Origin of the sequence: Levilinea saccharolytica (assembly GCF_001306035.1) — a bacterium.
GTDB lineage: Bacteria > Chloroflexota > Anaerolineae > Anaerolineales > Anaerolineaceae > Levilinea > Levilinea saccharolytica.
On record NZ_LGCM01000060.1, the window covers coordinates 1 to 57,671 of the forward strand.

Here is a 57,671-nt window from a genome sequence, read left to right on the forward strand (position 1 = left end):
TTGGCCAGGAATGGCCAGCGGATTGATGGCTGCGGGGGTCAGGATCCATTAGGTCCCTTTGCCGAATATTCCCAAAAACCGCCTGCTGTTTGCGTGCTAAATCACCAACCGACTTTGGGACAGACACGTAATCCCGCGCGGGTTGACGAATCCCCCCCCGCCGGTATACTGAAAGTAGGAGGATATCGGCACGTGCACCTTTCCCCCCTGATCACAAAAACTCTACGTATCCTGACCGCCTGCGCCGTCTTGAGCGCCGGCTGGATCACCCCCGCCCAGGCCGCCCCCACCCAGACCGCTCGCGCCAGTTTCACTCTGGACGGCGTGGAGCTGAACCTCGAAGCCCCTTTTCTTCCCGGCCCCTTCACGGCGGCAGACCCCGATGATTCCATTCAGATGGCCACTGCGGTGCGCCTGGGCGATTATCAGGAAGTGTCGCTGACCGTCATCCCCTATGGGATGCGCGCCCCCACCGAGGCCCTGCCCCCCGCCGCCGCCGGACAGGAACGCGATTTTCGCACCGCCCTCCAGGATCAGCACACCCAGGCGGGCAGTTCCGCCCGCCGCGGCCCCGCCGCGCGCCTGTTCGGGCGCTGGGTTCCGGGCTATTTCAGCGTGTACGACGCCCCCGTGGCCGGGTTAGATCCCGTCCAGATTCTGATGACTGAATGGGTGGCGGAAGAAGGCGGCCGCATCTGGATTTTACGCGTGGGTCAGCGCCTGGACCGCACAGAAGACCTCGCCGCCCTTCTGCGCCCCCTGGGGCAGTTCCAGCTCACCAGCCCCGACCCCAGCCAGCCTTCCACCAGCGCCGCCGCTGCCCAAACCCCGCCCGCACCTGTTTCTCCCCTGCCGCGGGTGCTCACCCCCGAATCTCTCTTCGCCGCGGGAGATTTGCCCACCCCTGCCTGGTGGCACGGCGAATGCGACCTGGATTATTACAAAGCCCGCGGCTCCAAAGTGGCCTCCTACCCCCTGGGGGCTTCTTACCGCAACGTGAAAGCCTGCGGTCCGCGGCCCTATTACGACGGCGTGCAGGATGTGGTTGTATATTTCTTCAGCGGCGCCCACGGCGAATTGGAATGGCAGTGCGTGGAACTTTCCATGCGCTATCTCTATCTGGCGCATAACGTGCCCCCGTACCCCGGCAACGGCCTCGCCGTGGTGAACAACTACGCCGTTTACAACCCCAACGGCAGCCTGGTCAAAATTGCCAACGACACCACCGGCGTGGCCCCCGTCCCTGGGGATGTGCTCAGCTACGGCACCACCGGCGTGGGCCACACCTCGGTGGTCAGCGCCTCCAGTGTGGATGCCAGCGGCAACGGAACCATCACCATCATCGAGCAGAACAGCTCCGCCACCGGCTCCAAAACCCTTACCGTCGGCGGCTGGCATGTGTACGCCTCCACCGTGGTCACCGGCTGGCTGCACGACCCCTATCAAATCACCGGGCTCAGCCTGACCCCCAAGACCGTCGCCGAGAATCTGCCCGCCGGAACCGTGGTGGGCACTTTCACCGCCACCGACCAGAACCCCAACGCCGTCCACACCTACACCCTGGTCTCCGGCGAGGGCAGCGAGGAAAATATTTTCTTCGCCACCCAGGGCAGCCAACTCAAGACAGCCACCGCGCTGAATTTTGAAGTCCTGTCCACTTACCGCATCCGCGTGCGCGTCACCAACAATTCCGGCGACACCTACGACAAGAAATTCACCATCACCGTCACCGACGCCAACGACCCCCCCAGCGGCATCACCCTCACGCCCGCCTCCGTGCTGGAAAATCGCCCGGCGGGCACGCTGGTGGGGACGCTTTCCAGCACGGACGAAGACGCCGCCGACACCTACACCTACGCCCTGGTCTCCGGCACCGGCAGCGCTGACAACAGCAGCTTCACCCTCAGCGGGAATCAGCTCAAGACCGCGGTCATTTTTGACGCCGAGGCGCGCAGCCAATATTCCATCCGCGTGCGCACCACCGACGCCGCCGGAGCCAGTTTTGAGCGCGCCCTCACTGTGCAAATTGACAACGTTAGTGAAACCCCGCCCCAGGATGTCACCCTCAGCGCCAGCACCTTCCCAGAAAATAAGGTGAAAGGCAGCCTGGTAGGCACTTTCAGCACGCAGGATGCCGACCTGGGCGAAACCTTCACCTATTCCCTGGTGTCTGGCGAAGGCTCCGCCGATAACGCCAGCTTCACCATCAGCGGCGACCAGCTCAAATCCGCGGCCGTGTTCGATTATGAAACCAAAGCCGCCTACAGCCTGCGCGTGCGCGTCACCGATTCGGGCGGGCAGTCCTTAGAAAAAGCCTTCACCCTCGCCATCACCGACACCAACGATATCCCCTCGCCTCCGTCCCTTTCAAACCTGACCCTGGAGGAAAACCGCCCGGCGGGCAGCCTGGTGGGCCTGTTCAGCGCGGTTGACCAGGACGCGGGCGAAACTTTCACGTTCTCGCTGGTGCCCGGCACCGGCAGCGACGACAACGCCAACTTCAGCGTGTCGGGGAATCAACTGCTCAGCGCCCAAAGCTTTGATTTTGAAACCAAGAGCAGCTACAAGATCCGCGCACGCGTCACCGATTCCGGTGCGGCCTGGTTTGAAAAGGCCTTCACCGTCACCATCCTCAACCGCAACGACGCCCCCACAGACCTGACCCTCAGCAAAGCCAGCGTGGCCGAAAACAAACCCATCGGCACACTGGTGGGCACCTTGGCAGGCGTGGACCCCGACTCCGGCGACACCTTCACCTATGCCCTGGTGCCCGGCGCGGGCAGCACCCACAACGCCAGCTTCAGCCTTTCGGGGGCTAACCTGCTCACCGCGGCGGTCTTTGACTACGAGACTCAAACGCAGTACAGCATCCGCGTGCGCGCCACCGATTCCGGCGGCCTCAGCGTGGAAAAGGCCCTCACCATCGCCGTCACCAACAAAAACGAATATGCCCCCACCGGCGTAGTACTTGCGCCCAGCAGCGTGGCCGAAAACCAGCCCGCCGTCACCCCGGTGGGAACCCTCAGCGCGTTGGATCAAGACCAGGGCGACAGCCACACCTTTAAACTGGTTTCCGGCACAGGCTCCGAGGACAACGCCGCCTTCACCATCAACGGCCTCAGCCTGCGCACCGCCCGCGTGCTGGACTTTGAAACCAAGAGCCAGTACAAGATCCGCGTGCGCGCCACCGATTCCGGCGGCCTCAGCGTGGATCAGGCCCTCATCGTCACCGTGACGGACGCTAACGACGCCCCCACCACCGTGCTGCTGACCAACGGCAGCCTGCCGGAAAACACCCCCGCCGGTGCGCCCATCGGCACGCTCAGCGCCGCAGATCAGGACGCTGACGACAGCTTCACCTTCTCGCTGGCGGCCGGCGAAGGCGGGCAAGATAACGCCGCCTTCACCCTCACCGGCGGCCAGCTGCGCTCCGCCGCGGTCTTCGATTACGAAAGCAAGACAGAATACTTCGTGCGCATTCGTGCCGTAGACTCCGGCGGGGCTGCGGTGGAAACCCCGCTGCGTGTGCAGGTGCTGCCCGTCAGCGAATATCCCCCCACGGCCGTGCTGCTTTCCAATGCCTCCCTGTGGGAAAATCAGCCCGGCGACGGCAGCACCGTGGTGGGTCTGCTCAGCGCCGAAGATGCCGACCTGGGCGAGACCTTCACCTTCGCCCTCGTCCCCGGTCCCGGAGACACCTGCAACGCGCGCTTCGCCGTGCAGGGCGGCCAGCTGGTCAGCACCGACCTGTTTGATTTCGAAAGCGAGCCGAGCTGCGAAATCCGCCTGGCCGTGCAGGACAGCGGCGGGTACAGCTTTGAGCAAAGCTTCGTCATCACCATCCTTAACCGGCGTGAGATCTATTTCCCCTTTCTCAGCGTCACCCCACCTTAAACTGGCCGGGGCGGCGCCCATTGGAGGATTTTCAACCCGCCGCTGCTGCAAAAGCGGCGGGTTGTGTTAGAATATGCTCTAATTCTCCCTGGAAGGCAGGCACTATGCTCAACCAAATCAAAGCCGCCTGGCAAAATTTCCCCCGCCAGTACTGGCTGCTCGTCGGCGGATCTCTGCTGTCTGCCACCGGCGGCGCCATGATCTGGCCCTTTCTCACCATTTACCTGCGCCAGCGCTTAGATTTACCCATGACCACTGTGGCCAGCCTCTTGACCATTAACGCGGCCACCAGCCTGATTTCCTCCTTCATCGCCGGGATGGCTGCCGACCGCTTTGGGCGCAAGCACGTCATGAGCCTGTCCCTGCTGTGCGGCGCGCTGTATTACGGGCTGTTGGGCAGCGCATCCACCTTTTTGGAATTTGCCCTGCTGATGGGCTTTTGGGGCGCGGCTTCAGCCCTCTACCCTGTGGGCGCCAACGCCATGGTCGCCGATCTGGTGGCGGATCAAGACCGGGTGGACGCTTACTCCTTCCTGCGCATGGTGCACAACGTGGGCGTGGCCGTCGGCCCCATCGCGGGTGGGATTCTCATCGCCGCCTCGTACAACGTGGCCTTTGCCGCGGCTGGCGCTTTTTTTGGATTGTATGCCCTTATCAATATTTTTTTCATCCGTGAAACCCTCACCCGGGTAGAAAAATCCGCCTCTGCTCCCAAAGACTCACTGGGCGGGTACGGGCGCATCCTCCAGGACCGCATCTTCGTCTGGTTCGTGCTGGCCTTCACCTTCACCATGGTCACCGCCACCCTCATGTTCGTCATGCTGCCGGTGTACGCCAACGAAAACTTCAACGTCCCAGAAAGCCAGTACGGCTACATCGTGACTGTCAACGCCCTCATGTGCATTTTCGTGCAGTACTTTGTCACCCAGCTCATCAAAAAGCGCCCGCCGCTGCCGGTTTTGGCCGTCGGCGCCCTCTTTTACGCCCTGGGGGCGGGCAGCGTGGCTTTTGGCACGAACTTTTGGGCCTTTGTGGTCAGCATGGTCATCCTCACCATTGGCGAGCTGATCATGACCCCCACGGCCACCTCGCTCACCGCCCAACTGGCCCCCGAAGACATGCGCGGCCGCTACATGAGCGTCTATTCCCTCACCTGGCCGCTGGCCGCCGGCTTTGGGCCCATTTTTGCCGGCCTGCTCAACGACAACATCGCCCCTGTGGCCATGTGGTACGGCGGTTTGGCCGTCGGCCTGCTGGGGGTGGGCGTTTTCCTGATCCTCTCCCGCCGCTTCAAGATCACCCTCACCCACAATCCGCTGCCCTAGGACGAGCGTCCCCATGCAATCACTCCTGACAAGTTTTCAAAACAAGCGCTACCCCGGCCAATTCTGGCTGATGGTGGCCGGTATGCTCATCAGCACCATCGGCGCCAGCATGATTTGGCCCTTCCTGATGGTGTATGTCAGCGGGCAGCTCAACCTGCCCCTTATGGTCGTTTCCAGCCTGATGACTATCAACTCCGCCGCGGGTCTGGTCAGCTCGCTGATTGTGGGGCCGATCATTGACCGCCTGGGCCGCAAATGGGCGATGGTCATCAGCCTCGGCCTGCTGGGGGGCATGTACTTGCTCTACACCCAGGCCCACACCTACGCCGCTTTTGCTGCCCTGATGGTCCTCTCCGGCGCCATCAACCCCCTCTACCGCGTAGGGGCCGACGCCATGGTGGCCGACCTGATCCCCGAAGACAAGCGTCTGGACGCCTACGCCATCATGCGCATGAGCAACAACCTGGGCGTGGCCGTTGGGCCAGCCCTGGGCGGCTTCATCGCCAGCTCGTCCTACACGGTGGCCTTCCTCAGCGCCGCCACCGGCATGGTCACCTACAGCCTGCTGCTGACCTTCTTTGCCCGCGAAACCCTGCCCGCCCGCCTGCCCGAAACAAACCAGGCAGCCCCCACGCGCGAGCGCTTCGGCGGCTACAACATTATTTTCAAAGACCGGCCCTTCATGGGCTTCATCTTCGCCCTCATCCTCGGCCAAATGTGCGCCACTATGGTGTGGGTGCTCATGGCCGTCTATCTCAAAGCCAATTTCGGCATCCTCGAACGCGAGTTCGGCTGGATCGCCTCCACCAACGCCATTATGGTGGTGACCCTGCAAGTGTACGTCACCAACATCACCAAACGCTACCCCTCTCTGCCGGTGCTGGCCGTGGGGGTGCTGCTGTACGCCGTCTCCATGTTTATGATCAGCCTGAGCACCGGCTTTTGGGGGTTCTGGGTCAGCATGGTGGTGCTGACTTTTGGCGAGCTGACCCTGGTTCCCACCGCCAACGCATACACTGCCAGGCGCGCCCCCGCCCACATGCGCGGCCGTTACATGAGTATCTTCGGCCTCACCTGGGGCATCTCGCACGGTGTGGGCGCGGTCTTAGGCGGGCTGCTCAACGACACCCTCGGCCCCATCTTCATTTGGATCGGCGCGGGAATCATTGCCCTGGTTGGTTTTGCCTTCCTGCTGTACCTGATACGTGTGGAACGCCGCGAAGCCCAAACAGCCGTCCCGCTCACTTAATTTCCTTCACCCCGCTTAAAAACCAGTCTCACGAGGCTCATGGTCGTGGCCCTCGTAAGACTGGGATTGAATTCCGCTCCCCTGGGCGCGGAAGGATATTGCGCATGGTGCGGATACACATTGCTTATACATTGATGACTTACAACAATTGCAGCCGCACTGCAAGTTCGCTATAATTGCATTCATTATAGTAATTTTCCTGCGGTAAACAGGCTGGTTTCAGACAATTTTCGGACAAAAAAGAGACAGGTCATGTCCCAATCCCAGCTTTCCCCCGACGATCTGGAACGTGCTCTTCGCGCTCTCCGCCGTGCTGAACCGCTCAGCGGGGCATTCCTCCATTTACAGCTTTTAAAAACTGCGGCCCCAGCTCGCAGCCCCGCCGTGGTACTTGAAGAGACCATTTTGCGCCTGACGTTAGAACACCTCCAGCAAGCCCGCGCCGCCGCGGGTGTTCCCACCCTTACCCCTACCAACCCCTCCCGCGAACAAAATCTGGATCAGTTAGCTGCCGATTTCAGCGCCTCCAGCGCGCAGTTGGAAGCCTGGAGCGCCGTTTACCACCGCTATCTTAGCCCGATGGACGTTTCGGCGCGCGACCTGGCCGCCGCGGCGCATGTGGCCCCGCGCCAGTTTCGCCGCCGCCTGGCCGCGGGTCTTGAACATCTGCTGGCAGCTTTGCAGCGCGCGGATGAAGATGTTCAAAGCGCCAACCGGCTTTCCGGCCTCCGCCGCCATATCCCACCGCCCGAATATCTGCATTTCGTCGGTCACAGCCCGCTGCGCGCGCGTCTGCTGGAACTGCTCCAAAAGCCTTGCGGCCCCGGTTTCATCAGCCTGGAAGGTCTGGGCGGCATCGGTAAAACCGCCCTGGCGCGCACCGCCGCCTGGGATCTGGCGGCTCAGGCCGAATTATCCGGTGTCGCCTGGGTTTCTGCTCGCCCGGCCGCCCCCGATTCATCCGCGCCGCACCCCATCCAGCGCCTGGATGACATCGTCACGCGCATTTCCTATCAACTGGGCCAGGATCCCTTGGCAGGGCTGACCACCACCGCCCGTCTGGAAAATCTGCGCCCCCTGCTGCACGAGCACCCTTACCTGATCGTCATTGACAATCTGGAAACGCTGGACGATGTGAAAGACGTTCTGCCCCATCTCTTTCCACTTTCGGGCCAAACCCGCTTCCTGCTCACCAGCCGCACCAACCTGTCCACCTATCCCTTTGTGCAGGTTGTGCCTGTTCCGGAACTGTCCATCGAAGAGGCTCACCAACTGGTGACCAGCGAACTGGTGCGCCGCGGCCACACCGCTGGGCTAAGCCGTGAAGTTATGGCCGCACTGTTCGCCCACACCGGCGGCCTGCCCCTGGCCCTCAAGCTGGCCGCCGCCCAACTCACCCTGCTGCCCTTCGACGCCATCCTCGCCGATCTGCAGCACGCCGCCAATCAGGACAGCGCCCAGCTCTACACCCATATCTACCGCCAATCCTGGGGCCTGCTGGAAGACCCCGCCCGCCAACTGCTGCTCTCCATGCTGATGAGCTCCCCCGACGGCGAAACCCTCCCCTGGCTGCAGGCCATGAGCGGCCTGGCGCCGGATGAATTCACTCCCGCGCTGCGCAGCTTACAGCATTTCTCGCTCATCGAGGTGGGCGGCGGACTGGGCGACCCCACCTACCGCCTGCACCGCCTGACCGCCACCTTTTTACAGACCAATATCCTCCAGCGCTGGGTATGAACACACCCCCCTCACCGACCCCTCCCCCCGCCGCCGATTGGGCCAGCCGTTACCGCACCTTGCTGGAAAACCGGCTGCGGTGGGCGGTGGAAAGTCTGCCCCCTGCTGGTCAGCCGCCTGCGGATCTTCAGCCCCATCTCTCCAGCCTGCTCACCCTGCTGTCCGAAGCCGGCCAGCAGCTTGGCCCCCACCCCCTCAGTGTGCAGTTGACCCTGGGGCTGCACCCCTGGCCGCTGCGCTGGGGCATGTGGCCCGCCTGGGATGCGGCTTTGCGCACTGCCGCTCAGGCCGCTGCCGCCCTGGGCCTGGCGGATCAGCAAGCCTATTTGTTCACCGCCCTGGCCGAGCTGCAAATTGCCCGCGGCGTGCTGCCCCAGGCCGTGGAATTCGCATTTCAGGCCCTCAAAATCGCTCGATCCCAACACGCCCTGCCGCCCTTCGCCGCCGCAGCCAGCGCCCTGCTGTTGACCCTACGCACCCAGGGGGAAAATATTGACGCCGTCCACCACCTGAATGAATTTCAAAGTGAGGTGGAACATTGGTCACCGCCGCCAGACCCCCAGGATCTCCTGGAAGCCCGCGCGCGTTTGAATCTGCACCGCGCCGCCTTGCTGCGCATTGAAAGCCGTCTAACCGAGGCCCTGCATGCCGCCCATGCCGCGCTCATCGCCCTTTCCTCCCGCCCCAAGCAAGACCCGCTCTTCACCGAAGCGCTCCAGATGCGCGGTACCCTGTATTGGGCGCGCGGAGAGCACCACCTGGCTGCCCTGGATTTTCGGCGCGCTGCTGATATTTTGGATCAATTGGGGGATCCGTTCGAGGCGGTCAATGTGCGCGGCGATCTCGGCCTCATTCATTGGAGCATGGCCGAATACGACACCGCCGAAGCGCTCATCCGCCAGAGCGTCATCGTCTGCGAACAAAGCGATGCGCAGTGGCGCCTGGTTCGTTCGGTGGGCAACCTGGTGGCCGTGCAGCTTTCCCGCGGCCGCCTGTTGGACGCACTGGAATACGACCGCCGCCATATCGAGACCGCCCAGCGCATTGGCGACGCTGGCGAACTGGCCCGCGCCGTTGGCAACCGCGGCAGCATCCTGCTGTATTTGGGGCGCTGCTCCGAGGCCCTCCCCGACTTGCTGAAGACTCTGGCGCAATTCCGCACAATGGGCCGTCAGGAGCTGGTGGCGTTGAGCTGTATTGAACTAGGATTGTGTTACGCCGGATTAAATAACACCACCTTGGGTCTGTACTACACTCAAAAAGCCCAAAGTATTTCTGGAACGCTGAAAGAACAGCTCGCATTGCAGATCCACTGGCGCCGCGGAATGGCCTTCCTGCATCCCCCGCATCAAGCCGTTCCCTGGCTGGAAGAAGCCCTGGCCGTGGCGCGGGAGACCCGCCGCCCCTTTGATGAGGCCGCCTGTTTGCTGGACCTGGGGGGCAAGCAAAACACACCCGAACAAGCCTCGCCCTACTGGCTGGAAGCGGAAAAGATCCTCACCCGCATTGGCGCTCAAAACTGGCTCAGCGGTCAAACCCCCATCCGTCCGCCCTTTCTCATGTTGGCCCTCTAACGCACCTGTTTACTCTGTGCGCAGCCGCTGCCGTCTGCGCCAGCGGATCAGCGGGCCCACCAGCTTGCGCACCCAGTATTTGGCGTAAATCACCGAAAACACCGAGCCGCCCTCGCGCCGGTGCACGCGCAGCATCTCTGGCCAGCAGCGGTCGTCCGCCGCGATGGTTTTGGCCTCGCCGTGCAGCCGGAAATTGGCCCACACCTTGCCCGGCAGATACGCCACCGCTGCCAGCCGCGCCAGCCGCACCCACAAATCGTAATCCATCGCGAAGTAAAAGCTGGGGTCCAGCGGCCCCACCTGGCGCCATAGATCCGCCCGGAAGAAAGCCGCCTGCTGGGGCACATGCACATACCCCTGCCGCAGCCGCCGGTAATCGGTCTGCGCCGCCGGAAAACGGCCAATCGCCGCCCCCTGTGCGTTGATAAAGTTGGCATCCCCATACACCAGCCCCACCTCGGGGTGGGCCTGCAGATATTCCACGGCCTGCCGCACGGCCCCCGGCTCATAGGTGTCGTCCGAATTCAGCCAGGCCAAAATCTCCCCCTGCGCCCGCGCGAAGCCTTTGTTAATCGCGTCCGTCTGCCCGCGGTCCTTCTCCGAAACCCAGCCCGCCAGCCGCGGCGCGTAGCGCTGGATGATCTCCCGGCTGCCGTCGGTGGAGCCGCCGTCCATCACCCAATATTCCAGATCCGGGTAATCCTGCTCCAGCACCGAACGGAGGGTCGCCTCTAAAAACGGCGCCTGCTGATAGGAGGGGGTCACAATACTGACGCGCATCAGGGAGCCTGCTTCAGATCGTAGATGAGCACATCACCGCTCGATTCGATCAGCCGGTAATTTTCATCCAGAATCTTCTTTAGTTCCGGTTGGTGATCCAATTCGCCCAGCAGGGTCACCACAAACAGATCTTTACCCGCGGTGACTTCGTCAAACAAAGCACGCATGTCAAATTCCTGCCCGGCCAGTTCGCGGTAGCTGAAATCGCCGGAGGTCATCCAGTTGGTCGTGTCCACCCAGCCCCAATAGCTCAGGCGAAAGCCGTAGTCCTGGGTCAGCCCCACCACCGCCCGGTCGCGCCCCAGCCGTTCGCCTAACTTTTCCCAAAAAACCGCCTCCTGGCGGTAATCCTGCCGCTTCAGGCTCACGCGCGCATCCCAGGCCTTAATCGTCAGACCGTACAGCAGCACCCCCACCACCGCCAGGGATACTAGCACCCGCGGCCCGCGCAGCGCCCGAAACAGTGCCGCCGCCCCGGCCGCCAGCCCCAGCGCCGCCAGCGGGATCAACGGCAGCTGGTAATAGTCATGGGTAGAAATGTGGTGCGGCAGGGTCAACCCGTACAGAAAATAGCCCACCCAGGCCCCCAGCAGCATGGCCCGTGCGCGCGAATCTTTGATGGTAAACGTTCCCAACAGCGCCAGTAAAAACCACTCAAACCCCACCGTGCTGGCAATTTGTCCGTTCCAGCGCAGGTAAAAGACCGGATCCAACCACATCTGCGGGAAAAAGCGCAGGCTGAACTGGCTTTGCAGCTCGCCAGAAATATACACACCATAAATGTGAAACAGGGCGTAGGGGAGCACGGTCAGCACCGCCGCCAGCCACACCTGCCCATCCCGTAGGGCGCGCCGCAGCCCCCAGCCTGCCAGCACCAACCCCACCAGCCCGCCGCCCACGAAGAACACCGCTGTGCTCTTGATGAAAATAGCCAGGCCGCACAGAATCCCCGCCAAAGCAGCCCGCCCCCAACTGGGACGCATCTGCCAGCGCAACGCCGCCCACAGCGCCCAGATGATGGCCGCCGTCAGCAGCGGGTCCGGCTGGAAAGCCCGGCTGGCCAGCACCGCATAGGGCAGCACCAGGAAATAAGCCGCCCCCACCAGCCCCCCGTCTGGCCCGGTCAGGGTCTTGGCCAGCAGAAAAATGCCCGCCCCGCCCAGCATCCAGAAGAAGATGGAAAACAGGCGCGGCAGCCGCAGATCCACCTGCCCCGCGGCCAGATAGGCCTGCGCCGTCAGCCATTCCATCACCGGCGGTTCAATCAGGCCCTCTTTTTTCCACTGCTGATAAGACATTTCCCGCTGCCAATCGGGCACGTCCGGCAGGGATTGGTAGGCCATCCCGCGCGCCATCAGCATGGAATGCAACTGCCGGGTGGGGTGAAAATCCAACGGGGCGTCCCCCAGATCGTACAGCCGCACCGCCAGTCCCAGCCCGAAGATCAGCGCCAGACCCACGAACAGCATCCACCGTCGCGGGGCCAGCCGCGGGGTCTCCGTCTGCGAAGAAACGTCCATAACCTGCTCAGCCATGCTCCCTCTGCTCACTTCGCCTCCGGCAGCGGGTTTTGCAGATCGTACAGCACAAAACCGTTGCCTTCCGCAAATATGGGGTAATGTTCGGTCAAAATTTGTTTTAATTCCGGCTGCGCATCCAGCTCGCTGAAAGCGGTCACCAGGAAATACTGGCGGCCCTCCGTCAGGCTGGCAAACGCCTCCAGCGGATCGCCGGCCTCGCTGCCCGCCATCGAGAACAGCTTGAGATCCGCGCCAGCCGGCCACGACGCCGCGATGCTGCGCCAACCGTAATAGCGCAGACGCATGCCGTAATCGGCGGTCAGCGCCACCACCGAGCTGCCCGCCGGGATGGCCTCGCCCACCCGCCGCCAGCTTTCCGGCTCGTAGGGGTAATTTTTGGCCACCAGGGTCGAGCGCGCCACGAACAAAGCATAGCCCGCCGCCGCCAACACCACCCCCAAAGCCGCCAGCCGCCAGACCCAGGCTTCCTGTTTCAGCCGTTCCACCACCGGCGCAGCCAAGAAAGGCAGACTCAGCCCAATCAGCGCCACCAGCGGTAAATGATAATATTCGTGGGTGGTGTACTGGTAAGGGAACAGCAGCCCGTACAGCGCGTAACCCGCCCACCACCCGATGAGCAGCGGTTTATGCTCGCGCCCCGCCAACAGCGTCCCCAGCAGCGCCGCCGGTAGGTAGGCCAGGCCGGTCAGCCCCTTCACCATCGCCAGCCAATCCGCGTAGAAATTGGTGGTCAGCACCAGCCCCGAAAGGGCTACGGTCCAAAACGACAGGAAGTCGCCGCTGCGCTGTGCGTTGAAACCCAGGTACAGAATCAGCACCGGCGCCGCGCTCAGGGCGGCCAACGCCCAGGTCTGCGGACGTTTCAGCATCTTGCCCAACCCGCCCGCCAGCATCACCGCCGCCAGCACCGGCAGCAGGAAAAAGCCCGCCACCACCTTCACCAACAGCGCCATTCCCGTCAGCCCGCCGGTGATCAGCGCCCAGCGCCATTGATCAGGCGCGGCCTGCCAGCGCCGCAGCCCCCAGGTGGCCAGCAGCATCCACATCACCATCCACGGCTCCGGCTGGAAGGAACGGCTGGCAATTACCCCAAAGGGCAGGCACAGATAAAACAACAGTCCCAGCCAGCTGGCCCAAAACGGCACCGCCCCGCGCAAAATTTGCAGCAGAGCCGCCCCACCGATCAGCCAGAAGAGGGCGTTCATCACCCGCGCCGCCCACAGCGCTTCTTTTCCCAACAGGGCATACACCCCACCCACCAACGTCTCCAAAATAGGCGGTTCGTAGGTCTCCAATTGCGCCAAAGCCTGTGCAGCCTCGCGCTGCTGCGGGTCTGCGTCCGGCGAAAGCTGATAATACACACTGCGCGCCAGGATGGCCGAGCGCAGCTGCCGCGTGGGGTGAAAATCCAGCGGCGGGTCGTACAGATCCACCAGGCGCACGCCGAAGCCCGCCAGGCACACCAATACCACCAGCACCGTCTGCCAACCCCTGGCCCACAGCCGTGAAAGACTCACCCTAAGCCTCCTCGCCGCGCACAAACAAGGCGTCCGCCTGCAAAACCGAACCGTCCACCGGCGAAAGCAGGCTGTCAAAACCGCCCGCGTAGCGGAAGCCCTGGGTCTTGAGCAGCGTGTTCAACCGCGAAAAGCTCACCTGCCCCTGATACAGCGGCTGAAAAGACACTTCGCTCAGGATCACATCCACCTGGCGCAGGGTCTCCGCCGCGCCGCTGAGGGCCTGTTCCTCATAGCCCTGCACATCCAGCTTCAGCAGCACCGGCCCGCGCAATTCCATGCGCGGCAGGAAGTCATCCAACCGTCCCACGGCTACGCGCACTTCCTGCACCCCCGCGGTGTGGGGGAAAGTGCGCTTGTGCAGTTCGTCCATGGGCAGCGCCGACGAAGAGGGTGAAAAGCTGCTGCGGTAAAAGCTGATCTCGCCGCTTTCGGCCCCCAGGGCCGTATGAAAGGCGGTGAAGCGCGGCAGATGCGCCAGGTTGCGCGTCAATTGCTCATAATGATCCGGCAGCGGCTCAAAGGCGTAAATCTGCGCCTCCGGCAGCAGGGCGTGAACGGCCAGCGAAAACGCCCCAATGTACCCGCCCACATCCAGCACCGTTTGAAAGCCCTGGTGTTCAAACCAGCGCCGGTGGCGGCGCAGGTGGGCCAATTCGCGCACCAGCGGGCGGCGCGTCAGCGTCCACTTCGCCAGGCGGCCAAAATCCTGCGGGAAGGCCAGAGGGGTCACCAGATATTCCAGCGCCTTTTCAACTTTTTCCGGAAGCGAATCCAGCATACGTTCTCCCATTCAGTCCAAATTGGGCGGCAGCCGCCGCGTTGTGCGCGCGCTGCGCTGGCGGTCGAACCACGTGCGCAGCCGCGCCCCGCCCATCCCCGCTGCGCAAGTGTAGGCGATCCGTTTCCAATCGGCCATCGCCGTGGGGATGTGCAGCCGCGCACAGGCCGCATACGCCCGCAGCGCGCCCCCATAGTCGCCCCCCTCCGACAGGTAACGACCATTCAGCCGCTGCGCCCCCGCCAGAATGCGCTTGCGATCTTTGCGGAAATGCGCCCGCAGCCCATCCTGCCACTGCATCCAGGCGGCGATGTCCAGCGCCTCGCGCCCAAAAGCCGCCGCCTGGGCCACGTTCTTAGCCTCGGCGTGAAAACGAGCCGCCGCCCACAGCTCCGGCACATACTGTGCCCCGGCGGCAGCCGCCATGCGGATCCATAATTGGTGATCCAGCAGGTAATGGTAGCGCACGTCCAGATACCCCACCCGCCGCAGCGTCTCACGCCGCATAAACACCGCTGGTTGGCCGATGATCTGGAAACGCAGCAGCCCCTCCAGGCCCCAGTTACCGTAGCTCAGGCGGTTGGTAGGCTGACCGGCCCCGTCCACCGCCAGCACATCCCCATACACCAGACCCACTCGCGGCTGGTGCAGAAGGGTTTCCACCGCGGCCTTAAAGGCCCCCGGCAGATAATAATCATCCGAATTGATCCATGCTACAAAATCACCCGTGGCCCGCCGCAAACCCTTGTTAATCGCCTCGGCCTGCCCGCGGTCCGGCTCCGAAACCCACCACGCCAGACGTTTGGCGTACTTGCGGATGATCTCTGGGCTTTCATCGCTGGACCCGCCGTCCACCACAAAATATTCCAGGTTAGGGTAGCCCTGATCCAGAACAGAACGGATGGTCTGTTCCAGATAAGCTCCCTGGTTAAAGGAGGGGGTCACAATCGTCAGGCGCGGCCAGGCAGGCATATCGGTTTATCCGTGGAACAGGCTGTTGTAATCCACCCGCGGAAAGACGCGCAGCTTGCCGCCCACCGTGGCGTCAATGATCTCCCGCCCGGCGGCCTGATAGGCCTGTTTCGCCATACCGTAGGCCAGTTCGGAGGTCTCCAAATCCGGCAGCTGCCAGCGGAAGCCCTTGCCAAAATAGCTGGGGGAGAAATGGTTGGGGTCGTCCCCTTCGGATACCACCGTGGTGTTGGGCTTACCCTGGGTCACAAAATTGTGATCCACGCCAATCAGCACCACCTGCTGAAAGCCCAGGAAAAAGGCCAGCTGCATGGCCACATAGGTGACGGTCGCGCCCTCCCACAGCCGCCGCGCAGCGTTCTTTTGAAAGCCCGCGCCGGTGTAGGTGGTGTACAGGAAATACAGGTCGTCTTCGGGCCGCAGCCAGCGCCGCGCCCGCCAGGAAACAAACCGCGGCAGCTTCAACGCCTGAATGTCTGTGGCACACTGTTCCACCACCAGATCGTTGACCGACAGGTAATAGCTGGTGGAAAAGCCCAGTTCCGGGTACATCAGGTAAATACGGTTCATGCCGATGCTGAACTCGCCTTTGAGCTTGCTCAAATCCGTCTCGCGCAGACTGGGGCCGTTGCCGATGATAAAGCAGCGTTCGCCCTTGCGGCTGTCCTTCAGAGCCGCCATGCGCCGCATGGTATCGCGCCGCCAGGGGTGAAAAGTGGCTTCCGGCCAGCCTTTGGAGCGCTGCAGCGCGTCCAGGCTCTGCCCGCCCGCCCGGATGAGGGTCGGCGGCAGGATTTTTTTAAGGGTTTCTTTAATCGTGCTCATTCTGTGCTCAGCCGCGCCGTGGCGCCCCCATCCACAATTAACGCCTGACCGGTCATAAACGACGACTGCCGCCCGTCCGCCAGGAAATAAATAGCGCTGGCAATCTCCTGCGGCTGGCCGACGCGGCCGTTCACCGTCTTGCGCGCCAAATTTTCCAAACGGTCGCTCATCGATTCCCCGCCCACATGCCCGCGGTTCAGCCCTGCCCGCAGCATGGGGGTGTCCACTGCGCCGGGGAGAATGGCGTTCACGCGGATGTTCTGCGGCGCAAATTCAATCGCCATGGCGCGTGTCAGCGCCAACAGGCCGCCTTTGCTGGCCGCATATGCGGCGATATTGGCCGAGGTGGCCACCGCGTGCACCGAAGACACGTTCACAATCGCCCCGCCGCCCGCCGCCACCAGCAGCGGATAGGCCAGTTTGGCCCCCAAAAACACCGAACGCAGGTTGGAAGCCATCACCAGATCCCATTCTTCCACGCTGGTTTCCACCAGCGGTCGGGTGATCTGCATGGCGGCGTTATTCACCACCACATCCAGCACCCCCGCGAAGGCCGATGCCTGCTGGTAAATGGTCTCAATATCCTGAGGGTTGGAAATATCCGCGCGAATAAACAAACCGTTTTCCGGAAAACCCGCGCCAAAATCCGCGCGGTCCACCCCCACCACGCGCCAGCCGGCCTGAGCAAAATAGGCCACGGTCGCCCGCCCCACACCGCCAGCCGCCCCTGTGATCAGCATCACTCGTTGTCGTTCTTCCATTCGTATCGCTCCCTTTCGGTTAATTGGCAGCTTCCACGTTTCCGCACAAATTGTGAACCAGGTAACTCTCCGCCGCCTGCGCACCCAACTGGGCGCGCTGCGCGGTGCAGTAGGTGTTCAAAAAGGCCGCGTCCGTGCGCAGCAGCCCGCCCAAATGGTCGGCCTGCTCCTGGCGGCCCAGCGTTGCGTAGGCCTCGTAAAACGGCATCCATTCGCTGAGGTCTGCCGGGGCCAATCCGCGTTCCAAAGCCTCATCCCCCAGGGCTGCGGCGGCCTGCCAATCCTGCCGCTGACGCGCCAGGCTGGCCTGCTGGTAATAATAACACCATCCATGTTCCGGCTCGCGTCCAAACACCGCCGACGGAGGAATATGCGCCGCCGCGTCCACCGCGATGCGGCTCGCATCCGAAAGCGGCGCCACCAGCCGCACCAACGCTTCCTCACGGCTGGAGACCTCGCCGCGCGCGCCCTCGATCACGTGCAGACAGGCCCCGCCGGGCGGCAGGCTCACCACCAGGCTGCTGCGCGTTTCCACCGTGTATTCCACCCGCCGAAACCATTCGCCAAAGGTCTCGCGCCGCAGGGCCTGCAGCAGGGTCTGGTCATCCAGGGTCATGCCCACCACGCGCAGATCCGTCCCGCCGGGGTTGTAGATCAAGTTGGCCGGCGACCAGACTTCGTAGCCCTCGCGCAGGCGGTAGCCCGCCGGAAGCACCGGAACAATCACCGTGCCGTCTTTCAGGTCGGGCGCGCGCCAGCTCAGCTGCCACCACAATTGGCGCTGATATTCCCAGGCGCGGCTGTACACCGCCGCGTTGGCGTTCTGAGTCACCAGCCCCGCGGCGATCAGCACCGCCCCGGCCAAAATGCGCCCCTTTGGCCGGAACCAGGCACAGGCCGCCGCCGCCAAAAACAGGCCCACCATCGGCCCGGCTTGCAGCGAATAATGGTCGTATGCGTCCGCGAAATACACATCCCGTCCAGCCAGCAGCACCGGCAGCAGTGCCGCCAGCGTCCCCGCCGCCCCCATCCACAAGGCCCCCCGCGTCCAGGCGGGTTCTTCGTCGCGCGAATCCAGCCCGCGCACGCGCAGCGCCACAGCATAACCGAAGAGCGCCAGCCCGCCCAAAAGCCCCACCCCCAGAGCTTGCAGCACCACACCGGTCTCTGCCCGCTGGGTCAGGTTGTACAGTGGCACACCCCAGGCCAGAAACAGGCTTTCCAGCATGTCCTTGAACGATTCCACCACCAGGCGCAGCCCCATCCCCAGCGGGTCGGCCAGATATTGCCCCTTCAGGCCGCCCAGGTCGGTGGCCGCGCGCGCACTGGTGAAGAAGAACACGCGCCAGATCAAGAAAACCAGCGCGCCGCCCAGGTAGGGCAGCGCCGGGCGCAGCGCACGCTGCGCTCGCTGAATGGGTTTTTGGGCTGCGCCGCCCCAGAAGAGAGCCGCCAGCACCAACAGGCGCACCCCTTCCAGGCCGATCATGTATTCAAACATGGCGTAGCACAGCAAAGCCGCCCCCACCGCCGCCAGCGTCATCCCTACCTGCACCCATTTGCGCTGGGCGCGCACCGCCGTCACCATCATCGCCAAAGAAAGCAGGCCCAAATCCAGGGCCAGAATATTCAGTTGATACGTCACCGCCTTGGGCTGTGAGAGAAATCCCGGATACACCACAAACAAGCCCGCCGCCAGGGTGGTGGCCAGGCGTTCCTCCGGCCACAACTGGCGCAGCAGCCACAAGGCCGCCAGCCCGCCCAAAAAGCGCAGCAGGGCCGCGTACACGTGCCAGGCCAGCGGCGAATTCCCCAACAAGGCAAAGGTGGCCGCAAAGGGCAGACCCATAAACGGCCGGTCCACCAGATAAAAATCCACAATCTGCCCCAGGCCGCGCTGGGTTCCGCCCCAAATCACATACCAGTCATCCGTGTAAAAGCCCAACGCACCCGCCCGGCTGAGGTAGGCCAAAGCAGAAAGCGCCGCCAGGAATCCGGCGGCTAACCAAGTTTCTGTGGGAATGCGTTTGGCTTGCATCACGGTTATGCGTTTTGGAAGCGGGCCAGATCCGCCGGGTTCATCCCCAGGCCGTCCAGCAAATTACGCAGCGTGTTCCAATGCACCCGTTCCCAGGCGGCCGGGCTGGAATTGCTGTTATGCGGGGCCAAGAGGACCTGATCCATGTGCAGCAAGGGGGAATCTTTGGGCAGCGGCTCAAATTCAAACACATCCAGTCCCGCCCCGGCAATTTGCCCCGCGGCCAGGGCCGCCTCCAGGCTGCTCTGTTCCACAATCGGTCCGCGCGCGGTGTTAATCAGCACCGCCGTGGGCTTCATCATCTGCAAGGTGCGCGCGTTGATCAGGTGGCGGCTGGTGGGGTTCAAATCGCAGTTGATACTGACGAAATCCGCGCGGGCCAGCAGTTCATCCAGAGACACCATCTCCACCCCGTTTTCCAAGAGGAAATCCGGGGCGATGGGCACGATATCGCAGCCCAGCAGATGCATGCCAAAGGCACGCGCCCGCCGCAGAACCGCCTTGCCGATGTTGCCCACCCCCACCACGCCCAGGGTGCATTCGCTCAGCGAACGCCCCATCAGTTTTTCCCACCGGCCGGCCTTCATCTCGCGATCCATCCACGGCTGCCTCCGGGCAAAAGCCAGCATGTAGCCCATCACCGTATCTGAGACCGGCAAAGTGAAGGCGTTGGGCGTGTTGCGCACCTGAATCCCCATCCCAACCGCCGCTTCGCGGTCAATTGAATCGATGCCCGTCCCCCATTTCGAGATCACCTTCAGCCGCGGCGCGCAGGCTGCCAGCACCTCAGGGGTGTAGCGGTCGTCGCCGCAGATGGTAGCGTCAAACTGCCCGGCATACGCCAGCAGTTCCGCGGCTTCCATGCGTTCTTCCACTGCCGGAACGATCACATCAAGACCAAAATGCTCAAAAACCGGCTGAAAACGTTCCCGCGCCGGGATCATGTAGGGGGCCGTCAACAAAATGGTAGGCATGTGTGCTTCCTCGCCTGGAAAAAGTATGGTTGGCCTCGCGGCGCCCTCAGGGCGCGCCAGGCTGTGAAATTATACCCCGGTTTGCGACAGGCGCTTGCTCAGCAGCAGGTCGGCGATGGTGAAGTCCAGTTCTTCATCAATATCCCAGGCTTCGTCCGGCTCCATCGCAAACAGATAGGGCCGCTCACCCAGGCGGTTGCGGCGCAGCTCCAGCGTCTTGCGCGTGAACAGGTAAATGCACGAATTTTCCTCATACACCGGCGGCAGGTCCTGCGTGCGCAGCAGGATGTTGGGGTTGTGATTAATCGCCCGCCCCAGCCCGTCCCACAGGCGGGTTTGCAGCCGCGTGCCGGAAAAAAGCGAATCATAGGCCGGGTAGCGCTCCACCAGGGTTTGAACGGCCGCGCGGATGGTTTCAGCCCGCAGCAGCGGGTTGGTGGAATGCGTCTGCAAATACAAATCCGCCGGAACCAGGGCGGTATCGTGCAGCAGAATTTCGTTCATGGGGATATCGTCCGCCCTCAGATGCTCCGGCCGTTCCAGCGCGGTCACAGTGGGGTAATGTTTGGCCAGCCCCTCCAAAACGTCTGGGCTGTCCGTATCCACCACAATCGTTTGGATTTCCGGAACTTCCAACAGGGTGTCCAGAATATGATGAAACAAGGGTTTTCCCGCCAACGGGCGGTAATTCTTCCCCGGCACGCGCACCGAATGATGGCGCATGGGCACCAACGCCGCAATGGTTTCAATCCTTAATCCCATTTTCCCTCCGCAAAAAATTGGCTAAAGCCCACCGTCTTTGCCCGCCCCCGCATCCAGCGTTTCCCCATAGGGGATCGGCCGCACCGAACGGCGCGCGGTCTGGGGGGAGGTTTGGCTGCTGTGCGGATAATAAAAGGTCTGGCGCAGATTCCAGGTGAGCGGCCCCGACTGGCGGTAGCCCTGATAGGTTCCCCAAAACTGCATCCACCGGAAGCGCAGCACGCTGCTCCATTGGGCGCGCAGCGCCTTTTGGCGGGCGGCCGCTTGCCAATCGGTGGCCACGTTGCTCACCCACAGGCGCATCAGATCCGCCAGGGTGAAATGCTCCTGCGGGTAAATGCGTTTAAAGGCCATGCCCTCGCGCCGGTAGCGGTTATAGACCCCGCGCCAGGTCTCTTGATGCACGTGGATGATCTCAGCCTCAGCCGCGTACGACACCCACCAGCCCTGCTCCTGCGCCCAGCGCGCCCAGGCCAAATCCTCCAGGGCCGGCAGGGTCTCGTCATAGGGATGCCGCTCCCACAGGGCGCGCCGGATGGCCGCGTTGGCGTTGTTGCAGAAAGGGTGCGCCTGGTGATGCACCGGCACATCCGAAAACCAGCGGGCAAACACCTGATGCTCGCTGAAATGCGAAGTCTCGGCCCCGCGCTGCTTGCCGTAGGCCAAACCCACCTGCTCATCCGCAAACGGCGCCAGCAGGCGTTCCAGCCAGTCCGGGTAAACGGGGTACACATGCGCGCTGGCCATCACCACAAAATCGGCGCGCGCCGCCTGGATCCCCAGGTTCAAGGAACGCCCAAAGGTGAAATCCTCCGGCCGGATCTGCACCAAATCCACCGGATAGCGCGAAGCGATGGCCACCGTGGCGTCCATGGAGCCGGAATCCACCAGAATGATCTGCACCGGCTGTACGTTCTGCTGGGTGATGCCCGTCAGCAAACGGCCGATGTGCTTCTCTTCGTTATACGCGCGAATGACAATCGAACAGATCGGTTTCATTCTTTCTTCAAGAAAGGTTCACCTTTCAGGATGCCGTCCACCACCGTGCGCAGCACCGGGGAGTACTGTGCCAACAGATCCTGCCAGGTCACCTTGGGTTTAAAAGCCGTATACCCGCGCCACACCCCATCCTCCTGCAGCCAGCGCTCAAAGGGCAGCGAGGTGCGGAAAAGCTGGTAATACAAAAAGCGGCGGGCGTTGCGCTGATGTTCGGCGGGCGGGATGATCTTTTCACTCGCCAAAAATTCTTCCACCATCTGCCGGTAGGCCTCGGCGTTGGGCGGCAGAAACACGGTTTGCAGTTGGGTGAAGCGCGCCTTGCCCGCACACAGCACCGCCGCGCCCATCAGCGAGGCTTCCAGCCCAATGGTCGAATTGTAGATCATCACAAATTTGCTGCGCTGGATCAGCTCATACGAGCTGAAGTACTCGGTGGCGTCCACAAACAGCACATTGGGCAGGGCGCGCACATTGCGTGCTTCTGCCCACATGGCCACGCTCTCGCGGCTTTCCTTGCCGGGGCGCAGCTCATCCGGGTGCGCCCGGATCACAAACAGCGTCTCGGGGTGGGCGCGAATCACGTCCAGAGTCTGATCCAGCCAGGCGAACATGTGCGGGAAAAGCACGTTGGCGTGGCCCTGACTGGTGTCGAAGATCACATTGGTAAAGATCGGCACGATCTGGCGAAAGGCGCTGGCCCGCTGCCAAAAAGCCTCACCCAACGGCTGCATCTCCGGCCAAAACTGCATGCCCGCCATGCTGAAATTGCCCTGAAAGCGCTTTTCCAGGTATTCATCCAACTGACGGTTCTGCGCTTCGTCTAAATCAAACGTTTCTGGGATGTCAATCGGATAAGCAGTGGCCTCGCCAGGGGTGAAATAGGCCGTGGTGGGCAGCAGCCCCACTTCGTGGGTGATCACCCGCAAACCGCGCTGCTGGGCCGCCCAGCGGGCCGTAGCTTCGGGGTAAAACTGGCCGTTAAACACCACCACCGCCTGCGGTTTCACCTCGTCCAACAGTTTTCCAAACTGCTGCGCCAGGCTGTAGGCCGAAAGCAGGTATTGGCACAGCAGCGTGCGCGTGGTCGCGTCCTCTTCCAGGGTGTGCCGCCGCAGAATCCAGCGCAGCGCCGGGGTCACCAGCGCGCCCAAAGGTATCCCGCGGTATTCCAAGGCCGTCAAATCTGCCGTGCTGCGCCCTTCCAGGGCCTGCCGCAGGGCCGCGTCTTCATGGTACACGAAGGGGCGTTTTTTGGCCCCGTGGTACACCGCCCGCGACTGCGCCTGACAGGCGCGGCAGGGGGGCTTGGCCAGGGGGTCATCGCGCTGCGTACCCAAAACACAGGGCCGCAGCCCCTGGGCGCACACAAAATGCACCACCGGCGTCCCCTGCATGCGCAGCGCCCAGCTAGCCACCAGCGAGAAGGATGCGTTCAGGCTCATGCCTTCCAGCCGGGTGGACGCGTTGAAAAACACCACCGGGCGTTCATCACGCCGCGGGGCCAGCCCCGCCACCTGGCGGGCCAGCCCCACCATCCTGCGGTTATTCTTCCAATGCACCCACCGGCGGCGCGCGCCGTTTAGCACCTGTTGGAAATTCAAAACGCCTCCTGCCTTAGTTGCGGCGCAGTTTCTTACGCGAGCTCATTTCGCTCTCGTACACACGCTTCACACCGTCGCCCAGGCTCTGTTCGGCCACGCGGATATACTTCACCATGCGCTCAAACCCGCCCGGTTCCACCGAGGCCGCCTGATCACTGCCCCACATGGCCCGATCCAGGGTGATATGCCGCTCCACCATGCAGGCGCCCAAAGAAGCCGCCACCACCGAGGGGATCAGTCCGACTTCATGACCCGAATAGCCCACCGGAACCGGGAATTCCTTCTTCAGCGTGCGGATCATCAGCAGGTTCAGTTCGGTCGGGTCGCAGGGATAGGTGCTGGTGGCGTGCGTGATCACCAGTTTATCCGTGCCCACCACCTCCACCGCCTCACGGATCTCTTCCATCGTGGACATGCCCGTGGAAAGGATCAGCGGCCGCCCCGTGGCGCGCAGATGGCGCAGCAGGGAATGGTCGGTCAGCATGGCCGAAGGGATCTTGTAGCACACCGGCTCAAAGGCTTCCATGAAATCCACCGAACGCTCATCCCACACCGAGGTGAACCAGGTGATGCCGATTTCTTTGCAGAAGCGCTCAATTTCACGGTATTCAGCCTCGCCAAATTCCACTTTGTAACGGTAATCCAGGTAGGTGATGTAGCCCCAGGGCGTCTCGCGCATTTGCCCCTTCTGCTCTTCGGGCACGCACAGTTCCGGCGTGCGCTTCTGGAATTTCACCGCGTCCACGCCCGAGTCCTTGGCCGCCTGAATCATGCGCTTGGCCAGCTCCAAATCGCCGTTATGATTAATCCCAATTTCAGCCACCACATAGGTGGGGTAGCCTTCTCCCACCCAACGATCTGCAATTTTCACCGCTTTTGCCATTGTTAACTCCTTATCAAGATCGGATTCGTTGATACAACAAATCACACAGTTCCCGCACCGCGCCGTGCCCGCCGGGCCGTTCCAGCACCAGATCAGCCTCGCGCAGAGCTTCCGGCTGGGCGTCTGCCACCGCGACAGCGCAGCCCACCAGCGGGAAACAAGGGGTGTCGTTAAAATCATTGCCCAAAAAGACCACCGTCTGCGGGTCAATCTGCTTTTCCGCCAGATATTGGCGCAGCCGCTCGGCCTTGTCATCTACCCCGTGCAGCACCGGCACGCCCATCTTCTGGGCACGCGCCGCCACCACGCGGTTCACCTCGGTGGAAAGGATCAGCGTTTCCACACCGTGAGCCATCAGGCGCTTCAGACCCATACTGTCGCTGCGGTAGGCCATGACTGCCTCGCGCCCGTCCTGATCCACCCACACGCGGTTGTCGGTCAGCACGCCGTCGAAATCCATCACCAACAGGCGCACCGTCTCCGGCAAAGGCCGCCGCGCCCGCCCCGGAGTCACCATCTCCAAACCGGCGTGATACACCAGCCACTCATAACGCAGCCAGTCAAAAGGCGTGTCAATGTCCACCGTGTAGCGCGGCTCGATGTGCAGCGGCAAAATCACCCGCCCGCTCATCGAATGCTGCTCCAAAATTGCCCGCGGACGGATGGCGTCAATGTGGCCGGTCTGCCAATACACCGGCGGAAGCGCCTGGCGGGGAGCGTTATACGGCTCGGCCAGCCCTTCCACCGTCAGCAAGCCCTGCATGCGCCCGCTGGCCGGGTCAATGCGCCACATCTTGTGCGGGTTTTGCCCCGCCGGAACCACCCCGCGCACCGAATCAGCTTCCGGGTTGGCCAACAGCATGCGCACGGCCGCGTCCACCATCCCCGACGGGCGGATGGGCGAAGTCGGCCGCAGCTGCACGACCACATCCGGGCGGTAGCCTTCATGTTCCGCCAGCCAGCTCAGGGCGTGTTCAAATACGGGCAAATCCAGAGTCTGATCCTGGGCGAATTCCGCCGGGCGCAGGAAAGGCGTCTCCGCGCCAAATTCCCGCCCCACCGCGGCGATCTCCTCATCATCGGTGGACAGGATCACGCGCGTCACCGTCTCGGCCTGCGTGCCCGCCGCGATGGAATAAGCAATCAGCGGGTATCCCGCGAAGCTCTTGATATTTTTGCGCGGAATGCCCTTTGAACCTCCCCGCGCCGGAATCACAGCCAGGACTTCCGCTTTTACCATACCGTCCAACCCCCATCCACCACCACGTTGCCGCCGGTCATGTAAGAAGAAGCGTCCGAGGCCAGGAACAGCAGCGCGCCGTTCATCTCGTCGCGGTGGGCCATGCGTCCCATGATCGTGCGGTAGGCGTAGTTCTTGGTGAAGGTTTCATCATGCTGGTTGTAGACACCGCCGGGCGTCAGGCAGTTGGCGCGGATTTCCGTGCCCGCGTAGTACGAGGCGATGTATTTGGTCAGCCCCAAAACGCCGGCCTTGGTGGTGGTGTAAAACGCGGGCTTATACTGCTTGGGCTGGCCGGGCTTTTCGTAAATGCGCTGATCCGGCGGCACCAATCCGTAGGTCGAGCAGATGTTGATGATCGAGCCTTTTTTGCCCTGCTTCACCATCTGGCGCGCGGCCGCCTGGCAGCACAGGAACACGCCCGTCAGGTTCACGCCCAGGGCCTGTTCCCACAGGGCCAGGGGGTAAGTCTCAAAATCGCTGCCGTGCTTGCCCGCCTGCGAGGCGTCAAACTTAGGATCCATGGCCGCGCTGCACACGATCGCATCCAGCGAGCCAAAGGTGCTCACGCAGGCGTCCACCATCGCCTGCACCGACTCGGGGTCGGTCACGTTCACCGCCTGTCCCACGGCCTTCAGACCCTGGTCGCGCAGCGATTGGGCCGTTTTCTCGGCCGTCTCAGCGTTGATGTCCGCCACCACCACCCCCGCCCCAGCTTCGGCCAGGGTGCGGCAGAACTCCACGCCCAATAATCCCGCGCCGCCGGTGACCACCGCGCCGCGGCCTGCCAATGAGAATTTATCTTGGATCGGGCTCATCTTAATTCACCGGTGTCTCGTACACATGCCAGTCGCCGTCAATGGACGGGCAGGCCAGGGTGATCGGGTCGGGCAGTTGGAAATTCCAGCACAAAGGCGGCTTGCCCTTATACACGCGCAAGGGAGAAGCCCATTTCTGGGTTCCATCCGCACCGCGAATCTCGGCCACGTAGGAAATCTCCCAATAGGGCGGGTTCAAAACAAAGGTGTGATTGATCACCGACAGGCCCACATTGGGCGCGTCCGCCGGGCTTTCCAGAGTAGTGGTCAGCCAGGGTTTGCTTTGGCCGGGGTCAAAGAACATCAGCTGCGTGCCCGCGGGCAGCGGCTGGCTGGAGGTGTATACAAAGGTGCAGGCCACCGCCGGAACCATCAGGTTGAGCTGCCCATTTTCAAAAGTGGCCGGGCGCGCGCCGCTGGGCATGACGGTAGTCTTGGCGCTGTCCAGCGAAACCCCCGCAAATTCCAAAGGCAAACACCAGGCTTCCACCTTCTCCGGAATGGGCGTGGCGGTCGGTTCCGGCGTGGCCGTGGGCGGCTCTGCCGTGGGGGTCGCCGTGGGCGGCTCGGGGGTGGGGCTGGGCATTTCGGTGGGCGTCGGGGGCACGTCCGTGGGTGCCGGGGTAGCGGTCGGCTCGGCCGCCCCCAACAGGCCGCAGCCCGTCAACGCCGCCGCCAGAATCACCAGCAGGCAAGTCACCGAAGCGTATCGTTTCCAATTCATGTTTATTCTCCTACATAACATTCAAAGATCCCGCCGCAGTACCCGGGATCGCCGGGTTCCAATTCTTTGGGGTCGTTCTTCACACATTGCAGCGTCACCGGATCAGGAATATCGCCGTTCCAACACAATTTTGGAGCAGGTCTGGCCAGGCGCAGTTTACCTTCGGCCAGCACCGTGCCGTCTGGGCCTTTCACCCGATAGGGGTAGGTAATTTCCCAAAACGGGGGGTTGATCACATACGCGTGGATCAAGGTCACGAATCCCTGACGATCGCTGCCGGCCGCCGGGGTCAATTCCGCGCTCAGCCAGGCCGTGGCCGAATTCATCTCCGCCAGTTCCAGGCGCGTGCCCGCCGCCAACGGCTGGCTCATCTGGAATGCCAGGGTGCAGGACACCGCCGGGACAGAAAGGTTCACCACATCCCCATTCAGCACGGCAGGTTTGCCGCCCGCGGGCATCTCGTACACGCCGCCGGCATAGTTAGCCGCGCCGTTGAACTCCAGACCCATACACCAGGCCGTCAGGCCCTGAGGCACCTCGGTCGGCACAGGTTGTGCTTCAGTCGGTGCCGCCGTAGGTTGGGGTTCTGGGGTCGGTTCCGCTGTGGGCACAGCGGTAGGCTCCGCCGTAGCGGTGGGCTCCGCAGGAACAGCCGTGGGGGCCTGACTGGGGGCGGCTTCCGCCGCGGGGGTCACCGGGGCCGCGGGGGAGCAGGCCGCCAACACCATCAGGCAGGCTGCCATCACCCACCCCACCAGCGCGCGATTGTGCAAAATGAACTTATGCATACTGCACTCCCAATTCACAAGGTTGCTCAACCCCGCTGCCGTTCCGCAGCTCAGGGTTGAGGGGGTTCCGAATAATAAAAAATGCCGCCGTCCTCCACGCGCAGGGCGCGGTACAGGCCGGTCACCAGCGTGCGGATGCGTTCTTCCGTCCGCTCGCCGTACAGTTCGGCCAACTGGTCGTCAATTTGATCAAACAGCACCAGTGCCGCCCCATCCTCGCGGAACAGGCGCTGCGCCGGATCCTGGCTCAGGTCGCCGTCACCGTAACGGCTGAACTCACTCAGCCCCTGGTTCAGGTACACCTCTTTCAGCGGGTACGAGGCACGCCCCGTCATGGCCAGCAAAGCCGTCTCTTGATTGGTGATGATCAGGGTATCTTCCGGCAGTGCCCGAACCGCCTGAATCAGCTCCGATCCGCGCCATTCCGCCGAATTGTACCCCAAACCCAGCCGGGCGTACTGTTTTGCCACCGGCAGCGACAAGCGCGCATACCACAGGCCCGCCAGAATCAGCGCCGCCGCCAGCCCCACCCGCACCCAGGCCGTCCGCGCCGCGAAGCGCCCGCTCACCCAGGCCAGCCCCACCGCCGCCACCAGCACCGCCAGATGCAGCGGCGATAGCATGCGCGCATTGATGGTGATCGGCGGATAGGTGGTGAGCTTAACCCCCAGCGTCACCGCCAAAAACAACCCGCAGAAGATCCCCAGCAAAGCCAGCAGCCGCCGGGCATCCTCCCATTCCGCGCCGCGCCGCGTGCGCAGGCGCAGCCCCACCCACAGCGCCCAGCCGATCAAGGCCGCCGCGGCAGCCCAGGGCAAAATCTGGTTAAGTATGCCCGGGTAAGGGGATTGATACACCCACGCATCCGGCACCAGCCAAAAGAGCAGCGCCGCCGAAAAATCGGGCCAAAATTCCATAAAACGCTGACCCAAACCGCCCGCGCCCAACAGGCTGCGCGAGGCCACGGTGGCCGTCTGGCTCAGGTCATAGGCAATCCATATCATCATCGGCAGCAGGGCCAACCCACCGTACACCGCCGCGTCCCGCAGCCGCGCTTTCCAGCTCGGACGCCCAAAGATCAGCAGGCCCAGCCCGCCGGCCGCTGCAAAAGCCACCGCGTTATAGCGCGTGAGGAAAGCCAGTCCCGCCAAAACGCCCGCGGCGGTCAGGGTTTTCCAGCTCGCTCCCGCCGACCACAGGCGCAGCAGCAGCCCCAGGCTGGCAAACCCCAAAAAGAGCGCCAACGGCTCTGACATGGCCCACACCGCCGCCGGCATCAGCACCGGCGAGGCCAGGGTCAGCCCCGCCGCCAGCCAGGCGTACAGGGTGGAACGTGTGGCGCGTGCCGTCATCAGCCCCGCCAACACCACCAGCCCGCCCATCAGCACGGCGTTTAACCAGCGCGCCGCCGCTTCCAGATTAGCGGTGAACAGCCCCAAGAAGCTCAGCACCAGCGAGAAAAAGGGAGGGAAGTACGGTAGCAGGCGAAATTCGCCCTGCGGCCCCACCAGCCCCAGCCCCACCCCCGCCAGCAAATTGCGCGCGGAGGTGATGTAGATGGTGGCGTCCCCGCCAATCCCCGGCCCCCAGGTGGTGGCATACAGCACCAGCCCGGCCCCCGCCGCCCCCAAAGCAGCCAGCCCGCCCCAACGCACCGCGGGGCGCTGCATCCAGGTTTCCACTTTCGCCCAGGCCGCTTTCATGGGGTCACCTTTTGCGCCTTTTCAAACAGAGCCTGATCGCCGAACAGCCCCAGGTACACATACCCGGCCGCCTCCAACGGTTGGCGCACTTGCGCCAGATCAGGGTAGGCCCCGGCTGCCGCGATGACAAATTCTACCCCCAGTTCGGGCAGCATGGCGATGCTCTCTGCGGAGGGGAACTGCTCCATCACCGGCCGGATGCGCGCATACTGCGGTGGGGGGAAAGCGTTAAAAAACCCGCCCACAAACGGTTTGCCGTGTTCCAGGGTGTAATAGGTCTGCTCCTGATCTTCGCTCAGGATAAAGGGGAACTGGATCACCGCCCCTTGCCCGGGACGCTGCGCCAGGGCCGCATCCACCGGACGGGCCTGCACCGGCGCGAATTCCTGCACCGGCCCCGGATAGAAATCCAGCAGCACCAGGGCCAGCATGCCCAAGAGCACGGCCCCTTTCCAGCGCTGCGCCGTGCGGCCCAGCACCTGCGCCGCGCCCAGCCCCGCGCCCACGCTGACGAACAGCAGCGCAAACAGCCCAAAGCGCATCAGGGCGCGCAGTTTGGCATAAAACGGAAAATGATCAAAAAGATAATAGCCCGGCAGGTGCACCAGCGGGATCTCCGTGCGCCCCAGCACCCCTTGCAGGAATCCAGGAACGCTCACCCGCACCGGTTCGCTCAGCCAATGCAGATCGGTGCCCATCGCCAGCACTACCGCCGCCGCCCCCGCCCAAAACAGGCTCACCACCAGCCGCCGGTGCCCGCCCCGCCTGCGCAGGATCAGGGCCAACAGGGCCAAAGCCCCCGCCGCCGCGCCCACGTACAGAGTGGCTTCCACCCACAGCTCACGGTTAAAATGCTCGCCCACCCAGCGCCCCCACAGAAAATGGTCGGTGGAGGGCAGCAAAAAATCGGTCGGGCTGGCCGAATAGCGCCGCGTCACGGCGATATCCCGATCCGGCAGACCGCCCTGCTGGTTCAAGGCCACGTACGGCCCCACGCCCAGCGCCGTCAACGGCAGGGCCGCCAGCCCCAGAATCACAATCTGCGCCCAAAAATTGCGCTGCGCCAGCCGCCAGGCGGAACGCGCTTTGCGCTGCGTCCAGGCGTCGTCCAGCAGATAGGCTGCTGCAAAGACCGCCCCCACCAGCAGGGCCATGTACAGGTAATACTGCGAGGTCAGTGCGGTGAGGCCCAGCCCCACCCCGCCCAGCACGGCGGCCTTACGCCCCTCGCGGCCGGTATCTTCCAGCGTGCCATGCAGCCCCCAAAAGAAGAGCGGCAGCCACATGGTTCCCGATAGGTTTAAATGGCCGATCAGGAAATGCGCCGTGCGGTAAGGCAGACAGGCAAAAGCCGTTCCCGCCACCAGCCCCGCCCCCCAACTGCCGGTCAGCTTGCGCACCCACAAGAACATGAACAGGCCCGAAAGCGCATAGCTCAACAGCATGGCCGCGTTGTAACCGAAGGTCGCCCCGCCCACCAGGCTAAAGGGCAGCGCCAGCCCCAGCATGGCCGGGGTGATCTCGGTGTAGGCCATGTTCCAGCCTTCCGGGTAATTCAAGAACCACACGTCAAAGGGGTTGGCCCCCAGATCAAACAGGGCCTTCTTCACCCAGCCGATCATCCACACAAAGTAAATGTTATCGCCGATGCGCCCGGCCAGAGCCGACCCCATGTGCAGCACCAGCGGCCAGGTCATCACCACCCCCAGAATCGCAAAAAACAGCGCCGCCCCCACCCATCTGCGCCCGCCGAACCATCGTTCGCCTGCCTGTCGCGCTCGTTCCACGCTGCCTGTCCCTCACCTCACCAGGTGATCCGGCGTCCTTCCGCCGCGGATTGATGCACCGCCAGGGCCAGTTCCAACGCCCGTTGGCCGCCTTCCAGCCCGCAGACCGGCTCGGCCTTGCCCTGCATCACGTCCATAAAATGCTGCATCTCCGCCAGGAACAGGTGGTTGCGCTCAAAATCCGCCGGGGGCAGATAGACTTCTTCCGCTCCGTCCTCGGCCTTCACCCAGCGGGCCGCGCCGTCGGCATTATCCCACCGCAGCAGCCCCTCGGTGCAGGTGATCTCCAGGCGGTGTACCGGCGGCCGCCGGTAGTAATCCAGGTGCAGGCTGGCTACCGCGCCGCTTTCAAAGCGCAGGCCGATCTCACCGATATCTTCCACCTCAATTTCCAAATCGCTGATCTGGCCCGTGAAGGCCCACAGCCCGTTCACCTCGCCCAGCAGCCAGCGCAGGTAGTCCAGGGGGTGCGAGAGCGTCACCACCACCCCGCCGCCCAGGTCGGCCCGCGCGCTGTAGCTCTGGCGGTAATCTTCCCACGGGTGCCAGGCAGGCAAATATTCGCCCCATTCCACCCGCGCCGAAAGCGGTCGCCCCGCGGTCTGCTGGCGAATCAGCTCGGCCAGTTTTTGCAGGCCGGGGTGAAAGCGGAATTGAAAGCCCACCAGCAGCTTCCCGCCGCCCTGCCGCAGCGCCTCGTCCAGGGCTGCAACCCCCGCCAGGCTGTGCGAGATGGGTTTTTCCATCAAGATGTGACAACCCGCCTCGGCCGCGGGCAAGGCCACGTCCAGATGGTTGGCGGTCGGGTTGGCGATGATCACCGCGTCGGGTTGGTGGGCCAGCGCCGCCCCCAGGTCATATTCCACCGTCAGCCCCGCCAGTTCGTCCTCCGGCAGGGTGCTTTTGCCCGTGCGGTACAGCACAATGTCGTCCTGTCCCAGGGCGCGCAGATTGCGCAAGTGCCGCCGCCCGATGGAACCGTAGCCCGCGATCATGAATCTCATGCTGCTCTCCTCGTCAAGCCTCCAGCGCCAGCTTCGCCAGGGCTGCCCCTGTGCGCTTGCCCGCGCTGCCGTCGGTATAGGTCACTTCATCCTGCACAAACTTGCGCCGCTCCGCCCCGTCCAATTGGGGGTCGCGCAAATAGGCGTCCAGCGCGGCGCGCAGCTGCCCTTCATCAAAAGCCACCCGTCCGGCCTGGGCCTCGCGGAAGCGCTGGTGGGTGGGCCATTCGGCAATTTCGGTCAGCGCCAGCGAGAATTTCCCCGGCGTGTTCCAGCCGCCCGGCGTATCCAGACACACGCTCACAATCGGGCGGTCGTGAATGGCCGTCTCCACCACCATGGTGGAATACACCGTGGTGAACACGTCCGAATGCGCCATCATCGAGGCCTTCTCCGGCATATCCTCGCCGGAGTAATACCCCAGCTCCCCGCCCAGCGCCACCGGCTCCACCAGATGGACATGCGGCATAGACTGAATCATCTGCCGCACGCGCTGGGCTTCCTGCTCATACAGCGACCCCGGCATAAAATGGTTGGGGTGCAGGCGAATCAGCAGCTGGCTGGGTTGGGCCAGTGCGTCCGCTGAAACCAAACGCGCCAGGGTTTCCATGTTGCGGAAGTTGGGTGAAAAGGTCACAAACGAACAGGCGTACGAAATCAGCTTGCGCTGCGGATCCAGCCCGTGCATGCGGAAGTACTCCTCGCGCGGAATGACCCATTCCTTGCGGAAATAGCCGTCGTAGGTGGGGATGCCGCCCACATGCACGCGCTCCGGCGCCCAATCGGACCCCAGCACCAGTTCGCGCTTTTGAATCTCAGACCAGCAGGTGGCGTAATCCACCCGCGCCCCCGGCAGGCGGTAGCTGGAGGGGTTATCCCAGCCGATGATAGCCGCCGCCGTGCGCACCCCGCGCTGCCCGGCCTGGCGCAGCAGGTAGCGGTCCAGCCGCCATCCGGGCGTGCTGGCCACCACCAGACTGGGCTGGTATTGATCCAGTAAATCGCCGTACAGGTCGGGGGTAAAACGCATCTGCGCCCGCACCAGGCCCTGGCGCATCCAGCGCGAACGGCGCAGCCCCCAGGTCAGCCCGCGAATCAGCGGCATGAGGCGTTTGGCTTTGGCACTGGATTCATAATCCATCTGGCGCAAGTGCCCATCCATGGCGTTGGTGTTGATGCGCTGCGAGCCGCCCATCCAGCGCAGGAAGTGGAGCCAGTACTGCAGGGTGTGGTCATTACGCTCAAAATACTGCCGCGCCTGCGGAAAGCGCAGTCCCTCCACTGTCAGTCCCGGCCGCCCAAAGCGCTGCGAAATCTGCTCGCGCAGGCCGTCGTCGGTCAACAGCACCACCTCCAGCCCCGCATCCAGCAGGGTGGGCAAAACATCGCTCTGCAAAAAGTACACAATCGCCAGGCCGTGATCGGCGCTGATGAACACTCGTTTGGTCATACGCTGCTCGCTTCGGCTCCTGTCAACCGCTCACTCGCGGTCATAATACCAACGAAAAATGGCGTCATACATGCCCAGCATCACCTTGCGCACCGGCGGAAAATCCAAAATGCCCGCCCGGCGGCTGCGCACGGCCCGGGCAGCCGTGGCCGAAACCATCCCCGGCATGTTGCGCAGCGTGTTGCTCATATTCATCGCCAGCGGTTCCAGCGGCATCAGCCGCAAATACCCCGCCGCGTTCATGCGCTCATCCAACTGCTTCACCTGCCCCATCGGGCGGCTCATGCTGAAGGGCAAAAACTCCGCCAGCACGTCTTTGCGCGCCAGGAACTGCCAGTGCGAAGCCCCGGCGATGGCCTGCACGCCCGCATAGGTCAGGCGCACATCCTGGCTGCTGTCGTAATGCGCGCGGATCTCCTCTTCGCTCTGCCCCAGGCTCAAATCGAACTCGCGGAAGACCTCAAACGGGATCAGCTGCCCGCGCTCCACCTGGGCTTCCCGCTCCCCCCAGGCCTCGGTGGCGGTGTAGTACTCCGGCTTGGTGCGAAACGGCCGCGCCGTAACCATGCCCACCTTGGGGAAGGTCTCCAGCAGTTTCATGCTGGTCCCCAGCCAGCCTTTGTGGAAGTAGCAGTCGTTGTCGGTATAGGCGATGACTTCCCCCGGCGCACCCGCCAGGATCATGTTCCAGGCCCCGCCCTTGCCCAAATTCTTCTCGCTCAGCATCAGGTGCTGAATCTTACCGGCCTCGTGCTGATCCAGCAGATACTGGCGCACTTCCGGGCAGCTGGCATTGTCAAATACCAAAAGGTCAAAGGGCAGGTCCGTGTTTTCCCACAGGCTGCCCAAACAGGCCTTCAAAACGTCCAGCATCTCGGCGTAAAATCCGCTCAGAAACGGGATGTAGTTCAGCACCGCCACGGTAATTTTTTCCGGCTGGCTGACGTCTTTCACAAACTTAGCGGGGTTCTGTCCAACGCGCATCACGCTCTCCCAAACAAGATCCAACTAGCTTTTTCGCGCCCGCAGCCAGGCGCGGGCTTCGCGGTAGGCTTTCAGCGGGTGAAACACAGCGTAAAACGCCTGCCCCAAGGTCATGCTGCGTAGCTTCACCAGAGGGAAGATCTCCACCTCGCGCCAGAAGCGCTTCCAGCTCAGCCGCGGCCTACGCAGCTCCCCCTGCACCAGCTCGCGCTCGCAGTCCCACAGCCCAAAGATAGTGCGCCGCCCGCCCGCCAAACGCACGTTGTCGTTGGTCTCCGGCAGACGGTAATGCGGCTGTCCGTTGGGCAAATGGCTGTAATCATGATCCTGATGCACAATGCGCATGCTGGGGGTGGCGTTCACCACCGTCCAGCCGCTGCGCCGCGCTTCATAGATCATCCAGTTATCCCAACCCGCCCGGCCGATGGCAAAAGCGGGCATGTGGCCAAAGCAGGCACGTGGAAAGAAGAAATAATCGCTGCCTCCCGGCGGGTGCAGCCGTCCGCGGGCCTGAATATCCGCGCTCAGGCGGTCGTCCCACCCCGGCGAAAAATCCAGCCGCTCGCGCACGTCCAGATCCCAGCGCTGCCCCACCATCAAAAACCGCTCGCGCAGCGCGCGAACCTGCTCCACCGCCGGAATCAATTCCGGCAGCAGCAGAATATCCGCGTTCACATAGCCCAAAATCGGGCTGTCCGAATGTTCCCGCGCCAATTCAAAAATCGAACTGACCAGCGGCGTGCCCAAAGCGTTGCGGGCCACCTGCGGCAAATGGCGCAGGCCCATTTCCGCTGCCGTCTCCGCCAGGCCGTCCTCTTCGCCCACCAGCACAATCTCCACCGCCGGCCCCAGCGCCTTCCAGGATTCCAGGGCGTTGCGCTGAATGGTGCTGATGTGCGCATCGCGAAACGGCTTGGGGGCGGTGAACAGGGTGATCAGGCTCATGGCTGCCCTCCCAGCGCGCGCGGATCCACTTCCTGGGTCTGTTTGGCGGCCACATCGGCGTTAATGCGCGTCAATTCCGGCTCGCGCTGCACCAGTTCCAGCACTTCCAGCCAGGAAAAATCCTCGCGCCCCGCAAAACGCCCCACAATCTGGCGCAGCAATTCCAAATCTGCCGGGGTGTCCACCGTCCAGCGCAGCGCGCCGTAATCCGGGTCGTGATCCACCACCCGCACGCGGAAGCGGCCTTCCTGATCGTAGAAATAGGGCATCACGTGCTCGCGCTCATAGGGTTCCGCCGCCTCGCGCCAGGCGCGTTCCAACCCGGCGTAGCTGCACACCTCGGTGTCCAGCCCAATGGGATAGGTGCGCTTCCAGGGCGGCGGCAGCCGGTTGGCGGCAAAATCCGCCCCGGACTCAAAAAAGGCCGCGATGGTCTCGTCCATCACCCCTGGGTCAATCAGGGGGCAGTCGCCCGTCACGCGCACCACCACATCCGCCTGAAAGGCCTGCGCTGCGCGGTAAAAACGGTCCAGCACGTCAAACACACTCCCGCGGAACACGGGAATATCGTGCGCCGTGCACAGCGCCGCGATGGGGTCATCTGCCGGGTCGTCCGTGGTGGCCACGCCCACCGCATCCACGCGCGCGGCCCGCCGGGCACGTTCCACCGCCCACAGGAGCATGGGCTTACCGCCGATGTCTTTCAGCACTTTGCCGGGAAGCCGGCTGGAACCCATGCGGGCCTGAATGATCGCTACCGTTCGCACATCGTCCTCAACGTTCTGCGCGCCGTTTGGCCTGGGTTTGCACCGCCAGGTCGTAGGCCGCCAACAGTTTTTGAAAATTTTTCTTCCAATCAGCGCGTTCTTCGGCCAGTCTGCGCGTCGCGCTCCTCATGCGCGCCAGCGCGGCCCGGTCTTGCGCCGCTCTCACCATCACCGCCGCCAGGGCTTCGGCGTCCCCCGCCGGAAAGCGCCAGCCGTGTTCCCCGGTCTGCACCCATTCGGCGTTGCTGGGAATATCCGTCACCACGGACGGACGGCCGCAGGCCAGGGCTTCCATCAGCGACACCGAAGAGCCGTCGCTGTAGGCCGCGCTCACGTACACATCCGCCAGGCGGTAAAATTCCGCCAGGTGGGCGTTGCTCACCTGCCCGCCGAACCACACCCGTTCCGTCATGCCCGCCTGCTCCAGCAGACGGCGCAGTTCCGCGGCCTGCGACCCGCCCCCCAGCAGCACCAGCCGCAGTTCAGGCACTTCCCGCGCAGCGCGGCAAAAAGCCCGCACGACCACATCCACGCCGTACAGCGGCTCCCAGGCGCGCAGCGAAAGGAGCACAAACGCGTCCTCCCAGCCCATACGCGCCCGCTGGGCCGGCGCCTCCCCCGGCGAAAACCGGGTCAGGTCCACGCCCCAGGGAAAAAGCACCATGCGTTCGCGCGGAAAGCCAAATTCCGCCGCCCGATCCGCCACCGCCTGGCAGTCGCCCACCAGAACATCCGTGCGGCGCAGGGTGAACTGCGTGGCCCAGCGCCATGCGCGGCTGCGGTCGGCATCTTTGAGCAGGTCCGAGCCCCACGACATGCTCACCAGCGGGTGAAAGCCCGCCGCCGCGGTCAAAAAGGCCGCCGTCTGCACGCTGCCTGCGTGCACCACATCCGGCTGCACCCGCCGCAGCACCTGGCGCAGACTGCTCACCAGCCGCAGCCCCTCCTGCCAGCGCGCGGGGCGGTCCCCGCCGTACCAGTGAATCTGCTGCACCGCCGCCGGAATCGGCCGGTCTTCCCGCTGCATCCCGCGCCGCTCCAACCGCAAAAAGCTCACCGTGTGTTCGCTGTCGGCCAGCGCCGTCAAGAAGCGGTGATCGTGAGGGGTGTAGTCGCGGGTGAAATACAAAACGCGCAATCAGGCTCCCAACTGGGTCCAGCGCAGTTCTTTACCGAAGGGGATGTCCTCGATGGTCGTCGTGCCCACCACCGCCTCAATTTCATGCGGGCGGATGGCTCCAGGGGCGGCCGGGCGCAGCACGTCAATCATCTCGCGGGTCATCTTTTCGCCCGCGCGAATGTCGCGCGCCGCCCGCAGGCAGCGCCGCTGCACCACGGAGGTGTCCACTTCATTCTCAGCGATGGTCTTATCCGCCGAACCCAAAGCCCGCTCCAGATAGCGCGTGTTTTCCACCATCTCGTTCCAAGAATCCGGGTTCATGGCAAATTTATGATCCGGCCCCTCGCGCGAATTGTCGTCCGTGAAGTGCTTTTCCACCACGCGCGCCCCCAGCGTCACCGCACCCAACACGGTCACATGCCCCGGGGTGTGGTCCGAAAGGCCCAGCACCACCTGGGGGAACATCAGCCGGTAGGTTTCCAGCACGCGCAGGTTGATATATTTAAAATTCTCCAGGCTGGCGGTGTAATTGGTGTTGCACTGCATCAGCACCAGCTGGGGGTTAATCTTCAAAATGGCATGCACCGCCCGCTGCACCTCGCCGATCTCAGCTGCACCGGTGGCCAGCAGCACAGGCTTGTTCTTGCGCGCCATTCGCTCCAGAGCTTCGATCCAATCAATTTCGCCCGAGCCAATCTTATAAGCGGGCATGTAGGCGTCCAGCAGGTCAATCGCATCAAAATCATAGGGCGAGGAGAAATACTCAATCCCCACCTCTTCGCACACCGCTTTCAGCTCCTCGCTCCAATCGAAGGGGATGGAAGCGTCCTGGTACACCTCAAACACCGACTTTTTCCAACTCGCCTGGTGTGAAAGCTGCCCCCCCATGTGGCGAAAACCGTAATCCGAAACGATTTTGGGCGCGCGGAAGTTTTGGAATTTGGCCGCGTCTGCCCCGGCCTGTTTGGCCAGGCGGATCAAATACTTGGCGCGTTCCAAACTGCCGTCGTGGTTCGCGGCGATGTCGGCGATGAAATAGGTGGGGTTATCGCCGCCAATGGTCCGGTTTCCAATTCTCATTTCCATCTTTCTCTCCTCAGGGTGGAAATCCCTCCCCTGCCTGTTCTCAGGCAGGCGCAGGTTAAGCGGCCGCGCCCAGGGTGCGCAGCATATCTGGGTATCCCTGGCGGAACTGGTGATAGAACAAATCCAAGCCCGCGCTCACATCCGGCAAATCCTGGCCCAACGCCGCACGCAGCTTTTCGGTGTTCAGGGTTAAATTGGGCGAACGCGCCGCCGCCAAACCGCCGTCATACACCGAGGCCGGCTCGATCAGCTTGGCCGAAAAGCGGAATCGCCGCGCAATCCGCAGCCCAAATTCATATTTGCTCAAAGCCTCCGGGCCCACCACGTGGTACAGGCCCGTCAGCCCCTGCGCCGCCATCTCGGCCAGCAGGTCGCTCAAGTGGATCACGTTCATCGGGCAGAAGAGCACATCCGTAAAGCCCTTCATGTTTCTGCCCGCCCGCAGGTTATTAAAGAACCACTCCGCCAGGCTGCGCTTGCCCGCCAGGCTCCAGCCAAAGAAGTTCACCCGCGCCACCAGCGCCTGCGGAAAAGCCGCCAGAACGGCCTGCTCCCCAGCCAGTTTGGTGCGTGCGTACACGCTCAGCGGGTTGGGGGTGTCCTCCTCGCGGTAATAGCCCACCTTGCCGTCAAAGACCGCATCGGTGGAAATATGCACCATCTGAATTCCCAGCCGCGCCGCCGCACGGGCCAGTTCGGCCGGCAGCTCGGCGTTCACGCGCAAGGCCGCCTGGGGGTCGCTTTCGCAGGCGTCCACGTTGGCCATCGCCGCCGCGTGCAGAATCACGTCGGGGCGCGCCGCCTCCAGCACTGCGTCCACGGCGCCGGGCTGGCTCAAATCGGCCTGAAGCGTTTCAAACGGAACCCCCACCAGACCCTGGCGGTGCACTACCCCCACCACCGTCTGCTGGCGGGCGTGCCGCAGGGCGAAATTCAGCCCCAGCAGGCCGCCAGCGCCGGTCACCAGCCAGCGCGTCATTCCAGCTTGCCCTCATACAGCGCGGTTTCAATGGGCGCGATCATGTCCTGAATCTGCTCAATCGTCATCCATTCCGGGTTGTTGTTGCTGGCGTACAAAAAGCCGTCCGGCAGTGACTTGCCCTTCTGGGCCCATTCCTGCCCGCGCCACTGGGTTTCCCAGGGCGTATCCACCGGCTGCACCACAAACATATCCTCCAGTTCCACCGTGGAACGAGCCTCATCTTCCGAAATCAACAGCTCGTGCAGCTTTTCGCCCGGGCGAATGCCGATAACATTGATCTCGGCCTCCGGCGAAATGGCCCGCGCCAGATCCACCAGGCTCATGCTGGGAATTTTGGGCACGAACACTTCGCCGCCGTGCATCTGTTCCAAACAGCGGATCACGAAGCGCACGCCCTGTTCCAGCGAGATCCAAAAGCGGGTCATGCGTTCATCGGTCACGCTCAGCGGGCCGTTGTTGCGCTGCTTCAGGAACATGGGCACCACACTGCCGCGGCTGCCTACCACGTTGCCGTAGCGCACGCAGCTAAAGCGCGTGGACGTGCCGCCCGCGTAGGCGTTGCTCTGTACAAACAGCTTTTCCGCCGCCAGCTTGGTGGCCCCATACAGATTCACGGGGTTGACCGCCTTATCCGTGCTCAGGGCGATCACCCGCCCCACGCCCGCGTCCAGGGCGGCGTCAATCACGTTGCTGCTGCCCAGGATATTGGTCTTGATGGCTTCCATGGGGTTATATTCACAGGCCGGAACCTGCTTGAGGGCTGCCGCATGCACCACAATATCCACACCGTTAAACGCCCGCCGCAGACGCTGCACATCGCGAATGTCGCCAATGAAATAGCGCAGCGAAGGGTGATCAAAGCCCGCCACACGCATCTCGTGCTGTTTCAGTTCATCACGGCTGTAAATGATGATCTTGGCCGGGTGATATTCTTTCAGCATGACATCCACAAATTTCTTGCCAAACGACCCAGTCCCGCCGGTCACCAACACCACTTTCTTGGTCCAATCCATATCAATCTCCTTGCTCAGGTTTAACCGCAGCGGGGGATGTCCCCCCGGATTTGATCACTTTACGTAGAATCGGCCGCGTGGGGCTGTGGCGGGCCGCCTCTTCAAAGCCCAGTGCGCGGTAGGTCTTGGCCAGGCCGGTGTAGGCATACACATCCGGGTAGGCCCCGCCGGCCGGTTCCACCGGATAGGCTTCCACCACCTGCGCCCCCTGCTGCGCGGCATACTCCACCGCCCCAGCGATCAACGCCCGCATCACCCCCTGGCGGCGTTTGTGGCGCGCCACATAAAAACACACAATCGCCCAAACCGGCTGGTCATCCACGCGCTTCAGCACCCGCGAACGCTCCAGGGTCGGGAACTCGTCACGCGGCCCCAGGCTGACCCAGCCCACGGCCTTCCCATCAGCATACGCCAGCAGACCCGGCACATGCCCCTCATCCACCAGCGCACGCAGGCTTTGGCGGTGAGGTTCGCCTTTTCCAGCGTCAAAGGCTTTGCGCGGCAGCCGCCAATACATGCACCAGCAGCCGCCGTACGCCCCTTTGGCCCCAAACAGGCCCTCCAGGTCGCCCCAGCGCTCCGGCGTCACCGGAAGCACGGTCATCCCGCCCAACTGCGCGCTGTGTTTGTCCATCTCAGCCCTCATGCCTTACGCACGATCACCAGGGGATACTGTCCGTTTTCGCCAAAATACTTTGGCCAGCGCTCTTCCATCCAAAACAGCAGCCGCAGGCAGTATTTGCCGCCCAACGCGGTGTGCATGAGCGCCCGCAGCCAGCGCACGCTGACGCTGCGCCACACGCGAATTTCCAGCGGCATACGGCTGCCCACTTCCTGGCGCAGCCAATCGGCGTCCAGTTTGCGCACAAACGTGCCGGTGGGGTCCGCGGGTTTAGCCGCCGCGCGCGCAGCAGGGCTGGCCTCAGCCGTCACCTTACCCCGGCGCTTCGCCACCCAGGTGCCCAGCCGTTCCATCAGACGCACCCAGGGCTGGCAGCGCCGCATCAGGCGCGACTCGGTCCAGCCGTTCACGATCACCGCGCTGCCGTCCGCGGCCAACACGCGCTGAATCTCGTCGTAGGCCCGCGGCTGATCCTGCAAGGGCAGGTGGTGCAGCGTGTGCAGCGAAACCACCCCGTCAAACGCATCCGCACGAAAGGGCAGCCGCGACACATCCGCCACAACATACACCCCGTGCGCGCCCAGACGTTTACGCGCCTCCTGAAGAGCCACAATCGAAAGGTCCAGGCATACCCGCCGCTGATAACCGTGCGAGTAAGTCAGATATTCCACATACTGCACCGGCCCCGATCCGGCGTCCAACAAGAAACGGCCTTCCGCTTTCAGATGGCGGTTGACCCGCAGATGACAGCGGTGGATATATTCCCGCGCCACAGGCCGCAGGTCTTCGTAGCGCGCGTTTTGATACACGCCGCCTTCCACCTGCTGCCAGCCCACCTGGTTATAAAACTGCCGTACCTGATCCTTGACTTCGCCTTCAGACATGCCGCGCCTCTAGTCCACCACGTTAGCCCAGTCAATCGGTTCGCCGGTCAGGTAGCGGAAAGTCTGGCCGTACTGCTCTTTGCCGCTCTCGCTGAACACGTCGCGAATCGACCGCTGTTTGTAATCGTCCCAAACCCGCACCAAATGCCACGGGAAAGGCCGCGGGAAGTCAAAGAAGAAGCGGTACGCGTACGCCCAGGCTTGCTGCACCTGCTCGCGCGTCAGTTTAAACACCTCTGGCTTCTCTAAGACCTGCCCCAGGAGCTTAAAGTACGTCACCCAGGACTCGGGGTCGTGGGTAAAGCCGCGCCCGCGGTAATGGGTCTGACCAGCGGTGATCACCGGCACGCCGCTCATGGCCATTTCCAGGCCCACGGTGGTGGTGTACACCAGACCGGCGTTAGCCACCTCGATGATATCGTAGGTGTTCACCTTGTCTTTGGGCTTAATCAGGTGAATGTGCTCCGGCAAATGCGGCAGCACCGATTTCACCACGTCCACCATAGATTGCCCGTGGGTCAAGACCTCGCCGGGGTGCACGCGGATCACCAGCTGCACATCGCTGCGTCCGGCGAAATACTGCACCGTGCGGCTGATCCACTCGGCCATGCTCTTGCTGAACACCTGGCGGCCCAAAGTGAGACTATCGCCCAACACATTGGTAGCCAACAGTACCACCGGGCGTTCATCCAGCCCCAGGGCCTGGCGGGCCTGTTCGCCGCCCTGCGCAGGGGTATCCTGCCACAGGCGGGCAAAATTTTCTACCAGCGAAGCCCGCGAGCGCGCCACAAACAGCGAGCGCAGGCGTTCCATCTGTTCTTCGGTCAAAGGCAGGTCGCGCCGCGCCTTCCACAGGCCGTCGGTCTCCTGCCGCATCACTTCCGCGTTCTGCCCCAGCCAAATGCGCTGGCGCTGATCGCCAAATTCATACGTCACCGCCGGGATCTTCATGGCGCGCGCCACGCGGTACACTACGCCCAATTCCTGAATGGTGCCGTTGGGCACAATCACCACATCCGGGCGGTTGGCGCTCAGCCAGGCCTGTGCCGCGCGGGCTGCATCCGCGTTGCGCTCCCAGCGCAGCTTGTAAACTTCGCTTTCGGGGTCCACATCTTCCACCTGCAGAGTGTACTGCGTGTCAAAAACGGTCACGCGTTCCACCAGATCGCGCATGCCCTCGCCCATCGGCTTGTAATTGGTACGCATATTCAAGAGCGACACCGACTCCATCACCGGCGCGGCCGCCTCCAGCACCTTGCGGGCATAGTAGTTCTGGCGGCGCAGGTCAAAGCGGTTGATCGGCGACTGCCATTCAGCATAAGGCAGAAAGCCCAAAGTCACCTTGTGGCCCTGCGAGGCCAGCGCCAGTCCCAGCAGCGCGGCATGCTCAATCCAATAATGCAGGGTGGCGAAAATGAACACATTCTTTCCCGCGGGTGCATTCTGCCGCAGCGCCGCCGCCTGCGCCACCAGATCGGGCATGGCGTTTTGCAGATGGCGCAGCGAGAACCGGCTTTGGATTGGCTTTCCGCGCTGACGCACCAGCCAATACAACTCCGCAGTGAACGGAATTTGCCCCAAAAGGTTCTTAATGCCTTCTTTACTGGAAAGAGCCATACCTACACCACCTTAATGTGCCAATCTAATCGCGGGCGGACGGGGCCTAAGCGCAGTTCCGGCCACTGTGTGCCCGGCGCCCCAGCCGCGTCAACGTTGAACGTCAGAGCCTGTTCATCCTGAAAATAGCGACGCACCCGAAAAGAGCTGGCGTTCACCCCAATCACATAACGCCCCTCGTTCAAAAAGTCGGCGGGCAGCACGCACCGGCTGACATATTCCCCCGGCGCGCGCGTGGCGTAGCGTTCAAATTTTTCAGGATCATCCGTATCAAACGAGGTCAGAATATACTCGCCCCGTGTGCTCATCAAATAAATGCCCACCCGCAGCCCCTGCACCGGCGCGTTCAGCCGGTAGGCAATTTCCAGGGTGATGGGTTCGCGCGAGCGCACCGTGTCTGCAATGGCCCCCGCCGGGTTGCACACACGCACCGCCAGCGGACGGAACGGCTCCGCACTGGCTGGGATCTCATCCTCGCGCCATTCGCGCACGCCTTCCTGCGAAAAGCCCTGCGACAGGTAAAAATCCACGGCTTCTGTAGTCGGCGCGCGCATCACCAGCCGCCCCTTATCAATCACCAGTGTCTCTTGGGTCAGGCGCAGCACCGCCGACATGTTGTGGCTGACAAACAGCACCGTGCGCCCCTGCTGGGCCACGTCGCTCATCTTGCCCAGGCACTTGCGCTGAAATTCGGCGTCGCCCACGGCCAGCACTTCGTCCACCACCAAAATCTCCGGCTCCAAATGCGCCGCCACAGCAAAGGCCAGGCGCAGGTACATGCCCGAAGAATAGCGCTTCACGGGGGTGTCAATAAATTGCTCCACCTCCGCAAACTGCACAATCTCATCAAATTTGCTGGCAATTTCGGCCCGTTTCATGCCCAAAATCGCCCCGTTCAAAAAGATGTTCTCGCGCCCGCTCAATTCGGGGTGAAAGCCCGTGCCCACTTCCAGCAAGGACCCCACCCGCCCGCGGATTTCAGCGGCCCCTTCGCTGGGGTCGGTGACGCGCGAGAGCAGCTTCAGCAGGGTGCTTTTGCCTGCCCCGTTGCGCCCGATCACGCCCAGCACCTGCCCCTGCTGCACCTCGAAGCTCACATTGCGCAGCGCCCAGAATTTCTTGCCGCTTTCGGCCGAGGGTTCGCGCCGCCCCGAAAACATCTCGCCCAGGGCGTCGCGCAGGGTCTGATAATTCGTCCCGCTCGTCCCCAGCCGGTACTGTTTGCCCAGATTTTCCACTCGAATGGCCAGATCGCTCATGCCGCCGCCTCCTTACACCATATCCGCAAACTGGCGTTCCATGCGGCGGAAGAAGATCAGCCCGCTCACCAGCAGCAGCAGCGACACCAGCACCGAAACCCACATCATCGGCCCCGGCGCGCCGCTTTCCATGCCCAGCAGCGCCCAGCGGAAGCCGTTCACCACCCCCACCATGGGGTTCAGCGCGTACAGAATCCGCCAGCTTTCCGGAACCAGACTGCTGCCGTAAGCGATGGGCGTGATCAGCAGCCAGAATTGCGACAAAAACGGCGTGATGTAATTGATGTCGCGGTACATCACGTTCAGCGCCGCCAGCCACAGGCCCACCCCCAAAGCGGTGATGAGAGTCAGCAGCAGGAAGAAAATCACCGGCCAAACCGGCCCCGCCAGCGGCGTGCCAAAATACAGCATAATCCCCGCCAGCACCACGCTGGCGATCAAAAAGTCCACCACCCCCGCCAGGATGGAAGCCATCGGCAGAATCACCCGCGGGAAATAGATCTTGGTGATCATGTGGCGGTTGTTCACCAGCGAATGGCTGGCCACGGTCAGCGCCGTGGCAAACAGCTCCCAGGGCAGCAAACCGGTGTATGCAAACACCGGGTAGGGCAAATTCTCAGAAGGCACCTTGCCCAGCTCGCCGAAGAAAATGCTGAACACCACCATGGTCATGAACGGCCGCAGTACCGCCCACAACGCCCCCAACAAGGTTTGCTTGTAGCGAACCTTGAGGTCGCGCCAGGTCAGGAAATAGATCAATTCCCGATACTGCCACAAATCGCGCAAATTTAAGGAAAACCAGCCGCGCGGCGGGCGTAAATGGACTACGGGAACATCGTTTGCAGAGGGTGTTATGGCTTTCATGCCGATCCTATCGCAATGTCTCAGCGCGTCTGCGCCGTGCGTGCGCCTCGATACCAATCAATCGTGCGCCGCAGCCCTTCTTCAAAACTGGTGCGCGCCTTGAAACCAAAGTACTGCTCCGCGCGGGTCGTATCCAGCCCGCGCCGCGGCTGCCCGTTGGGCTTGATGGTGTCCCACACCAGCTTGCCCTCAAAACCGGTCAGGCGCGCAATCAGCTCTGCCAGATCGCGGATGGCGATCTCGTGGCCGGAGCCGATGTTGACCGCATCCGGGCCGTTATAGCGCTCAGCGGCCAGCACAATCCCTTCGGCGGCATCTTCGGCATAGATGAATTCGCGCGTGGGCGAGCCGTCTCCCCACAGCACCACTTCCTTCTGCCCCGCTTCCTGCGCCTCGATCATCTTGCGGATCATGGCCGGAATGACGTGCGAAGAGTTCAGGTCAAAATTATCCCGCGGGCCGTACAGGTTCACCGGCAGCAGGAAAATGGCGTTGTAGCCGTACTGTTGGCGGTAGGCCTGCGCCTGCACCAGCAGCATCTTTTTGGCCAGGCCGTAGGGCGCGTTGGTCTCTTCCGGGTAGCCAATCCACAGGTCGTCCTCTTTGAACGGCACCGGCGTGAACTTGGGGTATGCGCACACCGTGCCGATGGCCACGAACTTTTCCACCCCGCGGCGGTAAGACTCGTGCAGAAGCTGCACGCCCATCATTAAATTGTCGTAGAAGAATTCCGCCGGATGTTCGCGGTTGGCGCCGATCCCGCCCACGTGCGCTGCCAGGTGAATGATCACGTCCGGCCGTGCATCGTCCAGCAGGCGCACAATATCGTCGCGCTCCACCAGGTTGTACTTCTCAATCGTTGGCACAAAAATTTCGCCCACACCGCGCTCGCGCAGTTTCTGTTGAACGAACGAGCCTAAAAAGCCGGCCCCGCCGGTCACACACACCCGACGATCTTTCCAAAACGATTCAGTTTCCATAGTCAGCCCTTTGATCGTGATCGTGGTACTCGATAAACACCTTCAGTCCGCGCACAGAAATCAACGGCGCAGCCTCGTCCGTGACCACCTGCAAATTTTGCTCCAGGCAGGTCAGGCGGCACACATCCGCCACATCCCCCTCACCCTCCAGCCGCACCTGCTCCACCCCCTGCGCGCGCAGCTCTTCCACCGCCGCTAAAACCCGCTCCCGCACCAGGCGGTACATGCGAAACGAGTTTTGAATGTAGTCCAGAGTCAGGCGCGCCCGCAGTGCCAGCCCATCCGGCGTGATGATATAACGCAATTTACGGCGCTCAACGCGCCGCGCCTTGATGTATCCCTTTGCAATTAATCGCTTCAGATGCCAGTTAATCGTCCCAACGGCCACCCCCAACTGCGCAGCCAATGACGCCTGGGTAGCATCCGGATCCTGTTCTAGTTGTTCCAGCAGGACTAAATCTCGGTCGGTATCGGGGAAGTTTCCCATAGTCCCTTTCAATATTCAACGGCTGAATTATAAAACCGCCCGCCGAATTGGTCAAGGGACGCCCCCGCCTGTGAGGTTAAAAATGGGTTAACGTTTTACTGCCCGCCCCCGTCCGGCGCCAGCACCTCCCAGCGCCGCACCGTGTAAAAATTGCGCCAGCCCAGCCCAGGGGTGTTGATTTTGGCCGCGCACACCGCCGCCAGCCCGCGCGGCGGCAGGTCTTCGCCCGTCACCACCAGCCAAACCATGCCCCCGCGGTTCAGGTCGTTGGCCTGCACCAGGCTGAAAGGAACCGGCAGCTCGGCCAAATCGCCGTAAAAATCCGTCGCCAGGGTGCGGCTTCCGCGCTCAAACAAGCTCTCGTGCACCCGCGGCAGCCAAGCGGCGCCCGCGGCCTCGTCTGCTATCACCTGCACCGTGGAGCCAGCCGCATGATGGAACACAAAGCCTTTTTCCCCCTGCGCGCACTGCGGAGCCGCCGCCGTGCTGGGCTGCGCCAGGGCAAAGACCGCCAGCGCCCCCACACAGCTCCACGCGCTCACCACCCCCGCCCAACCCCACAGCAGCCCGCGCGGCGTATCTGCCTCAGCCGCCAACCAGCCGTCCAGCACTTTCAGGCGTAAGCGCGTGCCCACTTCCCACACCCCCAGGGCGGGCAAAGTCACCAGCAGGGGCAGGCTGGCCGCGTAAGCGCGCATGCGCCCAGCATCTACCGGCGGCACAAAGGGCACCGAAAGCAGCAGGCCTGCCAGCCCAAACGCCAGCAGCCCCACCCAGGCCTCTCGCCGCCGCCGGATCATCCCCCACAGACCCGCTGCGCTGAGCGCGTACAGACCCCAAATCATCACGCGAACGCTCAAGCGTGTTTCCAGGTTCAATTGGCTGTCCACAAAGCCGAACACACCTTCGCGGTCTGGCCGGAAGAAGTCGCCCCAGGCTCGGAGCGCCCCCGTCAGGGTATCCTGCGGGCGGGTGCGCATACGCTCCAGCGCCAGGGCATAGATCTCCTGCGAACGCTGCGGCTCATCCAGTTTGGCCACCTGCGGGGCGTCCGCCTCAATCTGCTGCCAGCCTTTGCCCCCCGCCGCCAGCCCGTAGAGGGTGTCGGCAAAATTGGCAAAGGCCACCCCGCCTGGGGCGCTGAGGGTTTTCACCAGCAGCAGGTTGGCCCCAAAGGCCAGCCCCACCGCCGCCAACCCCAAAGCCGCCCGTCCCAAAATGCGCGGCCAGCCCTTTACCCCCCACACCCCCAGCCACACCACCCACAGCGCCAGGGTAAAGAAGGCCCCCGCGCGCGCATTGAGCGCCAGCGCCGAAAGGGCCAGCCCCGCCGCGATCGTCCACAAGCGGCCTTCCGCCGCCCCGCGCCACAGCAGCCCCCATCCCAAAGCCCCCAGCGCCAGCCCCAGGCTCTCGGTCATGGTGGTTCCAGTAAAGCGGCGGCTGAACAGGAACAGCCCTACCAGCACTACCGCCCCGGCCAGACTGCCGTGGGTGCGCGCCATCTCCCGCGCCGCCAGCCAGCAGCTGACGGCCGTCACCAGGGCGGTCAGCGCCAGGGCCGCCTGCAAGTTGCGCCCGCTCAAGGCCAGCGCCCCCGCCAAAAATGCTGGAAACAGCGGCCGGCGCGCCGAAAAAGACGAAAGCAGATCCCCCTCGGTCACGCGCAGCGCGTCGCGGTAATACACCTGTGCATCGCTGTAGGGCAGCAGCCCCCCCACCGTGTACGATTCGCTTGCCCCGCTGGCCCACAGCCCCGCCAGCGGCAGACAAAACAGCACCAGGGTCAGCCCCAGAGCCGCGCTTTGCCCCCACCCGCCCCGCAGCCGGAAAGCCAGCGTCAGCAAAATCAGCGCGGCTGGCACGACCAGGGTCAAGTCATAGCGCGCGCTCAGCCCCACCACCCGCGGCAGCGGGGTGGTTAACACCCAAACCGCCGCGGCCAGCGCCGCGCTCATCCCCGCCAGCCAGCTCAGCCAACTCATTTTGCCTGCGTCTGCCTTGTGCAAATTTCAGCTCCCTCTGCCCGCGTAGATGCAGACCATTATACCCTCTCCCCTGGATCGGCAAAAAGGATCCCCTCCCGCAGGTGGGGAGGGGATCAACAATCCGTTGACAGCCGTTAACGCTTACTTGTTCACCTGGAAGCGCTTGTCGCCCTTCACAATGAAGTCGCGAATCTGCTCCGCAGCGGCGATGCCGGCGTTGGTGTTGGCTTCTTCCGTCTGCGCGCCCATCTTCTTGGCCGTGAACAGGAAGCGCCCGGGGTACTTGGCTTCAATGTCCGCTTTGCAGATCGGGGCCACGTCCGACAGGTACACAAAGTCGGGGCGCTCTTCGAACACGCGCAGCAAATCTTCTTCGTGGATCACTTCCGCGCGCGCGGTGTTCACCAGCGTGGCGCCCTTAGGCATGCGCGAAAGCAGCGCGTGGTTAATGCTCAGTTTGGTCTTGGCGTTGGCCGGCATGTGCAGCGACACATACTGGCACTTCTCATACAGTTCTTCTGCCGAAGCCACCGGCGTGACGCCCTCTTTGGCGATGTCTTCCGCCGAGAGGAAGGGATCATAGGCAAACAGCTGCATGCCAAAGCCCTTGGCAATCGCCGCCATGCATTTGCCCACGTAGCCAAAGGCATGCAGGCCCAGGGTCTTGCCGCGCAGCTCAAAACCGCTCTTGCCCGCGAAACCGCCGCGCGCCTGATACAGCATCATCTCAAACGCCAGCTCAGCCACCGCGTTGGAATTCTGCCCGGGGGTGTTCATCACCACCACACCGTGCTTCGTGGCCGCTTCCAGGTCAATGTTGTCAAAGCCTGCCCCGGCCCGCACCACGATCTTCAGCTGCTTGGCCGCGTCCAACACCTCAGCCGTCACCAGGTCGCTGCGCACGATCAGCGCATCCGCGTCAGCCACCGCCGCCAGGAACTGCGACACTTCCGTGTATTTCTCCAGCAGCGCCAGCTCAAACCCGGCCGCTTCCACCACTTTGCGAATGCCTGCCACCGCCACTTTGGCGAACGGCTTATCGGTTGCAACCAAAACTTTGGTCATCTCTGCACCTTTCCTGAAAAGCCCGGTTTCCCAGGGTTAGTGAGACGCCTCAAATTCGCGCATGGCATCCACCAGCGCCTGGACGCTTTCCAACGGCAGGGCGTTATACAGCGACGCGCGGAAGCCGCCCACCGAGCGGTGGCCCTTGATCCCAACCAGGCCCTTGCTGGAGGCAAACGAGATGAATTCCGCTTCCAATTCTTTGTAGCCTTCCGCCATCACAAAGCACACATTCATGCGCGAGCGGTCTTCCTTCGCCGCAGTGCCCACGAAGCACTTGTTGCGGTCAATTTCAGCATAGAGCAGTTCGGACTTGGCCGCGTTGACCTTGTCCATGGCCACCAAACCGCCGTTGTTCTTCAGCCACTGCAGGGTGAGCATGCAGGCATACACATTCACCACCGGCGGGGTGTTGAACATCGAGTTGCTCTTGATGTGCGTGCGGTAATCCACCATCTTCGGCATCTTGCGGGTCATTTTGCCCAAGAGGTCTTCGCGCACGATCACCAGCGTCACGCCCGCCGGGCCCAGGTTCTTCTGCGCGCCGGCGTAGATCAAACCGTATTTGGCCACGTCCACCGGCCGGCTGAAGATGTCCGAAGACATATCCGCCACCAGTGTCACCGGCGAATCCAGGTCGGTCATGATTTCGGTGCCGTAGATGGTGTTGTTGGTGGTGATATGGAAATAATCCACATCGGTGGGGATCACGTATCCCTTGGGAACATAGCTGAAGTTCTTATCTTCCGAAGAAGCCACAATCACGACCTCGCCAAACAGTTCAGCTTCCTTGGCGGCTTTCGTGGCCCATTCGCCGGTCTTTAAATAGGCGGCTTTCTTCTCCAACAGATTGTAGGGTACATGGAAGAACTGTGTGCTGGCCCCGCCGCCCACAAAGAGCACGGCGTAACCTTCCGGCACACCCAGAACTTCCTTGACCAATGCCACGGCGTCGTTCATCACCGCATCGAACTCTTTGCCGCGGTGAGAAACTTCCAGAATTGAGAGGCCAGTGCCCATGAAATCTTTGATCGCTGCAGCCGTGCCGTCAATCGTGTATTGAGGAAGAATGGATGGTCCCGGGTTAAAATTGTGTTTTTTCATCGTCACTCCTTGTCCTTTTTGATGGAAGATGGTTGAGCAGCCAAAACTCACCCAATGTTGGATTTGGGGGTATAGGATGATTATATGTCAGACCAATAGCGTCCTCATAGTGAAAGATAGCACATGATTAATAACTTTCGTCAGATGTCGCCCATCTCCGCGCGCTTTGCCTGCGTCTCTTTGCGCCGTTTCCAGGCCAGCCGCACCAGCCACCAGGCTGCCGGTAAGGTCAGCCCGCTGCAGGCCAGCGCCGGAACCAGTACCTGCCCCAGGCTTTCGATGCTCAGGCGGTAATTGACACCTTTGCCCGCCAGGTTGGGGTGAATGGGCTGGATCTTGAGGTAATACAGCCCGTCCGCAGGCGCGCTCCATTCCAGGCTGGCATCTTGTTTAAAATCGGCTGCCCGCGCCTCCCCCAGCACTTTTTGATGATCTGTATCGAGCAGCTGAATCTGCACCGCCGCCCCACCGGTCATCGAAGCCGCGCTGAAGCGGTAACGCCGCCCCGCCTGCGCCGGGAACACCACCCAATCCACATCCCCCCGCGGGCAAAGGCTCTCCTCCCAGCTCTCGCCAACCGCCGCCGGCACGGCATTCTGCCAGCCGTCGTTGTCGTCCGCCCCGGCGCACATTGTCTCCAGAGTCATCTCCACCACGCTGCTGCCAAAATCCTCCACGTTGCCCGCACGGTCCACCCCGCGCACCTGAAATTCATACAAGCCGTCGGTTTTGGCCAAAAACCACATCTGCCGCGCGCCGCCGTCCGGCTTTTCCGGCCACAGCGTCCATTCGCCGCCGTCGCGCCGGTAGCGCATCTCAAAGTAGTCCAGATCCTCCTCGCCTTCCAGCACCTCCCAGCGCAGAACGGCCGCCGTACTGGCCACCGCCGCCCCCTCCACCGAAACCAGGTTGCTAGCGGGCGGCTGATCCACAGCCAAAATGCGAAATTCGATCTTCGCCTGGCTTTCGCCTGCGCGGTTGCGCGCCCACACCGTCCATTGATAGGCCCCCGCCGCCAGCTTACCCACCTTCCAGACGGTCTCTTGGCCCCAATCTCGGCTTTTCTCCCAGCCGTCCGGGCCGCTCAACGCACTGCGGTAGGCTTCCACCCCTGCCGCTGCCGGCCATTCCAGCCGCACTGCCTCATCCTCCCGCAGCGGCTGGCCGTCTTTTCCCTGCGGAGCGCTCAGCGCAGCCGGCGCAGGCGGGTCGGGCCGCCGCACCACTTTCAGCGATGAAATCGCATCCGGCCCCAGGAGGCTGTCCTGCAGGCTGGGCCAATCCTTTAAGAAGACCTCTTCCTGCCCGCCGAACTGCGTTTCCGCGTACGCCAGGGCCATGACCCCCGCCCCCACGCGCAGCGACTCAGCCGTGTTGTTGCCAATCCCCAACTGTTTGGCTTTGGCGTATTCGCCCAGCCCCAGCACCTGGCAGTCCCCGCGGTAATTTTCCTCCGTCCACAGCCCCACCTGCTCGGCCCCAGGCTGGCACACTTTGGGAGTGGCCGTGGGGGTCGGGGTCGGCCCGGCACAGTTAAACTGCTTTTCCAGCATCACCTGCCCCGTGGGGCCGGAATTTTTGCCCGACCGGTCGCGCACATCCACCGCCAGCAGGAAAGGCCCGTCGGGCACACCCAGCTTACACAAATCCAGCGTCACCTGAACCTGCCCTCCGCTCTGGGGCTTGCCCACCGGCGTCCATTCGCCGGTGTAGGTCATCAAGAACTGGGTGTTTTCCAATTCGCGGTCGTCTTTGGCCCAGCCCTTGACGGTCAGCTTGCGCGTGGTCACCAGGGTCTTCTCCTTGGGGCTTTCAATCCCGCCGGTGGGCCGTTGGGCGTCCCCATTGGCGCTCTCATACCAGTTCCCCGCCTGACATTGGCTGCCCATCGAGGGGAAGGTGTTGGCCTCCACGCAGGTGCGCGGCCGGCCGCCGTTGGTCTGCACTTCATCAAATACAATGTCCACCGAGCTGCCCCAATACAAATGCTGGTTGGTGTGCACATGAAAATGCAGATGTGAGGCCGTGCTGGCACCGGTGTCGTCCGCAGCTCCAATCAGCTGCCCCTGCAAGACCTCGGCCCCCACCCTGCGCAGCGCGGGCGGGATGCTGTCTTGGGCCAGGTGATAATAAACCTGATAGGTCACCGGCGAGGTGCTGGTGTCTTCCAGCACCAGGTAATTGGCGTGTTTGGTGTTGCCGTTGGGGTACTGCCACACAGCGTATTTCACCCGCCCGCCGCGCGCCGCCACCACCGGAAAATTGGTGCCGTCAGCGAAATCAAAAGCGTATAAGCACGTAGTCGGGCAGGTTTTGTAGACGTATACATGCCCCACCGAGCCGCTCACGCGCACCTTGCGCCCCGCCGGCCAGGGCAGTTTGTACCCCCGGAAAACCTGTCCCCCTTTCACCACCTTCTGCTCCTTGGGCAGGTAAAAGGCGCGCTCCTCCGCGCTGAGCAGATCTTCGGGAACGCCCGCCAGCACCTGTGCCCAGTCCGCGTCGGCTTGCAAAGTTATCTTCCATTCCTCCGGCGCATCCCCCAGCCGCGCCAGGGCCAGTCCCACTTCCCCGGCCACCACCTCGCCCGTCTCACGCTCGCGCATGGCCAGCCACACCAGCGCGGTGCGCCCGTCGTCGCTGAAGGTCACGTGATCAATGCTCACATCGTAAATCAGGAACGCCAGCAGCTCTTCTCGCCCTTCTCCGGCGGCTTTCAGCGCCTTCGCAATCGCACCCACCCGCGGGTCGTCGGGCTGGGCGGTCATGCGGTGAGGCAGCGCCGGGCCTCCCGAGCCCTGCCAGATCAGCAGCCCGCCCACCGCCAGCAAAAGCACCACTAAAAAGCCCAGTGCGGCCCACACCCACACTTTTTTTCCGGTTTGTTGAAAAAGGGAATTCAAAAGAGGTTGTTTCATGCTTCGCTGTGCTCCTCTCAGCAGATACAGGGTTCGCGGGTTAAGATGCAGGTTTCATACCAGACCGAAAAACCACCTTTGCTTCCGCCGGTTTTGCCCCAATGCATCTATAATTACCCTATGGCTGCAAGCTCGCCCACTCTATCTCTCACGGAACGGTTCGCATGACCTCAACCCCCTCTTCTTCTCCCTGGCTCACCCGCCGCGTATGGGCGGCCTTGCTGCTGTTGGGTTTTGCCGGTCAGCTCGCCTGGGCGGTGGAAAACCAGTTCTTTAACACCTTCCTGTACAACCACATCACCCCCGATCCGCGCCCCATCTCCTGGATGGTGTCGGCCACCGCCCTGGTGGCTACGCTGACTTCTATCTTTATGGGCACGCTCAGCGACCGCACCCGCAGCCGCTGGGGCCGCCGTCGTCCCTACCTTCTGGCGGGCTACCTGATGTGGGGAGTTTTCACCGCGCTCTACCCCACCTCCGCCCAATTTCACCCCATCGGTCTGGCCATCGCCATGGCCATCCTCTTCGACTGCATCATGACCTTTTGGGGCTCCACCGCCAACGACGCCGCCTTTAACGCCTACGTCACCGATGTGACCACCCAGCAAAACCGCGGCCGCGTCACCGGCGCGCTGGAGATTATGAAATGGCTGTCGGTGCTGCTGGTATACGGCGGCGCGCCCCTTTTGATTGAAGCCGTGGGCTACCCGGCCTTCTTTTACGGCGTGGGTGCGCTCGTCTTCCTGGTGGGGCTGATCAGCGGCCGTCTGATTCACGAACCCCCCGCCGGGCCCAAGCCGGAAGGGACCTACGCCCAGCAGATGGTGGCCGTCTTCCGCCCGGCCAATTTGCGCCGCAACCGCCGCATCTTGCTGGTGCTCTCGGCCGTCACTCTCTTCACCGCTGCGCAAAACGTGTTCTTCCCGTATCTGCTCATCTACTTACAGCACTACATCAAGCTGGAAACCCTCCAGTATTCCATCCTGGTGGCCGTCGCCATTCTGGTCGGCGGCATGCTCCTGGCCTACCCCATCGGCCTGCTGGTAGACCGCTGGGGCCGCTGGCCCATGGCCATGCTGGCCGTGATTGCCGAAATGATCGGGCTGCTGCTCTTCTCCTTCTCGCGCTCCTTCCTGGCCCTCACCCTCACCGGCATCCTCTGGCTGGCCCCCACCGCCGCCTGGACTATCGCCACCATGGCCTGGACCAAAGACCTCTTCCCGCAGGATCAGCGCGGCCAGTTTGCCGGCATTTACGTGCTCTTTTATGTGCTCATCCCGCAAATTTTGGGCGCGCTCACCGGCGGCTGGCTGGGCAGCACCTTCGGCATCCCCACCCTGATCGACGGCAAAGCCGGCTTCATCCCCACCCCGCTGCTCTTCCAGGTGGCCGCCTTTGCCACCCTGCTGGCGGCTGTGCCCCTGTTCTTCTTGCCCCGCAAAAACACCCCCATTGGCTCCCTTTCGGAGGATTAATGCCCGCCATTCCTGAATTTTTACTGCGCAAGCTGTACCTGCCCGGCTCCCTGCAGTCCACGCCGGAAGGCTTCTCTTTCGTCATCAAAAATACCTTCGCCCCGGCCAGCATCGAGGGCTTTCAGCTGGCCGTAGACGATCAGGATATCCCCCTGGAGGCCGTCACCCTGCGGCTGGAAGGTCAGCCCGACCCCACCCCCGCGCATTGGGTTTCGGCCAGCACGCCCTTTTCGCTGCCGGTCAACGTGGCCCTCACAGTCAGCGTAGCCAGTCACCCGGCGGGCAACGGCCGCCTGCGCATCCGCGTGCACACCCATGAAGCCGGCCTGCTCGATTTCACCCTGCAGGCCTCCGGTTCTGCCCCCGCCGCTGCGGCAGCTGCCGCTCCGCGGCGTTTTGCCCTGCGCCTGCCGCGCTTTTTGCAGCGCCCCATGCAGGTGGAGGCCAGCGTGGACGCCGATCAGGTCATCGGCCCCATCCATCCGCATGTCTACGGCCACTTCATTGAGCATTTGGAAAACTGCATCTACGGCGGTATCTGGAACGAAGACGGCTCGGCCCTGCGCCCCGACACCCTGCGCCTGATCCGCGATCTGCGCCCCTCGGTCATTCGCTACCCCGGCGGCAATTTTGCCTCCGGCTACCATTGGGAAGACGGCATCGGCCCGCGCAGCCAGCGCCCCGCCCGCTTTGACCCCGCCTGGCAGTCGCATGAGAGCAATCAGGTGGGCACGGACGAATTCATGGAATTCTGCGCCCAGGTGGGGGCTGAACCCTTCCTGGTGGTCAACGACGGCTCCGGCACCCCCGAAGAAGCCGCCCGCTGGGTGGCCTACTGCAACGAACCGCCCACGGGTGAACAGGGCCGCCGCCGGGCCGCCAACGGCCATCCCCAGCCCTACAACGTGCGCCTGTGGGGTGTCGGCAACGAAGTCTGGGGGCAGTGGCAGGTGGGCCACACCAGCGCCGAGGAGTACGCCGAGCGGCTGAACGCCTTTGCCGCCGCCATGCGCGCCGCGGACCCCAATATTCAAATTGTGGCCGTCGGCGATAAAGTTCTCAGTGATCAGGCCAACGACCCCGGCCGCTTGTGGAATGAAACTGTCCTAAGCCGCTGCGCCGACCAGATCGACTACCTCTCCTTCCACCTTTACCAGCCCGACCAAAGCGGCTGGCAGGAATCCTATGACCCCGACGCCCTGCACCACATCGTATGCGCCGCACCGCTGGACGCCGAAGTGATCATCCAGCGTATCGCCTCGCAAATTCAGCGCGCTGCCCCCCGCCGCAAGATCCAGATCGCGTTTGACGAATGGAATCTGTGGCTCACCCCGCCCCCCGGCGCTTCTTCCATGCACAAGCTCAACTACAACCTGCGCGACGCCCTCTATGTGGCCGGGATGTTAAACGTCTTCCAGCGCCAGTGCAAAACCCTCACCCTGGCCAACCTGGCCCAGATGGTCAATGTGCTGCCGCTGATCGTCACCAACGAGCGCAAATCCTATGCCACCCCGCTGTATTACCCCTTCTGGATGGCTCAAAATATGGAAAAGCTGGCCCTGCGGGTGGAGATGAAAAAAGTGCCCACCTACAGCACCCAGGCCCTCGGCAACATCGCCGCGCTCAGCAATGTGCCCTATCTGGATATCGCCGCCACCCGCGACGAGGCCCGCTCGCGCCTGGTGCTCAGCTTCATCAACCGTCACCCGGCCAAGCGCGCCCACATCAACGTCAACTTCGAACATTTCAGCTCCCTCAAAGCCTCCAAAGCCTGGGTGCTCAAC

At 62.9% G+C, this 57,671-nt stretch carries 46 protein-coding genes (1 of these 46 running past the window's edge); 7 read left to right on the top strand and 39 right to left on the bottom strand.

The genetic code is table 11. The annotated features are described in order from the left end of the window. Window positions 1-192: 192 nt before the first annotated feature. The 5 genes from ADN01_RS18885 to ADN01_RS16005 all read left to right on the top strand — a co-directional run bounded on the left by ADN01_RS18885 (window position 193) and on the right by ADN01_RS16005 (window position 9,779). A complete protein-coding gene (locus ADN01_RS18885) occupies window positions 193-3,894 on the top strand; it encodes a cadherin domain-containing protein (protein WP_062419051.1) in 3,702 nt (1,233 codons plus the stop codon). Between the two features lie 104 nt (window positions 3,895-3,998). Next, window positions 3,999-5,219 (top strand): MDR family MFS transporter, encoded by a 1,221-nt coding sequence (locus tag ADN01_RS15990; RefSeq protein ID WP_062419052.1) that lies wholly within the window; start codon window positions 3,999-4,001, stop codon window positions 5,217-5,219. A 13-nt stretch (window positions 5,220-5,232) separates the two neighbouring features. Further along, window positions 5,233-6,468 (top strand): MDR family MFS transporter, encoded by a 1,236-nt coding sequence (locus ADN01_RS15995; RefSeq protein ID WP_062419053.1) that lies wholly within the window; start codon window positions 5,233-5,235, stop codon window positions 6,466-6,468. Between the two features lie 252 nt (window positions 6,469-6,720). Next, window positions 6,721-8,205 (top strand): NB-ARC domain-containing protein, encoded by a 1,485-nt coding sequence (locus ADN01_RS16000; RefSeq protein WP_062419054.1) that lies wholly within the window; start codon window positions 6,721-6,723, stop codon window positions 8,203-8,205. Next, a complete protein-coding gene (locus ADN01_RS16005; protein WP_062419055.1) occupies window positions 8,202-9,779 on the top strand; it encodes a tetratricopeptide repeat protein in 1,578 nt (525 codons plus the stop codon). Before ADN01_RS16000 ends, ADN01_RS16005 begins: the two co-directional genes overlap by 4 nt. 9 nt (window positions 9,780-9,788) lie before the next feature. Here the strand turns inward: ADN01_RS16005 and ADN01_RS16010 are convergent, their stop codons facing one another. The 39 genes from ADN01_RS16010 to ADN01_RS16200 all read right to left on the bottom strand — a co-directional run bounded on the left by ADN01_RS16010 (window position 9,789) and on the right by ADN01_RS16200 (window position 54,412). Then, window positions 9,789-10,559: a glycosyltransferase family 2 protein gene (locus tag ADN01_RS16010; protein WP_062419056.1), complete on the bottom strand. Its 771-nt coding sequence runs from the start codon at window positions 10,557-10,559 to the stop codon at window positions 9,789-9,791. Next, on the bottom strand, window positions 10,559-12,094 hold the full coding sequence (locus ADN01_RS19825; RefSeq protein WP_062419057.1) for an ArnT family glycosyltransferase: 1,536 nt from the start codon (window positions 12,092-12,094) through the stop codon (window positions 10,559-10,561). Before ADN01_RS19825 ends, ADN01_RS16010 begins: the two co-directional genes overlap by 1 nt. Window positions 12,095-12,105: 11 nt before the next feature. Further along, window positions 12,106-13,617 (bottom strand): ArnT family glycosyltransferase, encoded by a 1,512-nt coding sequence (locus tag ADN01_RS16020; protein ID WP_062419058.1) that lies wholly within the window; start codon window positions 13,615-13,617, stop codon window positions 12,106-12,108. Window position 13,618: 1 nt separating this feature from the next. Continuing rightward, window positions 13,619-14,398: an FkbM family methyltransferase gene (locus tag ADN01_RS16025; RefSeq protein ID WP_062419059.1), complete on the bottom strand. Its 780-nt coding sequence runs from the start codon at window positions 14,396-14,398 to the stop codon at window positions 13,619-13,621. 12 nt (window positions 14,399-14,410) lie between these two features. Next, complete coding sequence (locus ADN01_RS16030; RefSeq protein ID WP_062419060.1) at window positions 14,411-15,370, bottom strand: glycosyltransferase family 2 protein; 960 nt, start codon at window positions 15,368-15,370, stop codon at window positions 14,411-14,413. Between the two features lie 6 nt (window positions 15,371-15,376). Further along, the gene (locus tag ADN01_RS16035; RefSeq protein WP_236691031.1) at window positions 15,377-16,195 is read right to left on the bottom strand and encodes a 6-hydroxymethylpterin diphosphokinase MptE-like protein; all 819 of its coding nucleotides are present in this window, start codon (window positions 16,193-16,195) and stop codon (window positions 15,377-15,379) included. After that, the gene (locus ADN01_RS16040; protein WP_062419061.1) at window positions 16,192-16,956 is read right to left on the bottom strand and encodes an SDR family NAD(P)-dependent oxidoreductase; all 765 of its coding nucleotides are present in this window, start codon (window positions 16,954-16,956) and stop codon (window positions 16,192-16,194) included. Before ADN01_RS16040 ends, ADN01_RS16035 begins: the two co-directional genes overlap by 4 nt. 19 nt (window positions 16,957-16,975) lie before the next feature. Further along, entirely contained in the window at window positions 16,976-18,994 is a 2,019-nt protein-coding gene (locus ADN01_RS16045) for a hypothetical protein (protein WP_062419062.1), read from the bottom strand. A 5-nt stretch (window positions 18,995-18,999) separates the two neighbouring features. Further along, a complete protein-coding gene (locus ADN01_RS16050) occupies window positions 19,000-19,968 on the bottom strand; it encodes a phosphoglycerate dehydrogenase (RefSeq protein ID WP_062419063.1) in 969 nt (322 codons plus the stop codon). A gap of 69 nt (window positions 19,969-20,037) precedes the next feature. Beyond that, the gene (locus ADN01_RS16055) at window positions 20,038-20,730 is read right to left on the bottom strand and encodes an acylneuraminate cytidylyltransferase family protein (RefSeq protein ID WP_062419064.1); all 693 of its coding nucleotides are present in this window, start codon (window positions 20,728-20,730) and stop codon (window positions 20,038-20,040) included. Between the two features lie 21 nt (window positions 20,731-20,751). Then, window positions 20,752-21,729, bottom strand: a complete 978-nt coding sequence (locus ADN01_RS16060; protein WP_062419065.1) for a glycosyltransferase family 2 protein — start codon at window positions 21,727-21,729, stop codon at window positions 20,752-20,754. Then, complete coding sequence (locus ADN01_RS16065; RefSeq protein ID WP_062419066.1) at window positions 21,726-23,330, bottom strand: capsular polysaccharide export protein, LipB/KpsS family; 1,605 nt, start codon at window positions 23,328-23,330, stop codon at window positions 21,726-21,728. The genes ADN01_RS16060 and ADN01_RS16065 overlap by 4 nt, the downstream gene beginning before the upstream one ends. Window positions 23,331-23,343: 13 nt before the next feature. After that, window positions 23,344-24,213: an N-acetylneuraminate synthase family protein gene (locus tag ADN01_RS16070; RefSeq protein ID WP_062419067.1), complete on the bottom strand. Its 870-nt coding sequence runs from the start codon at window positions 24,211-24,213 to the stop codon at window positions 23,344-23,346. Between the two features lie 13 nt (window positions 24,214-24,226). Next, a complete protein-coding gene (locus tag ADN01_RS16075; protein ID WP_075071281.1) occupies window positions 24,227-25,453 on the bottom strand; it encodes an acylneuraminate cytidylyltransferase in 1,227 nt (408 codons plus the stop codon). Then, window positions 25,447-26,271 carry an SDR family oxidoreductase gene (locus tag ADN01_RS16080; RefSeq protein ID WP_062419068.1) on the bottom strand — a complete coding sequence of 275 codons (825 nt, stop codon included), beginning with the start codon at window positions 26,269-26,271 and terminating at the stop codon, window positions 25,447-25,449. The genes ADN01_RS16075 and ADN01_RS16080 overlap by 7 nt, the downstream gene beginning before the upstream one ends. A gap of 1 nt (window position 26,272) precedes the next feature. Continuing rightward, the gene (locus ADN01_RS19940) at window positions 26,273-26,995 is read right to left on the bottom strand and encodes a hypothetical protein (RefSeq protein ID WP_075071282.1); all 723 of its coding nucleotides are present in this window, start codon (window positions 26,993-26,995) and stop codon (window positions 26,273-26,275) included. A gap of 2 nt (window positions 26,996-26,997) precedes the next feature. Then, a complete protein-coding gene (locus ADN01_RS16090; RefSeq protein ID WP_062419070.1) occupies window positions 26,998-27,783 on the bottom strand; it encodes a hypothetical protein in 786 nt (261 codons plus the stop codon). A gap of 50 nt (window positions 27,784-27,833) precedes the next feature. Next, window positions 27,834-29,486, bottom strand: coding sequence for a phospholipid carrier-dependent glycosyltransferase (locus tag ADN01_RS16095; RefSeq protein WP_075071283.1), 1,653 nt, complete (start codon window positions 29,484-29,486; stop codon window positions 27,834-27,836). Beyond that, window positions 29,483-31,273 (bottom strand): YfhO family protein, encoded by a 1,791-nt coding sequence (locus ADN01_RS16100; RefSeq protein ID WP_147239092.1) that lies wholly within the window; start codon window positions 31,271-31,273, stop codon window positions 29,483-29,485. The genes ADN01_RS16095 and ADN01_RS16100 overlap by 4 nt, the downstream gene beginning before the upstream one ends. Window positions 31,274-31,290: 17 nt before the next feature. Further along, window positions 31,291-32,277, bottom strand: coding sequence for a Gfo/Idh/MocA family protein (locus ADN01_RS16105; RefSeq protein ID WP_062419072.1), 987 nt, complete (start codon window positions 32,275-32,277; stop codon window positions 31,291-31,293). A 13-nt stretch (window positions 32,278-32,290) separates the two neighbouring features. Beyond that, window positions 32,291-33,727, bottom strand: coding sequence for a UDP-N-acetyl glucosamine 2-epimerase (locus ADN01_RS16110; RefSeq protein WP_062419073.1), 1,437 nt, complete (start codon window positions 33,725-33,727; stop codon window positions 32,291-32,293). Between the two features lie 30 nt (window positions 33,728-33,757). Further along, a complete protein-coding gene (locus tag ADN01_RS16115; RefSeq protein WP_062419074.1) occupies window positions 33,758-34,711 on the bottom strand; it encodes a glycosyltransferase family A protein in 954 nt (317 codons plus the stop codon). A gap of 24 nt (window positions 34,712-34,735) precedes the next feature. Then, window positions 34,736-35,656 (bottom strand): hypothetical protein, encoded by a 921-nt coding sequence (locus ADN01_RS16120; protein WP_062419075.1) that lies wholly within the window; start codon window positions 35,654-35,656, stop codon window positions 34,736-34,738. Next, entirely contained in the window at window positions 35,653-36,423 is a 771-nt protein-coding gene (locus ADN01_RS16125; RefSeq protein WP_075071284.1) for a cytidylyltransferase domain-containing protein, read from the bottom strand. Before ADN01_RS16125 ends, ADN01_RS16120 begins: the two co-directional genes overlap by 4 nt. A 7-nt stretch (window positions 36,424-36,430) precedes the next feature. Continuing rightward, the gene (locus ADN01_RS16130; RefSeq protein ID WP_062419076.1) at window positions 36,431-37,561 is read right to left on the bottom strand and encodes a glycosyltransferase; all 1,131 of its coding nucleotides are present in this window, start codon (window positions 37,559-37,561) and stop codon (window positions 36,431-36,433) included. Continuing rightward, window positions 37,562-38,629 carry an N-acetylneuraminate synthase family protein gene (locus tag ADN01_RS16135; RefSeq protein WP_113918881.1) on the bottom strand — a complete coding sequence of 356 codons (1,068 nt, stop codon included), beginning with the start codon at window positions 38,627-38,629 and terminating at the stop codon, window positions 37,562-37,564. Window positions 38,630-38,684: 55 nt separating this feature from the next. Beyond that, entirely contained in the window at window positions 38,685-39,608 is a 924-nt protein-coding gene (locus ADN01_RS16140) for an SDR family oxidoreductase (protein ID WP_062419077.1), read from the bottom strand. Further along, entirely contained in the window at window positions 39,605-40,624 is a 1,020-nt protein-coding gene (gene pseB / locus ADN01_RS16145) for a UDP-N-acetylglucosamine 4,6-dehydratase (inverting) (protein ID WP_062419078.1), read from the bottom strand. The genes ADN01_RS16140 and pseB overlap by 4 nt, the downstream gene beginning before the upstream one ends. Window position 40,625: 1 nt before the next feature. Continuing rightward, complete coding sequence (locus ADN01_RS16150; RefSeq protein ID WP_062419079.1) at window positions 40,626-41,258, bottom strand: GNAT family N-acetyltransferase; 633 nt, start codon at window positions 41,256-41,258, stop codon at window positions 40,626-40,628. A gap of 8 nt (window positions 41,259-41,266) precedes the next feature. Further along, the gene (locus tag ADN01_RS16155; protein WP_062419080.1) at window positions 41,267-42,130 is read right to left on the bottom strand and encodes a class I SAM-dependent methyltransferase; all 864 of its coding nucleotides are present in this window, start codon (window positions 42,128-42,130) and stop codon (window positions 41,267-41,269) included. A gap of 9 nt (window positions 42,131-42,139) precedes the next feature. Beyond that, window positions 42,140-43,747 (bottom strand): capsular polysaccharide export protein, LipB/KpsS family, encoded by a 1,608-nt coding sequence (locus tag ADN01_RS16160; protein WP_062419081.1) that lies wholly within the window; start codon window positions 43,745-43,747, stop codon window positions 42,140-42,142. Window positions 43,748-43,749: 2 nt separating this feature from the next. Then, window positions 43,750-45,006 (bottom strand): ABC transporter ATP-binding protein, encoded by a 1,257-nt coding sequence (locus ADN01_RS16165; RefSeq protein WP_062419082.1) that lies wholly within the window; start codon window positions 45,004-45,006, stop codon window positions 43,750-43,752. A 12-nt stretch (window positions 45,007-45,018) separates the two neighbouring features. Next, window positions 45,019-45,870: an ABC transporter permease gene (locus tag ADN01_RS16170; protein ID WP_062419083.1), complete on the bottom strand. Its 852-nt coding sequence runs from the start codon at window positions 45,868-45,870 to the stop codon at window positions 45,019-45,021. Between the two features lie 20 nt (window positions 45,871-45,890). Next, window positions 45,891-46,850, bottom strand: coding sequence for a GDP-L-fucose synthase family protein (locus ADN01_RS16175; protein WP_062419084.1), 960 nt, complete (start codon window positions 46,848-46,850; stop codon window positions 45,891-45,893). Further along, window positions 46,840-47,337: a winged helix-turn-helix transcriptional regulator gene (locus tag ADN01_RS16180; protein ID WP_062419085.1), complete on the bottom strand. Its 498-nt coding sequence runs from the start codon at window positions 47,335-47,337 to the stop codon at window positions 46,840-46,842. Before ADN01_RS16180 ends, ADN01_RS16175 begins: the two co-directional genes overlap by 11 nt. A gap of 95 nt (window positions 47,338-47,432) precedes the next feature. Beyond that, on the bottom strand, window positions 47,433-49,322 hold the full coding sequence (locus ADN01_RS16185) for a hypothetical protein (RefSeq protein WP_075071285.1): 1,890 nt from the start codon (window positions 49,320-49,322) through the stop codon (window positions 47,433-47,435). 144 nt (window positions 49,323-49,466) lie between these two features. Continuing rightward, window positions 49,467-50,390 (bottom strand): NAD(P)-dependent oxidoreductase, encoded by a 924-nt coding sequence (locus ADN01_RS16190; protein WP_062419087.1) that lies wholly within the window; start codon window positions 50,388-50,390, stop codon window positions 49,467-49,469. Window positions 50,391-50,426: 36 nt separating this feature from the next. After that, a complete protein-coding gene (gene serC / locus ADN01_RS16195; protein WP_062419088.1) occupies window positions 50,427-51,494 on the bottom strand; it encodes a 3-phosphoserine/phosphohydroxythreonine transaminase in 1,068 nt (355 codons plus the stop codon). 140 nt (window positions 51,495-51,634) lie between these two features. Next, complete coding sequence (locus ADN01_RS16200; RefSeq protein WP_062419089.1) at window positions 51,635-54,412, bottom strand: M23 family metallopeptidase; 2,778 nt, start codon at window positions 54,410-54,412, stop codon at window positions 51,635-51,637. Window positions 54,413-54,576: 164 nt separating this feature from the next. Between ADN01_RS16200 and ADN01_RS16205 the strand changes: the two genes are divergently transcribed. Continuing rightward, complete coding sequence (locus ADN01_RS16205; protein ID WP_062419090.1) at window positions 54,577-55,887, top strand: MFS transporter; 1,311 nt, start codon at window positions 54,577-54,579, stop codon at window positions 55,885-55,887. Beyond that, window positions 55,887-57,671, top strand: the 5' portion of a protein-coding gene (locus tag ADN01_RS16210; protein ID WP_062419091.1) for an alpha-L-arabinofuranosidase C-terminal domain-containing protein. 153 nt of this gene lie beyond the right edge of the window; 1,785 of the gene's 1,938 nt are visible here — the first part of the coding sequence; it begins with the start codon at window positions 55,887-55,889; the stop codon falls past the right edge of the window. The genes ADN01_RS16205 and ADN01_RS16210 overlap by 1 nt, the downstream gene beginning before the upstream one ends.

What these genes read in the sequence shown, in the direction of transcription:
- ADN01_RS15990 (WP_062419052.1), top strand. Translation starts at nt 3,999, where the DNA reads ATGCTCAACCAAATCAAAGCCGCCTGGCAAAATTTCCCCCGCCAGTAC.
- serC (WP_062419088.1), bottom strand. Translation starts at nt 51,494, where the DNA reads ATGAAAAAACACAATTTTAACCCGGGACCATCCATTCTTCCTCAATAC.
- ADN01_RS16035 (WP_236691031.1), bottom strand. Translation starts at nt 16,195, where the DNA reads ATGAGCACGATTAAAGAAACCCTTAAAAAAATCCTGCCGCCGACCCTC.
- ADN01_RS16010 (WP_062419056.1), bottom strand. Translation starts at nt 10,559, where the DNA reads ATGCGCGTCAGTATTGTGACCCCCTCCTATCAGCAGGCGCCGTTTTTA.
- ADN01_RS16120 (WP_062419075.1), bottom strand. Translation starts at nt 35,656, where the DNA reads ATGAGCCTGATCACCCTGTTCACCGCCCCCAAGCCGTTTCGCGATGCG.
- ADN01_RS16185 (WP_075071285.1), bottom strand. Translation starts at nt 49,322, where the DNA reads ATGAGTTGGCTGAGCTGGCTGGCGGGGATGAGCGCGGCGCTGGCCGCG.
- ADN01_RS16150 (WP_062419079.1), bottom strand. Translation starts at nt 41,258, where the DNA reads ATGGACAAACACAGCGCGCAGTTGGGCGGGATGACCGTGCTTCCGGTG.
- ADN01_RS16050 (WP_062419063.1), bottom strand. Translation starts at nt 19,968, where the DNA reads ATGCCTACCATTTTGTTGACGGCCCCCTACATGATCCCGGCGCGGGAA.
- ADN01_RS19825 (WP_062419057.1), bottom strand. Translation starts at nt 12,094, where the DNA reads ATGGCTGAGCAGGTTATGGACGTTTCTTCGCAGACGGAGACCCCGCGG.
- ADN01_RS16045 (WP_062419062.1), bottom strand. Translation starts at nt 18,994, where the DNA reads ATGCAAGCCAAACGCATTCCCACAGAAACTTGGTTAGCCGCCGGATTC.
- ADN01_RS16090 (WP_062419070.1), bottom strand. Translation starts at nt 27,783, where the DNA reads ATGCATAAGTTCATTTTGCACAATCGCGCGCTGGTGGGGTGGGTGATG.
- ADN01_RS16105 (WP_062419072.1), bottom strand. Translation starts at nt 32,277, where the DNA reads ATGAGATTCATGATCGCGGGCTACGGTTCCATCGGGCGGCGGCACTTG.
- ADN01_RS16205 (WP_062419090.1), top strand. Translation starts at nt 54,577, where the DNA reads ATGACCTCAACCCCCTCTTCTTCTCCCTGGCTCACCCGCCGCGTATGG.
- ADN01_RS16070 (WP_062419067.1), bottom strand. Translation starts at nt 24,213, where the DNA reads ATGGCAAAAGCGGTGAAAATTGCAGATCGTTGGGTGGGAGAAGGCTAC.
- ADN01_RS16005 (WP_062419055.1), top strand. Translation starts at nt 8,202, where the DNA reads ATGAACACACCCCCCTCACCGACCCCTCCCCCCGCCGCCGATTGGGCC.
- ADN01_RS16155 (WP_062419080.1), bottom strand. Translation starts at nt 42,130, where the DNA reads ATGTCTGAAGGCGAAGTCAAGGATCAGGTACGGCAGTTTTATAACCAG.
- ADN01_RS16075 (WP_075071281.1), bottom strand. Translation starts at nt 25,453, where the DNA reads ATGGTAAAAGCGGAAGTCCTGGCTGTGATTCCGGCGCGGGGAGGTTCA.
- pseB (WP_062419078.1), bottom strand. Translation starts at nt 40,624, where the DNA reads ATGGATTGGACCAAGAAAGTGGTGTTGGTGACCGGCGGGACTGGGTCG.
- ADN01_RS16165 (WP_062419082.1), bottom strand. Translation starts at nt 45,006, where the DNA reads ATGAGCGATCTGGCCATTCGAGTGGAAAATCTGGGCAAACAGTACCGG.
- ADN01_RS16095 (WP_075071283.1), bottom strand. Translation starts at nt 29,486, where the DNA reads ATGAAAGCGGCCTGGGCGAAAGTGGAAACCTGGATGCAGCGCCCCGCG.
- ADN01_RS15995 (WP_062419053.1), top strand. Translation starts at nt 5,233, where the DNA reads ATGCAATCACTCCTGACAAGTTTTCAAAACAAGCGCTACCCCGGCCAA.
- ADN01_RS16180 (WP_062419085.1), bottom strand. Translation starts at nt 47,337, where the DNA reads ATGGGAAACTTCCCCGATACCGACCGAGATTTAGTCCTGCTGGAACAA.
- ADN01_RS16175 (WP_062419084.1), bottom strand. Translation starts at nt 46,850, where the DNA reads ATGGAAACTGAATCGTTTTGGAAAGATCGTCGGGTGTGTGTGACCGGC.
- ADN01_RS16170 (WP_062419083.1), bottom strand. Translation starts at nt 45,870, where the DNA reads ATGAAAGCCATAACACCCTCTGCAAACGATGTTCCCGTAGTCCATTTA.
- ADN01_RS16060 (WP_062419065.1), bottom strand. Translation starts at nt 21,729, where the DNA reads ATGAAACCGATCTGTTCGATTGTCATTCGCGCGTATAACGAAGAGAAG.
- ADN01_RS16030 (WP_062419060.1), bottom strand. Translation starts at nt 15,370, where the DNA reads ATGCCTGCCTGGCCGCGCCTGACGATTGTGACCCCCTCCTTTAACCAG.
- ADN01_RS16140 (WP_062419077.1), bottom strand. Translation starts at nt 39,608, where the DNA reads ATGACGCGCTGGCTGGTGACCGGCGCTGGCGGCCTGCTGGGGCTGAAT.
- ADN01_RS16190 (WP_062419087.1), bottom strand. Translation starts at nt 50,390, where the DNA reads ATGACCAAAGTTTTGGTTGCAACCGATAAGCCGTTCGCCAAAGTGGCG.
- ADN01_RS16135 (WP_113918881.1), bottom strand. Translation starts at nt 38,629, where the DNA reads ATGGAAATGAGAATTGGAAACCGGACCATTGGCGGCGATAACCCCACC.
- ADN01_RS16160 (WP_062419081.1), bottom strand. Translation starts at nt 43,747, where the DNA reads ATGGCTCTTTCCAGTAAAGAAGGCATTAAGAACCTTTTGGGGCAAATT.
- ADN01_RS16025 (WP_062419059.1), bottom strand. Translation starts at nt 14,398, where the DNA reads ATGCTGGATTCGCTTCCGGAAAAAGTTGAAAAGGCGCTGGAATATCTG.
- ADN01_RS16200 (WP_062419089.1), bottom strand. Translation starts at nt 54,412, where the DNA reads ATGAAACAACCTCTTTTGAATTCCCTTTTTCAACAAACCGGAAAAAAA.
- ADN01_RS16110 (WP_062419073.1), bottom strand. Translation starts at nt 33,727, where the DNA reads ATGACCAAACGAGTGTTCATCAGCGCCGATCACGGCCTGGCGATTGTG.
- ADN01_RS16080 (WP_062419068.1), bottom strand. Translation starts at nt 26,271, where the DNA reads ATGAGCCCGATCCAAGATAAATTCTCATTGGCAGGCCGCGGCGCGGTG.
- ADN01_RS16115 (WP_062419074.1), bottom strand. Translation starts at nt 34,711, where the DNA reads ATGCGCGTTGGACAGAACCCCGCTAAGTTTGTGAAAGACGTCAGCCAG.
- ADN01_RS19940 (WP_075071282.1), bottom strand. Translation starts at nt 26,995, where the DNA reads ATGAATTGGAAACGATACGCTTCGGTGACTTGCCTGCTGGTGATTCTG.
- ADN01_RS16040 (WP_062419061.1), bottom strand. Translation starts at nt 16,956, where the DNA reads ATGGAAGAACGACAACGAGTGATGCTGATCACAGGGGCGGCTGGCGGT.
- ADN01_RS16000 (WP_062419054.1), top strand. Translation starts at nt 6,721, where the DNA reads ATGTCCCAATCCCAGCTTTCCCCCGACGATCTGGAACGTGCTCTTCGC.
- ADN01_RS16055 (WP_062419064.1), bottom strand. Translation starts at nt 20,730, where the DNA reads ATGGGATTAAGGATTGAAACCATTGCGGCGTTGGTGCCCATGCGCCAT.